The 41,582-nt window shown below is 58.5% G+C and carries 33 protein-coding genes; 14 read left to right on the forward strand and 19 right to left on the reverse strand.

What is annotated here, in order from left to right:
• Positions 1-70: 70 nt before the first annotated feature.
• Both GVL50_RS22495 and GVL50_RS22500 read right to left on the reverse strand, forming a co-directional pair.
• A complete protein-coding gene (locus GVL50_RS22495; protein WP_159815103.1) occupies positions 71-856 on the reverse strand; it encodes a siderophore-interacting protein in 786 nt (261 codons plus the stop codon).
• The gene (locus GVL50_RS22500) at positions 853-1,428 is read right to left on the reverse strand and encodes a PadR family transcriptional regulator (RefSeq protein WP_159815104.1); all 576 of its coding nucleotides are present in this window, start codon (positions 1,426-1,428) and stop codon (positions 853-855) included. The genes GVL50_RS22495 and GVL50_RS22500 overlap by 4 nt, the downstream gene beginning before the upstream one ends.
• 533 nt (positions 1,429-1,961) lie before the next feature.
• Between GVL50_RS22500 and GVL50_RS22505 the strand changes: the two genes are divergently transcribed.
• The 5 genes from GVL50_RS22505 (at position 1,962) to GVL50_RS22525 (ending at position 7,710) form a co-directional block, all read left to right on the forward strand.
• Positions 1,962-2,453 carry a CS1 type fimbrial major subunit gene (locus GVL50_RS22505; RefSeq protein WP_159815105.1) on the forward strand — a complete coding sequence of 164 codons (492 nt, stop codon included), beginning with the start codon at positions 1,962-1,964 and terminating at the stop codon, positions 2,451-2,453.
• Between the two features lie 109 nt (positions 2,454-2,562).
• On the forward strand, positions 2,563-5,085 hold the full coding sequence (locus GVL50_RS22510; protein ID WP_159815106.1) for a CS1-pili formation C-terminal domain-containing protein: 2,523 nt from the start codon (positions 2,563-2,565) through the stop codon (positions 5,083-5,085).
• A 72-nt stretch (positions 5,086-5,157) separates the two neighbouring features.
• Positions 5,158-5,895, forward strand: a complete 738-nt coding sequence (locus GVL50_RS22515; protein WP_159815107.1) for a molecular chaperone — start codon at positions 5,158-5,160, stop codon at positions 5,893-5,895.
• Between the two features lie 33 nt (positions 5,896-5,928).
• Entirely contained in the window at positions 5,929-6,429 is a 501-nt protein-coding gene (locus tag GVL50_RS22520) for a CS1 type fimbrial major subunit (protein ID WP_159815108.1), read from the forward strand.
• A 33-nt stretch (positions 6,430-6,462) separates the two neighbouring features.
• Positions 6,463-7,710 (forward strand): hypothetical protein, encoded by a 1,248-nt coding sequence (locus GVL50_RS22525; protein WP_159815109.1) that lies wholly within the window; start codon positions 6,463-6,465, stop codon positions 7,708-7,710.
• A 54-nt stretch (positions 7,711-7,764) separates the two neighbouring features.
• On the opposite strand, the gene GVL50_RS22530 is transcribed toward GVL50_RS22525, so the two are convergent.
• The 3 genes from GVL50_RS22530 to GVL50_RS22540 form a co-directional block, all read right to left on the reverse strand.
• On the reverse strand, positions 7,765-12,858 hold the full coding sequence (locus tag GVL50_RS22530) for an NEL-type E3 ubiquitin ligase domain-containing protein (RefSeq protein WP_159815110.1): 5,094 nt from the start codon (positions 12,856-12,858) through the stop codon (positions 7,765-7,767).
• A gap of 114 nt (positions 12,859-12,972) precedes the next feature.
• The gene (locus GVL50_RS22535; RefSeq protein ID WP_159815111.1) at positions 12,973-16,086 is read right to left on the reverse strand and encodes a transglycosylase domain-containing protein; all 3,114 of its coding nucleotides are present in this window, start codon (positions 16,084-16,086) and stop codon (positions 12,973-12,975) included.
• A 184-nt stretch (positions 16,087-16,270) separates the two neighbouring features.
• Entirely contained in the window at positions 16,271-16,729 is a 459-nt protein-coding gene (locus tag GVL50_RS22540; protein WP_159815112.1) for a transposase, read from the reverse strand.
• 629 nt (positions 16,730-17,358) lie between these two features.
• On the opposite strand from GVL50_RS22540, the gene GVL50_RS22545 reads away from it, so the two are divergent.
• Both GVL50_RS22545 and GVL50_RS22550 read left to right on the forward strand, forming a co-directional pair.
• The gene (locus GVL50_RS22545) at positions 17,359-18,780 is read left to right on the forward strand and encodes an amino acid permease (RefSeq protein ID WP_053123460.1); all 1,422 of its coding nucleotides are present in this window, start codon (positions 17,359-17,361) and stop codon (positions 18,778-18,780) included.
• 241 nt (positions 18,781-19,021) lie between these two features.
• Positions 19,022-19,363 (forward strand): polysaccharide synthesis protein GtrA, encoded by a 342-nt coding sequence (locus tag GVL50_RS22550; RefSeq protein WP_256671935.1) that lies wholly within the window; start codon positions 19,022-19,024, stop codon positions 19,361-19,363.
• 36 nt (positions 19,364-19,399) lie between these two features.
• Here the strand turns inward: GVL50_RS22550 and GVL50_RS22555 are convergent, their stop codons facing one another.
• Both GVL50_RS22555 and GVL50_RS22560 read right to left on the reverse strand, forming a co-directional pair.
• Positions 19,400-21,019 carry an FMN-binding glutamate synthase family protein gene (locus GVL50_RS22555; RefSeq protein ID WP_159815114.1) on the reverse strand — a complete coding sequence of 540 codons (1,620 nt, stop codon included), beginning with the start codon at positions 21,017-21,019 and terminating at the stop codon, positions 19,400-19,402.
• A 109-nt stretch (positions 21,020-21,128) separates the two neighbouring features.
• Complete coding sequence (locus GVL50_RS22560; protein WP_159815124.1) at positions 21,129-21,917, reverse strand: LuxR C-terminal-related transcriptional regulator; 789 nt, start codon at positions 21,915-21,917, stop codon at positions 21,129-21,131.
• A 242-nt stretch (positions 21,918-22,159) separates the two neighbouring features.
• On the opposite strand from GVL50_RS22560, the gene GVL50_RS22565 reads away from it, so the two are divergent.
• From GVL50_RS22565 to GVL50_RS22575, 3 genes are read left to right on the forward strand one after another with little or no spacing between them, the layout of a single operon-like run.
• Positions 22,160-22,594, forward strand: coding sequence for an NUDIX domain-containing protein (locus GVL50_RS22565; RefSeq protein ID WP_159815115.1), 435 nt, complete (start codon positions 22,160-22,162; stop codon positions 22,592-22,594).
• 23 nt (positions 22,595-22,617) lie between these two features.
• Positions 22,618-23,256 (forward strand): LysE family translocator, encoded by a 639-nt coding sequence (locus GVL50_RS22570; protein ID WP_053123452.1) that lies wholly within the window; start codon positions 22,618-22,620, stop codon positions 23,254-23,256.
• Between the two features lie 2 nt (positions 23,257-23,258).
• A complete protein-coding gene (locus tag GVL50_RS22575) occupies positions 23,259-23,765 on the forward strand; it encodes a GNAT family N-acetyltransferase (RefSeq protein WP_159815125.1) in 507 nt (168 codons plus the stop codon).
• An 83-nt stretch (positions 23,766-23,848) separates the two neighbouring features.
• Here GVL50_RS22575 and metR read toward each other — a convergent pair whose 3' ends face one another.
• Positions 23,849-24,766 (reverse strand): transcriptional regulator MetR, encoded by a 918-nt coding sequence (gene metR, locus GVL50_RS22580; protein ID WP_008087231.1) that lies wholly within the window; start codon positions 24,764-24,766, stop codon positions 23,849-23,851.
• A gap of 203 nt (positions 24,767-24,969) precedes the next feature.
• Here metR and GVL50_RS22585 point away from each other — a divergent pair, with 203 nt between their 5' ends.
• On the forward strand, positions 24,970-26,004 hold the full coding sequence (locus GVL50_RS22585; protein ID WP_159815116.1) for an alpha/beta fold hydrolase: 1,035 nt from the start codon (positions 24,970-24,972) through the stop codon (positions 26,002-26,004).
• A 214-nt stretch (positions 26,005-26,218) separates the two neighbouring features.
• Complete coding sequence (locus GVL50_RS22590) at positions 26,219-26,884, forward strand: DsbA family oxidoreductase (RefSeq protein ID WP_159815117.1); 666 nt, start codon at positions 26,219-26,221, stop codon at positions 26,882-26,884.
• 210 nt (positions 26,885-27,094) lie between these two features.
• On the opposite strand, the gene GVL50_RS22595 is transcribed toward GVL50_RS22590, so the two are convergent.
• From GVL50_RS22595 to GVL50_RS22645, 11 genes are all read right to left on the reverse strand, one after another.
• The gene (locus GVL50_RS22595; protein ID WP_008079444.1) at positions 27,095-27,433 is read right to left on the reverse strand and encodes a GlpM family protein; all 339 of its coding nucleotides are present in this window, start codon (positions 27,431-27,433) and stop codon (positions 27,095-27,097) included.
• An 11-nt stretch (positions 27,434-27,444) separates the two neighbouring features.
• Positions 27,445-28,773 (reverse strand): sigma-54 dependent transcriptional regulator, encoded by a 1,329-nt coding sequence (locus GVL50_RS22600; RefSeq protein WP_159815118.1) that lies wholly within the window; start codon positions 28,771-28,773, stop codon positions 27,445-27,447.
• Complete coding sequence (locus tag GVL50_RS22605; protein WP_159815119.1) at positions 28,770-30,671, reverse strand: ATP-binding protein; 1,902 nt, start codon at positions 30,669-30,671, stop codon at positions 28,770-28,772. Before GVL50_RS22605 ends, GVL50_RS22600 begins: the two co-directional genes overlap by 4 nt.
• A gap of 253 nt (positions 30,672-30,924) precedes the next feature.
• Positions 30,925-31,659, reverse strand: coding sequence for an amino acid ABC transporter ATP-binding protein (locus GVL50_RS22610; protein ID WP_053123439.1), 735 nt, complete (start codon positions 31,657-31,659; stop codon positions 30,925-30,927).
• Positions 31,656-32,327, reverse strand: coding sequence for an amino acid ABC transporter permease (locus GVL50_RS22615; protein WP_003227756.1), 672 nt, complete (start codon positions 32,325-32,327; stop codon positions 31,656-31,658). The genes GVL50_RS22610 and GVL50_RS22615 overlap by 4 nt, the downstream gene beginning before the upstream one ends.
• Positions 32,327-33,073, reverse strand: a complete 747-nt coding sequence (locus GVL50_RS22620) for an amino acid ABC transporter permease (protein WP_053123437.1) — start codon at positions 33,071-33,073, stop codon at positions 32,327-32,329. The genes GVL50_RS22615 and GVL50_RS22620 overlap by 1 nt, the downstream gene beginning before the upstream one ends.
• A 193-nt stretch (positions 33,074-33,266) precedes the next feature.
• Positions 33,267-34,193 (reverse strand): glutamate/aspartate ABC transporter substrate-binding protein, encoded by a 927-nt coding sequence (locus tag GVL50_RS22625; RefSeq protein ID WP_159815120.1) that lies wholly within the window; start codon positions 34,191-34,193, stop codon positions 33,267-33,269.
• 524 nt (positions 34,194-34,717) lie between these two features.
• Complete coding sequence (gene glpD, locus GVL50_RS22630; protein ID WP_053123433.1) at positions 34,718-36,259, reverse strand: glycerol-3-phosphate dehydrogenase; 1,542 nt, start codon at positions 36,257-36,259, stop codon at positions 34,718-34,720.
• Positions 36,260-36,505: 246 nt separating this feature from the next.
• The gene (locus tag GVL50_RS22635) at positions 36,506-37,261 is read right to left on the reverse strand and encodes a DeoR/GlpR family transcriptional regulator (RefSeq protein ID WP_159815121.1); all 756 of its coding nucleotides are present in this window, start codon (positions 37,259-37,261) and stop codon (positions 36,506-36,508) included.
• 95 nt (positions 37,262-37,356) lie between these two features.
• Positions 37,357-38,859 carry a glycerol kinase GlpK gene (glpK, locus tag GVL50_RS22640; RefSeq protein ID WP_159815122.1) on the reverse strand — a complete coding sequence of 501 codons (1,503 nt, stop codon included), beginning with the start codon at positions 38,857-38,859 and terminating at the stop codon, positions 37,357-37,359.
• Positions 38,860-38,936: 77 nt separating this feature from the next.
• Positions 38,937-39,788, reverse strand: coding sequence for an MIP/aquaporin family protein (locus GVL50_RS22645; RefSeq protein ID WP_053123429.1), 852 nt, complete (start codon positions 39,786-39,788; stop codon positions 38,937-38,939).
• A 361-nt stretch (positions 39,789-40,149) separates the two neighbouring features.
• On the opposite strand from GVL50_RS22645, the gene ybaK reads away from it, so the two are divergent.
• Positions 40,150-40,620, forward strand: a complete 471-nt coding sequence (gene ybaK / locus GVL50_RS22650) for a Cys-tRNA(Pro) deacylase (RefSeq protein ID WP_053123427.1) — start codon at positions 40,150-40,152, stop codon at positions 40,618-40,620.
• Positions 40,621-40,718: 98 nt separating this feature from the next.
• Positions 40,719-41,501, forward strand: coding sequence for a PhzF family phenazine biosynthesis protein (locus tag GVL50_RS22655; RefSeq protein ID WP_159815123.1), 783 nt, complete (start codon positions 40,719-40,721; stop codon positions 41,499-41,501).
• Positions 41,502-41,582: the final 81 nt, after the last annotated feature.

Consider the following 41,582-nt stretch of genomic DNA (forward strand, 5'->3'; position numbering starts at 1 on the left):
CGGTGGGTCAGTTAACATTTTTCAACCTGACCCACCGCATTCGCGAGCAAGCCCGCTCCCACAGGGGATATCACTCTTCTTCGGAACCTTCGGCGCGCCAGTAGCCGACGGCTTTGATCAGTTGTTCATCCAGCCCGTGCTCATCGATCAGCACCCGGCGAATCTGCCGTGACACCTTGGTCTCTGTCGCCACCCACGCATACAGATTGCCCTTCGGCACCTGCAACTGCTTCACGGTGGTCAGCAGGTTATCCTGGCCGCCCTCACGCAACACCCAGATCACATTGACCTGCGCCGCGCTCTCCAGCACTTGCTGTTCTGCACCGTTTTCCACTTCGATCACCACCAGCGCTTTACGATTCGCCGCCAAACCCTCGAGGCGGCGGGCGATGGCGGGCAGGGCGGTTTCGTCGCCGATCAGCAAATAGCTGTCGAAGATGTCCGGCACGATCATCGAGCCACGCGGCCCACCGATGTGCAGGAATTGTCCCGGTGCAGCTTGCTCAGCCCAGGTCGACGCAGGGCCGTCACCGTGCAGCACAAAATCGATGTCCAGCTCCAGCGCATCCAGGTCGTAACGACGCGGCGTGTAGTCGCGCATCTCTGGCTTCGGCCCATCGTCCTTGCCGGCGCCGAGCACCATGGTTTCCAGCGCGGCGGCCTGCTCGGCGTTCTGCGGGAACAGCAGTTTGACGTGATCGTCCGTGCCCAGGCTGATAAACCCGGCCAGCTCAGGCCCGCCGAGGGTGATGCGGCGCATGCGCGGCGTCAGGTCAACCACGCGCAACACTTCAAGCTTGCGGCGTTTGATTTCGTGCATCACGCGGTGAATGGTTTGGGTATCGACTGCAGTCATTCGGCTTTCTCCGAGGCAGGTTGAACGGCAGGGCCGTCGACGATGGCTTTGGCGGTGTTATTGAGCAGATCGCGCACGCGCAGGATTTCTTCCGGGCTCCAGCGGCCGTGGTGCATTTGCAGGGCATGGCGCAAGTTGTGCACGGCTTCATGGATTTCGGCAGGGCGGTCATGGCCGCGCAGCGAGCGTTTGCTCACATCAATGCGCATGCGCACGCCATCGAGTGCCACGGCTTGTTCGCTTAAAGACAAACGACCGGCCTCGGTGACGCTGTAGCGTTTTTTGCCGCCCTCGGCGTCACCGGCAATCAGGTCGCTTTCTTCGAGGAAGGTCAGGGTCGGGTAGATCACGCCGGGGCTCGGGCTGTACGCGCCGTCGAACATGCCTTCGATCTGGCGGATCAGGTCGTAGCCGTGGCACGGCTGTTCGGCGATCAGTGCCAGCAACAGTAATTTCAAGTCGCCGGGGGCGAACACCCGTGGGCCGCGACCGCCGCGTTCGCGACCGGGGCGTTTTTCGAAGCCGTCACGGCCGTCGCCATGTTCGCGGTGGGGGGAATGATGGTCTCTCATTTCAGTCTTCTCTCGTCGTGTTTAGATACAACTTAAGATATATCTTATTACCTGATCAAGCTGAAATGACCAACGGTCGAGCTGTCTGCACGAGCGCGCAGCTGGCGCAAGGGGCAATTGGGCAGGATTTTTTCGCGGCGCCGGTAACAATAAATGCCTATACAACTTTCAGTTAGTTTGGTTAATTACTCTAAAGCATCGATCACCTCCTTATTTTGTTGTGCGTGTAGTTTGGTTCTTACAGAAGTTGCATAGCCTGCCACTTTTTCATTTTGTCCTGATGTAGTACCGGTCTTACAGTTGCTCAGGTGTTTTTCTTGAAAGTTGCTGTTTTTCTTTCAAGTCAAATAGCACTTGGGCTACGCGTGCGTCAGAAACGCCCTGCTTATTTCGTGGTGGGAATAGCGGAATATTCCCCGGCGTTGAACGTCCACTTTCTTACATGTCTGAGCCCAGCTGGCTTTGTTATTCAGACCTGTAATGAGGTGCAGGACTTCAGCCAACTCCCACAACGAAATGACAGGAAGTTAATCATGCTCAAGCAACTTGCAATCGCTACTCCTCTGGCCATGCTGACACTGGGTGCTTCGGTGGCCTTTGCGGCTGAAGAATCGCGCACCGCCATCAATATCGTCGCGGACATTCCGAGCAAGGTGTTCCATGCACAGCCGGTCGATCCGAACTTCGGCAAAAACGAAGAAATGCGCTACGTCATCGGCGCTGGCACTTTGTCCCCGGTGCGCGGTACCTATGACATCCAGCACACCCAGGGCTCGGTCGGTGCTTACGTTGAGGGTGGCCCACAGCCTCTGTTCAACGGTGCCAATACCATTGCGCTGACGTACACCTTCAACGGTAAAACCCTCACCGGCGCGTCTGAAGAAGTTGTCGGCGACACCGAATCCAACGGCGGCATGCGTGCTGATCTGGTGATCACCGCCGCCAAACCGGCCGACGGCCAATCCGGCCTGTACACCGCCACTCCGGTGGTGATGTTCGACGCCATTCCGCGCATTACGCAATAAAGCGCTTTCGACCACTGTCAGTCTTTGGCAATGGGTACGCCCGGCCGGTCGCTATTTATTAGCGTTCGGTCGGCGTTTGGCCGATCAAACAAAAAGAGTAACTAAGTTCATGTTTCCGATGACACCCATCGCGGCAGCGCTTGCACTTTTTTTATGTGCCAATGCCTTGGCTGCGCCTACGGATGACCGTCATACGCCACGTAACTTGCTGGCGCAGGCAAAAGGGTTGCCGAGTGAATTCGAAGAGCACTTCTTTGATGTGCCACTTGCGGTGCGTGTGGAGTTGGACCAACAGTTTTTGGGCGAAGCGATGATTGTTTTATCTCGCGATGATCGCATCACCCTGCTCGAATTTACCGAGAGCACCGACAGTAACTTCACTGCCATCGAACGCGATGTCTGGGCCGACTATCTCGGTCGGGGTGTGCTGCTGGGCAACTGTCAGGGCAGTTGCCCGGCGCAGATGCTCGCCGTGCACTACAACCTGGAAAATTCGCTGGTATCGATCGTCACCGAGAATGCTGAGCGCGATAGCCAGGCGCCGCGCTATTACCTGCAACCGAAGTCCGGCAGCACCGGGTTGATCGTGCGTAACCAGCTCAACCTCAACGGCGGTCAGGATCAGGATCTTGGTGGTCGTTACGGCTTGGTCACCAGCAGCAGCCTCGGCAATTGGACACAAAGCCTGAACGTACAAATGGCCCGTCTGGGCGGTTCGGATGAGCAGATGTATCACGCCGTGCAAGAGCTCTACAGCCAGAAAGAGCTGCAGGGCAGTTTTGTTCGCCTGGGCTATTTCATGCCCGATTCCGAAGGCCTGACTCGCCAGCCGCGTTCGTTCGGTGTCAGCCCGGACACGGCAGTGGGCGCCATGTACGGCAGCTCCGACAGCCTCGCGATCGACAATCCGAAACCCAGCGTTTATCCGCTCTACGTCACCGCGAACCGCCAGGCTTCGGTGGAGATTTATCGCAACGGCATGTTGATCAACACGCAACCGGTCGACGCCGGTCTGCAAACTCTGGACACCCGACCATTACCCGGCGGCATCTATGAAGTTGAAGTGCGCCTGATCGAAGACGGCCAGATCACCTCCACCACGTCCGAGCTGATCTACAAACCGAACAACTGGCGCAATCATGACGAGCGCTGGCGCTACAACGTGTTCGCCGGGCGCGAGAGCAAATTGTGGAGCAACTGGGACGATCAGGCGTCCGGCGGCATGACGGCGGGCGCAGCGTTCAACTACTTGCTGCATCCACGGGTCATCGTCGGATTTTCCGGGCGGCAGATCAGCGAAAAACTGCAGTACGGCACATCGATCGACTGGACGCTGGCCAACAACACCAGTGTGTTCGGCAATGTTTACCAAACCGAAGACCACGGCACCGGCCTCGATCTGCAAGGCATGTATAGCTACGGCTCGGGCAGTATTTTCCTGACCCACAACCGCAGCTGGCTCGACACCACCAACACCTACGAAACCCTGCCCGACGGCACGCGAGTACGGCAGCGCAACGTGTTCATTGGCCAGACCAGCAACTCGGCGCTGTCGGTGAATCATCGGGTCAGCAACAAAAGTTCGATCAACGCACGGGTCTCGCACAGCGACGGCAATATCGAAGGTGTCGGTCTCGATCTCGGCTGGACGCAGCGCGGCGAATTGTTTGGCAGCGATGCCAACTGGCGCTTCTCGGTGTTCGACCGCCCGGGCAGTTTCAGCAGCGGCGATGCGCGCAATCGCGGGGTCGACCTGAGTGTCAGCCTGGCGCTGGGCGGACCGGGCGAGCAGATTTCCGGCAGCCTCGGTTCGCGAACTTCGCGCGATGGCGGGCGTGACAACAATGCGTCCGTCACCTATCGCAAAGACTTGCAGGATCACTTGTTGCAGAGCGTCTCGGCCACGGCGATCACCGACACCTACGGTCTGGGGCTTTCCGGTACTGGCAGCTTTCAGAGCGACGCAGTCAACGGCGATGGCTTCATTCAGCGCTCTTCGTATAACAACAATTTTTCCGGCGGTTTGAACCTCGACAGCACCGTGGCGCTGAGTGGCCAATACATCGCCATGACCAGCCAACACGATCGAGGTGGCGCCGGGATGATCGTTGATGTCGAGTCTGATCTGGACGACATCGCCCTGCGCGCCGATGACTTGAGCGGTGGCAGCGCCAACCTGCGGCCGGGGCGCAACTTCATCCCGATCACCGCTTACAAAAACGGCACGGTGAGCTTCGATTTCGAAGGCAACGACGTCCCGGCTGCGGCGATCCAACCGGCACGCACGAGTTACCACTTGAACAAGGGCGGCGTGGACTATCGAAAAATCCGCGTGATGAAAACCCTGACCGTGCTTGGCCGCTTGATCGACCCCAAAGGCCAGCCGCTCAAGGGCCACCACATCATCAACCACGCCAGCCGTGGCGTGAGTGAAGTCGACGGATTCTTCTCGATGGAAATGAACGCCGGAGCGCCGACCCTGGAAGTGCGTCAGGGCGATCAATTGCTCTGCCGGTTCCGTTTGAACACCGATGCCGCCCGGGTGGAAAACAACGTGCTGATGATTGGTGATTTGCGCTGCACGCCGGATACGTTGGCGGACAACGCTATTGCTCTTGAAACCGCAGGTTGATCAGACCTTAAACCCGTCACTCGCTGTGACAGCCCGTTGCGGCTGTGTTGAAAATAAAGAGGCAAATCGAACATGAAACGTTTGTTGGCAATTGGTTTTTTCTTGTGTGCACCCCTCGCTTTTGCCGCTCCGCAGATCAATGTCGGCGTGGTCTACGACTATCTGGACGCTGACAAAAGCACCTATCTGAAACGCATCTTCAATGGCGGCGACAGCACTGCGTTTATCAAGATCAATATTCTCGAAATGATCTTCGATGAGCAGGGCACTGCCCGGGAAATTCCTCTGCAATCCCAGGCCGGTACCACGGCGCGCGACGGCCTGATGGCCAGCCCGGCACGGTTGATCGTGCCGGCCAATGGCACTCAAGGCACGCGCCTGTTGTACATGGGAGCGCGCGATCAGGAGCGTTATTTTCGCGTGCGTTTTGTGCCGGTGGTGCCTGAAGCCGCCGACGAATTTGCGCTCACGGATGAAGAGCAGGCCGACTACAAAAAAGACTTTGCCGCTGGCGTTACGGTGCTGGCCGGTTACGGCACGGTGTTTTTCGTGCGGCCGAAAAACACCCGGTTCGACAGCGTCATCGATGACGGCAACGGCCAATATCAAATCCGCAATAACGGCAACAGCGTGGTGGTCATCGACGAGTTCAAGGACTGTGTCGTGGGCAATGAACAGGACTGCCAGCCGACCACCAAACACCACATTCTCGCCGGTCGTACGTTTCGATTCGACAAACAGGCGGGGCGCCATTACCGCTTCACCGTGATCGAAGGCGCGGCGAAAAAGAAAGTGGAAGTGAAGGGTTAGGTACAAGGCCAATCGAATGGCAGAGGATCAATCATGAACAGGCGAAAGATTGCGCTGGTGACGCTGACGGGCTTGTGGCTGATTTGCACTTGCGCCCATGCAGCCCGCGAAGCGTATGAGTTTGACGTATCGGTGAGCATCCCCACTTCCAGGTTTCATGTGCTGCCGGCCGATCCCGGATGGATCAGCCGGGAGCAGCGGTTACCGTGGAGTTTGCTCAATTCGACGCTCGGTGGGTTGCGCAAGGATTTTGATGTGAAGAACGAGGGGGGCGCGATCGAGGCACGTCTGGACGGTCTGGCGTATCTGTCCAGCGGCGAGTCCGGCCACGAGATCGAATTGCAGGTCGTGTTCAACGGCAGAGAACTGAAAGTGGGCGAGGCGGTTGAAGTGGTGTCTGCGGCGGACGGTTGGCAGGGTCGCCGGGTGTTGCTGGAAATCACTCCACAGCCCCCCGGAGATGGCGTCTACAAACCGGGTAAATACTTCGGCAACGTCAACATGATGTTCAACGCGATGTTGCCGGGTGCTTGATGACCGGTTACCGGGAATGAAGGGTGAAGGATCATGATCAATCTATATCGAAGTTTGACCGTCATGCTGATGGCGGGTCTCGCGACGTTGCCGGCATCCGCGGCCGTCAAAGAAATTGAAGCGTTGTTTCGGCCTGACTCGGCCAATCCGCAAAGCAACGAATTCATCAACCAGACGCCTTCAGAGGGTTTTTGTCTTCAGTTGCCCAATCAGTGCAAACCCGAGGGTCTGTTCAGTTTGGTCGCGCCCATTGTTTTTAATGCCAAAGATCCCATCCGGGCTTTTCACACTGATCCACGTCAGGGAGGGATGGCCAAGGTACCTTCCCATTGGCAGCGGATCGTGGTCACCCACGAGTCCGGGGATACGGACGTGCTTGAAGTACGCATTGCCGGCATTGGGCATGAGGCAGGCCTGTTCGAACCTGTCACTGACATTGTGGAGAAGCAGGCGGGTGACGACTTTTCGCTGGCATGGAGCATTTTGTGGACGGGCGGGTCTTGGCGGGAAGCACCGGCTCCGTGTTTGGGTGTGGGCAGTGCGACAGCGGGACCGTACGGCTACAACAGTTTCTGGAAGGTTCCGGTGAACGCCGGAGTGTGCGCCAAACAGGCGCGGTTTCTGATCCCTGCGTTTTATTTTCGCTACTTCGTTTACGGCTACCAACTGCGTACGCCTAACCCGCTGGCCATGAAGTCCGGTCGATATCTTGGCAGCATCGATTACACGGTGGGGCCGGGCAAGGATTTCGATATGGGCGATCTGATGATTCCCAATGACAATCTGCTGCAGTTGAACTTCACCCTGACGGTGGAGCATATGCTCAAGGTAGAAATTCCCCCGGGTGGCAACAAAGTTGAATTGACACCTGAAGGTGGCTGGCAGGCCTGGCTCAATCAGGGGCGCAAACCGACACGATTGTTCCGCGATCAGACCTTTAATCTGTGGACCAGCTCGCAATTCAAAATGCAAATGCAGTGTCAGTACACGCTGGGCGATACCTGCGCACTGCATGAGCCGGATGGCCACGCGGTGCCGCTGCAAGTCGCTGTGACGTTGCCCTCAGGCCTGACCTCCGCAGGCAACCGTCCTGTGATTCGGCAACCTTTGCGAGTGAGCGGCGTGGGCACCGAGTTATTCGAGCCCGGTATCTACATTGATCGCAAACCCGGGGTGCTGCACTTCGGTGTTGAACAGGCTGATGTCGAGCGCATGTTGTCCAGCGGAGCTTCGATTTACAAGGGCACCGTCACGGTGATCTGGGATTCCGAGGTCGGCTGATCAAGCGAGCCGGTTGGCAATGGGAGGGCTGCCCGCCAACCGGTTCCCGCAGGTTCAGAGCACGGCTTTTTCCAGCGCATCGCGCGTCTGCTGACGGGCAAGTTGTTGCTCCTGATCGCCCAGATCGGTAATCAGGCGATCGTACAAGGCATCGGGCATTGGCTGGCCGGTCAGCACTTGTTCCTTGGGCACGCCAACCCTTCGCGCCAGATCCTTGAGTCTGTCGCGTAACGCGGCTTTTTCCGGATAGGGATCCATTGAGCTGGCCCACTGCGCCTGCACGGTGCGCAAGTCGTCCAGTTCCGAGGCTTTTTCCTCGAAGCGGACTTTATTGGCGTAGTACTGGTCGGGGTAGGCCTCACGTAGATAGTCGCTCCAGAACGGTTGTTCGAGCATGCGGTTGACCAAACCGTCGCCAGCTTCCATCGCGGTCACCGTTTCGAAGGCCAGGTCGATTTTCGCCTGATCGACGCCCGCCGTAATCCGAAACAGCATGTTCTGCGATTGCCACGGCAAATCCAGGCGCTGGGCCAGCCCCGTCTGATAGGCCAGATAGACCTCAACGACATCAGGATTGCCGCCACGGCTTTGAATGTCCGCTTGGGCGACATCATCGACATGCTCCAGACGTGCTGCACCCCGGGCCAATACCACCAGTTTTCGTTCAAGTATTTCTCTGGACGTCGACGACAGCCGGGCCTCGGCTGCCATCACCTTGATCCCCATCTGATTGAACACCTGCGCCCCGGCGTCCCGGCAGTTGACGGGGGCGATGGCCATTTCGAACAGCTCCTGACGCAGGGTTTTATCAATGTCGATGGCGTGGATCATTCGCCAGACGCGGTCGCTCAACTGTTCCAGTGCCGAGCCACCGGCACGATAGTCGGCGGACTGGGTCAGGTCATTGATGATTTTGAAGAAACCCCTGGAATTGGGTTCCGAAGCCAGATCGGGCCAGGCCTCCGGGCGGTAAATGCCCAGACCGGGTATGCGTGTGAACAGCGCGTCGGTCTTTAGAGGCCAGCGCCCGAGCATGTCGGTGGTCGCGGCTGACGCAACATGCTCGGGAATCAGCCCTACCGAGGTTCGGTAATGCTCGTAACGGACGCGATTGACCTCGGACAACTCGTTGGCCATCAGGCGAGTTCGAGCGACGATAAAGGCGTTGTTGGAGCCCGGCACCACCCGCGGAATTTCATTAATTGGATTGCCCAGCATGTCGAGGAAAAACTGCTTGGGCCGTTGCTTTTTGAACAGACCTTCGGGCCAGGCCGTCAGGCCGGTATCGTTCAGCGACAAAACGCTCAGGCGTGGCATTCGACTCACATCGGGGGACAGGCCCAGCGGATTTTCATCCAGACGCAAGGTTTGCAGGCGTGTGAAGTTTTTCAATTGTTCGACGGTTTCAGGCGTCAACTCGATCCGGTTGCCCGACAGGCGCAGGGTTTCCAGCTGGCGCATTTTGCCAATGGTGGCCGGCAGGCGTTTCAGGTCGCAGGTTCGCGCGCTCAACTGGCGTAAGTGAGGAAAGTCTTTGAGCAGCCCCGCAGCCCCTTCAGAGAGTGGCACGTTGTCGACTGAAAGGGTGGTGACCTGATCGAGATAGGATTTGATGTCGGGTAGCTTTTTCCACCAGTGTTCGAGGTTGTAGCGACGCAACTCCGATGAAAGATCCAGCGTATAACCGGCTTGCGGAGCGATGCTGCGTTCGCCGAACACCACGGATTTTCGTTCGAAGCAAGCCATCAACCGTTCAGTGAGGTGCAGGCCTCCATCCAGCGTGAATGCCAGATTGTGCGTACCGCCATTGCCCGCGTTCCAGTTGATGACCTCCTCGAAGCGCCACGTGTCGAGGATGATGCGCAATGTGTCGAGATCATTTTCGATGCGACGGATACCTGACTCTGCGTCACCCTCGGCGCTCAGGGCTCGGGAAAACCCCTGCACTTCGTTTTCGTTGAGGTGTGGATAAATATCCTGGATGCGTTGCTCCACAGACTCTCCGACCCGCGAATAGCCAGGGCCGCCCAGCAAGGTGATGGTTTCGGTAGGCGTGACGGTGCTGATCGGTGGCGCGGCCAAAAGGCTGCGGCGTACGCTGGCCGCTTCGGTTTTGGCCATGATCCACTGTTTGAAACCGGCGGCGTCATCGAGTCGATAACCCAATGCCTGGCGCTGTCGAGCGGGCAATGCAGTCAGGATCGCTTGAAACAGGTCGCCCGCTTGTTCCTGCAGGGGCTGACCCTGGACGTCATGGGCCAGGTATTTGAAGTCGTGATCTTTGACCAATGTGCGAACAGTGGCCGCGTCCTCGGCACCCACGCTGCAAATCAATGTGCCCTGCGGCGACTGTTGGCGAACCTCGATACGCAGTTCAGCCATCGCATCGCTGTGGAGGCGCAGAGCGTTGAGCGCCAGACGTTCGGTGTCGGCGGTTGCCAGCCAATCGTGATGAAAGCCTTGCCAGGCATGGCGGGTAGCGGTTTCAAATTGCAGTTCACGGGCGAGGTGTTTCAGGCGCAACGGCAGGTGTTGATGTTGATCCATCAAGTCCAGCTCAGCGGGAGTTGCATGGCCGAGCAAGGTCTCGGCCACTGTCGCCGGCAGTTGCGAAAATGACTGTTCGAGTTGTTGTCTGGCCGGGCTGGCGGGGCTTCGCTCATGCTGGTAACGCTGATCGAACAGTGCCTTGCGTGAAGATCTGGCAGCGCGGGCGATGCGTGCTTGCAAGATTGCTTCACTGTCGACCGCCACCGGCGCGCCGTGGTGGTTCAGCGTGTCCATGACAATGCTCAATCCTTCACCGTTGGCGATTTGCTGGTCGCTCAACTGAACGACCAGTTTTCTTCCTTGAACGGTTTTCGCCGCTGACGATTCCCACAGCGTGAGGCCACGACTGTCGTTGACCCGCAATGGCACACCGGCGGGCCATAGCCCTTGCGCTTCGATGATCTGCAACTGACTGGCCGGGTCGCGACGTGCCAAGGCCTGCAGCGACGGATCGGTACTGGTGACCTGTTCAACAAATCCGCGCACATCGCGTTCGATTTTGAAGCGTTGCACGGTGTCCGCGAGCAGGGGCGGCAGTCCTGCATTGTCGCGATACATGCGACGCAAAACGCCAGGCGAGGTGCCGCTGGTTTGCCGGATCAGTTCCAGCTCTTGCGGGTCACTGAAGGATTGAACCGTGTGCCCGATTCGGCGCATCAGAGTCGCGTCATCCCAGTGCCTTGGTTCTTCGCCGTCGAGTACATAACTACCGGCACCGTTATCTCTGACTGATACTTCAAAGCCGTCCGGCCGCGTGGGATGACGCACAGTCAGCGCACCGGTCGTCGCTTGTCGGGACAATTCGTAATGATGTTCGTCCAGGCGCAGCAGGTTTTTGCCGTTGTGTTGATACAAGCCTTGGCCGTTATGCGGCAAATCCTGCGGCACGGCACCTTTATATCGATAAGGCTCAAGATCCGGTTTCCACAGCCTGGTCTTACCGTTTGGCAGCCGAACCGCTTTCAGACTCTCAATAAACGGTGAAACGGTGAAGTGGAAAACCGGTGCGAGCGCAACGCCCATCGCGAGATTTTCAATGACGTCGCTGAAATGCATCCACGCGGCTTGCCGATCACCCTCACTCCACTCCACCGCACCTTCGAGTGTTTCGTAGAGCAACTGCCCGGCCGTGACAACCAGCATCAATTCGCCCAGCCCGGGTACCACCAGGGCAAAGGCGCCGAGGGCGATAAAGCCGATATTCAGATAATTGGCCCAGCGTTCGGAGCGCGCTTTCGCGTCCTCGTCGGCGTTGGGTACAGCAAGGACTCTGGCGTCGCTGATCATTTGATCGAGGGCGGTTTCATGCAACACCGGCCACAGTTCGAAGTCCTCCCAAGGGCCTTTGCCCGTAAAGGTGCAGTCGCTGATGTGGAAGTTCGGCGACTCCAGCGGATCCTGACGAACTCCGAATTCGCGCGGTGGCGGAATGTCTACGTGCAGCACCAGTCGTTCGCCCAGTTGCACCAGCTCGTGATGGCGCCATTTCTCGACAAAAGTCCGTGGCGGGCCATCGCTGACGGTCTCGTTAAAGCGTCTGAAGTAATACGGCCTGTCCTTCTGCGCAACGAAGCGGCTAAAGAACAGTTGATACGACGTTGGCGAGCCGGCATCGGTGCTGATGTTGCTGGCGCGGGCGGTCAGTTGGCGGGTCAGTTCCTGTTGGAACGCCTCGAAGCTGGCGTAGCGTTTGACCGGATGTTCGGGGTCACCGGGGATCCAGGCGATTATCGACCCGGTGCTGTAGCGATGTAACTCGCACGGAATGAACAACACGCAATCGGTCAGGCGCAATCCCATGATGCTCAAGCCGCAAAAGCGCAGTTGTTTTTTGCCGTCCATGACGACGCTGTCACCCTTGACGACTTTCATCAACTGATTGTATTCGGCCTGACCGATGTCCTTTTTGATCAGCGCCAGAGAGGCTGCGGTCTGCAGGGATTGTTTGTAGTAAGCGCCGTTGATCTGCCGCAGCAGGTTTTCGACGAGACGGTTGCCGGGCGGGCGCAGAAAATCCTTCAGGTAGCGCTGGTATTGCTCGCCGATATTCAGACGCCGGCACAGACGGGCGAACACGTCGACACTCACCGGCGTATTGATCTGTTCGAAATGACCGTTGGTGTCCGGTCGAGTGATGAAACAGGAGTTCGGCTCGTAGAAGCCCGGCCGGGTCTCGTCGTATTCAAAGTTATGCAAAGCTGCTTGCAACAGTGAAAAGGTCTTGACCGTCAACGCCTCGCTTTTGAGGCCGAAAATGCCGAGGCTTTTCGGCGCGTACAGGCGTAACCAGGTGTCGTCGGCATCCAGCCCCGGGTCGAGTTTGTGCAGCTCCGGTTCAAGCAGTTTTTTGGCAAATGTTTCGATGCTCTGGATTTTGTCGAACAGGGCGTCCCGTTCGTTTTGTCGCAGGTGCAAGGCTTCGATGGCGGGCTTGAGCAGGGTTTGCTTATCGGCGGAAGCCTTGGCGAACCAGACCGGCAGTATCGGCCGGATCTCGCGCAGTTCGGCCCGGCGTTTTGCCGAGGCCTTGATCAGCACGTGGGGAATGGCCTTTTTCAAGGTCTCGAAGTGAATACCCCGAGCACGGGAATCAGACATGCGCAAAATCCTTTTGGCGTAGAAAGGATGTCAGTTTGCGCGGCTGCTCAGGGGGGCATGCGATACATAGTTATCGTTTGTGTATCGCAGTGTTTGCGGGATTTACCGAATATTTCAATTGCGCTGGGCGACGACAGGCACCTCGCAGCGGGTGTGGGAGTCAGGCTGCAGATACGGCGACAGAATCGGCGCCATGCCTTTGAGCACCTGCACGGGCAGTGCCGAGGTGAACTTGAAATTCTCCGCCGAACGCCCCGGCACAAACGCCGTCAGCGTGCCGAAATGATGGTCGCCGATGTAGAATACGAAGGTCGCGGTGCGGTTGATCGATTTCGAGCTGAGAATCCGCCCACCCGAGCCGATGGCTTCGATGCGGTTATCACCGGTGCCGGTCTTGCCGCCCATGACCAACGGCGTACCGTCGGCGGTTTTGAAACTGCCGGAAACCCGTTTGGCGGTGCCGGAGTCGACCACTTGCGAGAGCGCCTCGCGCATGGCCGTGGCGACTTCGGATGGCATCACTCGTTTACCGACGTGAGGGTCGTTGGTCACGAGGGTTTCGTACGGCGTGCCGGCGGCGAAATGCAGGCTGTCGATGCGCAAAGTCGGCATGCGCACGCCGTCGTTGAGGATGGTGCCGATCAACTCGGCCAGCGCCGCAGGACGGTCGCCGGAACTGCCGATCGCGGTCGCCAGCGACGGCACCAAGTGGTCGAACGGGTAGCCGACTTTCTGCCAGCGCTGGTGAATTTCAAGGAACGCTTCGATTTCGAGCATGGTGCGAATGCGGCTGTCGCGCGCGCCTTTGTGTTTGCTCTTAAACAGCCAGCTGTAGACTTCCTGACGCTCGAACTGGCTGGCTTTGACGATCTGGCTGAAAGTCGCGTCCGGGTTGTGCAGCAGGTAACCCATCATCCACAGATCCAGCGGGTGCACCTTGGCGATGAAGCCCTGATCGGGCAAATCATAGCTGCCCGGGCCGTAGGAATCGTAGAGGCGAATCAAGCGATCGTCGGTGAGTTTTTCGTTGAGCTTGGCGCCTTTGAGGTGCGCGCGCACGAAAGTGTTGAAGTCTTCCTGACTGGCGTCCGGCAATAGATAACGGTGCACGGCGGCCATGCGGATCGGAGTCGGGCGCATGCTGTCGAGGAAGGTTTCGAGGCGCGCCTGGGTGTCCTTGTTTTTGTACTTTTTCCAGAACTTGAGCTGGAACGCGGTGCCTTCGCGGTCGGCGAAATTGGCCAGGTATTCCTGACGCCGAGGGTCGCGGTCGTCCTTGAGCAATTCGGCGCTGCTGTTCGGGCCGGAGTAGGTGACGTAGCGCACCACATCGCGCATCAGGCGAATGAATGGCAGGTTGATCGACTCGCGCAATGCATCGCGCAGGGTCGGCAGGCGGCCATTGTCTTCCTTGCGAAAGTTATGGAACACATGCAGACCGCCACCGGTAAAAAACGCCTCCCCGGGGCTCGCCGAGTATTTGCGATCGAGCGCGGCGCCGAGCATTTTCGACAGGTCGCGATCCTTGTTTTGCACGAGGTAATCGATGACCCAGCGGCTCAGGCGATCCTGATCCGGCACGTCGACTTTCTTCAATTCCGGTACAGACATGCCCGCGTATTTGTCGTGCAGCTCGGAGATGATTTGCAGGTAAGTGGTCAGCACGCGCATTTTCGCCGTGGAGCCGAGTTCGAGTTTGCTGCCTTCATTGATGTCGAAGGGCTGATCGGTGCTGTCGGTCTGGATGCGCACGCGCGAGCCGTCTGGAGTCAGCTCGAACAGGGTGAAGCTATAGCGAACCTGGGTGGTGCTGGTGGGCGTCAGCAGACGTTCGCCCATCAGGCCGATTTCGGCGGCGAAGGCCGGGTCGGCGAGTTTTTTCAGGTACTCGGTGGCCTGCATTTGCAGGTCGCCTTGCAGGGTGCTGGTGGCCGAGAGGTCGAGACGATCGAGGTCGTACAGCGGACGGTTGAGCATGCTTGCCAAGCGACTGCGGGCGACGCTGATACCTTTGTTGGTTTCGATTGGCTGAATGGTCGGCTGGGTCTGCCAGTCGCGATAGGTGACCTTGCTGGCGAGTGCGGCATCGGCCAGTGCGCTGTCGATCACGCCGTTCTGTTTCAGCAGACGCAGGTGGCTGTCGGTGAGGTCGGCGAGTTCTTCGCGGCCCTTGGTCAAGTAGTGCGAAGGACGGCGTTGGGCGATCATCAGCGAGAGCATTTCACGCAGGGCCAGACCTTTGTCTGCCATGGTTTTCGGGTCGGTGGCCGGGCTGTTGAGTTGTTCGTTGGCTTTGTTGAAATCGCTGCCGTACCAGACGCGCAAGCCTTCGGCCATGCCGTGCACTTCACCGTGCCCCGGGACTGCCGACAGCGGCACACTGTTGAGGTAATCGCGGACGATGTTCTGCCGCGAGCCCAAGGTGTCCGGGCCGTCCTGATAAGCGCGCACGCTGGCGGAAATCATCTGACGGATCTTCTCTGCGCCCGACACGGTCAGCCCATCCGGCGAGTGCCGATATTTTTCCAATTGTGTGGCCAGGGTGCTGCCGCCGGCTGACTGGCCGGGCAGGTGCAGCAACTTCGCCACTTGCGACCACGCCGCCATGCCGAAGCGCGGCCAGTCCACCGCCGGGTTGGCACGGGGTTGTTTAGGGTCGAGCAGAAAGCGGTTTTCAATAAACAACAGACTGCTGACCACCACCGGCGGGATCGCCGCGAAGTTCGAGTAGAGCTGCTGCGGATAGTTGTATTTGTACAGCGGCGCAGCGCGGCAATCGGTGATGGTCAGGCCGGCCTGAATCTTTTCCGAATAGGGCACGAACAGGCCCTTGCCGGTGTAGCTGAGCAGGGCGGGGGAGAAGCGGGTCTGCTCGGTGATCACGTAATTGCGCTTGAGCAGACGCGGCAGGAATTCATCGAGGGCGCTGTAACCCAGGCGCAAATCGAAAGGGCCGTTGCCGGGGTAGTGAATCGCTTCACTGGGGCCCGGTTCCAGTTTGTAGGTCAGCGAGGCGGCGAGTTTGCTCAACTCACTCGACTGGAAACGCGATGTGCGCATTTCCTTGGCCGCAGCCATTCCCACCACGATTGCAATAATCAGCAGTAATAACCAGAAAGCCTTCCAGCCATGCCGGGGACGGCGTGGTTTTTCGGGGACAGGCGCTTGATCCACACTCTCAGTCGGAACCACAGATTTACTCGAATCGGTTTGCCACAAAGCGCCCATAGTCGATTGATCCATTCACGCAGATTGATCGGACTTGTTTGAAGCTTAGACGGTGGTTGGCAGTGGTGAAAAAATTGTGACGGGTTGGGGTGGGGGAAAGTGCTGAACAAATCTGGAAACATTGCGGATCTTGTTGCTAGAGCCTGTTCAATGGTCTGACAAATTATCTGTGGTGTAGTGCAAGTCATAGCCAGCAGGCATCCCAGAGAGGGTAGTCACCGATTTTCTTTACCAAACCGGCCCGCAAAGGATTGGCGACAATGTAGCGGGCGAAGGGACGCAAATCCTCACCATCGCGGATAGCGCGGTCGTGATAGCCGGTTTGCCAGAATGCGCCTTGCCGGTTCAATTTGCGATTTATGGTGAGCGTGCTGCGGGATTTGATGACTTGCATCAGCTGTTCCATACCGCAGCCTTCGAGTTGAACCAGCCAATGAATATGATCCGGCATCACTACCCAGGCGATCGAGTTGACCCAGCCTTTCTCATGAGTTTGCTGAAGCTCCCTTACCAATAGGCGTCCGATCTGCCAATCACTGAAGATCTTTGCCCGTCCATGTACCACTGCGGTAATCAGGTAAGCACGCCCCGATTCAGAGCAACGCCCGTGGCGGAGTCGATGCGAGTTCAACTGTTTGCGCATTCCATTGCGTCCTGTTTGATTGATCTCCTTTCAAGCTAGTTGCTCACCTTCCTACATGAAGCTGGGAAGGCTGTCGGACGTTTCCCCATTTCACGCAGCAACACCTGAACACAGCAAACCCTGTGGCGAGGGAGCTTGCTCCCGCTGGACTGCGCAGCAGGCCCAAACGCAGTAATCCCGGATTGCCTGAATGATCGGGGTGGCAGGTTTTACGACTGCTGCGCAGCCGAGCGGGAGCAAGCTCCCTCGCCACAAGTAGAGCGGAGCCCTCCAGCAGTTCTGCGCTAGAGCCTTCGCAAGAGCAATTGCACCTAGGCAGGGGCATGACGATGCACCAATGCTGTGCAATACTCGGCGCCTTTTTCGGCGGCGAATATTCCTACGTGTAGCAGGGAATGCCTCTCCGCAAACCGGGCTTTTGCCGAGAGTTGTCGCTGAATGTTGTGGTTTATAGAGTGAAAAGCCCTGCCCAAGGCTTTTTATACTGCACGCCCCGCTGATCTTGCAGGTTTTGTCCTACAAGACGCGTTTGCCCACGAGGCCGACGCGGTTTCACGGCAGCCAAGGCTTACCGGCCGACGTTGCGACACTCGGTGGTCATATCCAATAACAAGACGAGGTTGTACCCCATGCCAGTCGGCAATCACCTGCCTCACGGCGAAACCGCTCAGGGCGGTCCGCTCAAACGCGAACTCGGCGAACGGCACATTCGCCTGATGGCGCTCGGTGCCTGTATCGGCGTCGGTCTGTTTTTAGGTTCGGCCAAGGCCATCGAAATGGCCGGCCCGGCGATCATGATTTCCTACATTCTTGGCGGCCTGGCGATCCTGGTGATCATGCGTGCCCTCGGCGAAATGGCCGTACACAACCCGGTCGCCGGCTCGTTCAGCCGCTATGCGCAAGACTACCTCGGCCCATTGGCCGGCTTCCTTACTGGCTGGAATTACTGGTTCCTGTGGTTGGTGACCTGCGTCGCGGAGATCACCGCGGTGGCCGTGTACATGGGCATCTGGTTCCCCGATGTGCCGCGCTGGATCTGGGCCCTCGCGGCGTTGATCAGCATGGGCTCGATCAACCTGATCGCGGTTAAAGCCTTCGGTGAATTCGAATTCTGGTTCGCGCTGATCAAGATCGTCACCATCATTGCCATGGTCATCGGCGGCGTCGGCATCATCGCTTTCGGTTTCGGCAATGACGGCGTGGCGCTGGGCATTTCCAATCTGTGGGCCCACGGCGGCTTCATGCCTAACGGCGTGACCGGCGTGTTGATGTCCCTGCAAATGGTCATGTTCGCCTACCTCGGTGTCGAGATGATCGGCCTGACTGCCGGTGAAGCGAAGAACCCGCAGAAGACCATTCCCGACGCGATCGGCTCGGTGTTCTGGCGGATTCTGTTGTTCTATGTGGGCGCGTTGTTCGTGATTCTGTCGATCTACCCGTGGAATGAAATCGGCACCCAGGGCAGCCCGTTTGTGATGACGTTTGAACGTCTGGGCATCAAAACCGCTGCCGGCATCATTAACTTCGTGGTGATCACCGCGGCGCTGTCGTCGTGCAACGGCGGCATCTTCAGCACCGGACGCATGCTCTACAGCCTGGCGCAGAACGGTCAGGCCCCGGCCGGTTTCGCCAAGACGTCGAACAACGGTGTGCCGCGTCGTGCATTGCTGCTGTCGATTGCGGTGTTGCTCCTGGGCGTAATGCTCAACTATCTGGTGCCGGAAAAAGTCTTCGTCTGGGTGACCTCGATTGCGACCTTCGGCGCGATCTGGACCTGGGTGATGATCCTGCTGGCGCAACTGAAATTCCGCAAAGGCCTGAGCGCCAGCGAACGTGCCGGCCTCAAGTACAAGATGTGGCTGTACCCGGTCAGCTCGTATTTTGCCCTGGCGTTTCTGGTGCTGGTGGTCGGCCTGATGGCGTACTTCCCGGACACCCGCGTGGCGCTGTATGTAGGGCCTGCGTTCCTGGTGCTGCTGACCGTGTTGTTCTACGTGTTCAAGCTGCAACCGACGCAAGTCACACAAGGTGCGGCGCGTTCGGCTTCCTGATTCATAGCCTCTAAACAAAAGATCGCAGCCTTCGGCAGCTCCTACCTTGGAACGTGTTTCCTGTAGGAGCTGCCGGAGGCTGCGATCTTTTGCGTTCTATAAACGAGCGCCGCACCGCTCGTCGGAAAGGATCCTCTAACTGTAATTTCTGACAGTAGACCAAAGAGGGGAGCGGGCTTAGCGTGAGCCTCTGTCCAATCCTGGGTGGCGAGGAGCGGTTATGAAAGGACTCTCTGCATTGATGGTCATCGGCCTGGCCGATGCGTTGATCCACTGGCAGGTATTTTTCGTCACGTGCAGTGCCGGTGGCTTGTCCCAGGCGGCCAGTAACTTCGCTGCGTTTTGCGTGGCGGCGGCGTTCACGCTTTACGTGAACATGCTTTACACCTTCGAGACGGGAACGTCACTGCTCAGCTATCTGCTGTTCATCTGTGTGATGGCTGGCGTGAGTGTGGGCATCGGCTTGATTGGCGATGCTCACGCGCTGCACGGGCTGATCACAGTGGCGTCCTTTACCGTGCTGAATTTATTGCTCGGGTACTGCTTTTTCCGCTTTGTATTGTTTCGCGAATATGAAATTTGAGGCGCCAGCCTGTGGTTAAGACTGGCGCATTCAACGTTATGCCGCCGCGATTTCATTCGGCTCAAAACTGTCCGCCCGCGCCATCTGCCACATCCGCGAATAGAATGCGCCGCTCACTTCGCCCGTGAGCAATTCACCGGGTTTCAAGAACACGTGCAGCTCGGAAAACAGTTTGATTTCGGTTGCCGACATGCGTCGCACCAGATGCTTGGCCGACAGTTGCGACGGATGCTCAAGCCCCGCCGCCGCGAGCATTTCCGCCAGCGCTTTCAGCGTGCTGCGATGGAAGTTGAACACCCGCTGCGCTTTGTCCGGAACCACCAGCGCACGTTGGCGCAAAGCGTCCTGTGTGGCGACGCCGGTCGGGCATTTATTGGTGTGGCAACTTTGCGACTGAATGCAGCCGATGGCGAACATAAAGCCGCGCGCCGAGTTGGCCCAGTCGGCGCCGATGGCCAGCACGCTGGCGATGTCGAAAGCGCTGACGATCTTGCCGCTGGCGCCGAGTTTGATTTTGTCGCGCAGGTTGAGGCCGACCAGGGTGTTGTGCACAAACAGCAGACCTTCGCGCATCGGCACGCCGATGTGGTCGGTGAATTCCACGGGCGCCGCGCCGGTGCCACCTTCTTTACCGTCGACGACGATGAAGTCGGGGAGGATGCCGGTTTCCAGCATGGCTTTGGCGATGCCCATGAACTCCCAAGGATGGCCGAGGCAGAACTTGAAGCCCACCGGTTTGCCGCCCGACAGTTCGCGCAGTTGCTGGATGAAATGCATCATTTCGATCGGCGTGGAAAACGCGCTGTGACGCGATGGCGATACGCAGTCTTCGCCCATCATGATCCCACGGGTTTCAGCGATTTCTTTGGTGACTTTGTGTTTCGGCAGGATGCCGCCGTGGCCGGGTTTGGCGCCTTGGCTCATCTTGATTTCGATCATCCGTACTTGCGGGTTTTGCGCTTGGGTGGCGAAGCGTTCCGGGTCGAACCGGCCGTCGCTGGTGCGGCAGCCGAAGTAGCCGCTGCCCAGTTCCCAGGTCAGGTCGCCGCCGTTTTCCCGGTGATACGGGCTGATGCTGCCTTCGCCGGTGTCGTGGGCGAAGTTGCCGAGTTTTGCGCCTTGGTTCAACGCACGAATGGCGTTGGTGCTGAGCGAGCCGAAGCTCATCGCCGAGATGTTGAATACCGAAGCCGAGTACGGCTGCGAGCACTGCGGGCCGCCGACGGTAACGCGGAAACTGTTCGGATCGCTCAACGGCGCCGGACGCATCGAGTGGCCGATGAATTCGAAGCCGGACTGATATACATCGATCAGCGTGCCGAACGGTTTGTCGGCAGTTTCGTTTTTCGCTCGCGAGTAAACCAGCGAACGCTGGGCGCGGGAGAAGGGCAGGGCGTCGCTGTCGGATTCCAGCAAGTATTGGCGGATTTCCGGGCGGATGCCTTCAACCAGATAGCGGATATTGCCGAGGATCGGGTAGTTGCGGCGCACGGCGTGCGGGGTCTGCAGCAGGTCGAACACACCGATCAGGCTGAGGACGCCGGTGACGGCGGTGATCGGCCACAGCCAGTCGTGGTCGAGAAAAGGCAGGCTGGCGAGGGTGAAAATCACGCAGACGGCAAAGAAGGCGTAGCGGCTCAGGAGTGACAGGCTCATACGGTTTCCTTGGTTCGGACTCAGGTTCAAAAGATCGCAGCCTGCGGCAGCTCCTACAAGTCAGTGCATGGCTTGCCCACTGTAGGAGCTGCCGCAGGCTGCGATCTTTTCAGGCGTTTTGTGCCTGAAGAAAAATCGAAAACAGCTCGGACTGGGATTTGATCCCCAGCTTGCTGTACATGTGTTTCTTATGGACTTTCACGGTTTCTACGGAGATTTCCAGCTTACGGGCGATTTCTTTACTGGAGCAACCGCTGAGCATCAAACGCCCGACATCCAGTTCGCGGGCGGTCAGTTGCGCGCCCTTGATTTGTTGCACCGAAGTTTCCAGTTGCACCCGCCAATCGGCAGAGGCAGGCGCGCCGGTTTCGTTGGTTTCATAGGGCAGACGCTGGCGCAACAGCGCGAGCACCCACGGCTGGATCAGTGACAACAAGGCAATCTGCTCGCTGCTGAAACGCTGTTTGCTGCCCAGCGACAGACACAACGTGCGATCACCTTCGAGCTGACAATTGAACTGGATTTCGTCGGCGACGACATTCAGACGAAAGTATCGCTGGTAATACTCGGTCTGCTCAAAATGCTCGGGCGCGACTTCCCACAGACGATACAACCCCGAGCGCGATTGCTCGCGACTGGCGATATAGAACGGGTCGAGCAGGTACACGCCGCGCAGGTAATCTTCGAACAGGGCGTCCGGGAAACCTTCCACGCCGGGGCTGGCGGCGAACACTTGCGGGTGTTGGTCTGAACTGAACAGCAGCGCCACCCAGCTATCGAACGGCATGTACTGATCGAGCAAACGCACCAGTTGCGCCCAGAAATTCGGCTTGTCCAGCGCCTCGATCAATTGCCCTACGGCGCGGTGCCAGGTGATGTCGTCGAAGGAAAGTGTCATCGGTTTACCTTGAATGCCCGGCCGGATGCTGCTGCGCATACTGGCCCACTCGATGGCCGGACACAAATCCCGGGCCACCACAAATCCCCTGTAGGAGCTGCCGAAGGCTGCGATCTTTTGATCTTGGTTTTTCCAGGATCAAGATCAAAAGATCGCAGCCTTCGGCAGCTCCTACAGGGGTCTATGGCGTAAGGCGGGTTTGCGTGGGATCCTTTGCGTTTTTCGAAACAAGGATCGTTTTTATGTCGACGCTTTCCGGTGCTACCACTTCCATCATCCGCATCGCCGCCGCTCTGCTGCTTAACGCGAATGGCCAAACTCTATTGGTACGCAAACGCGGCACCACGGCGTTCATGCAACCGGGCGGCAAGATCGAAGCGCATGAATTGCCGGTGCATGCCCTGGCCCGTGAGCTGGAAGAAGAACTGGATCTGCAAATCGATCCGGCGCAAGCGACTTTCCTGGGTCAGTTTTCTGCACCTGCTGCCAACGAACCGGGATGTGTCGTACAGGCCGATATCTTTCAGCTGACAATCAACGCCGACGTTTCCCCGGCAGCGGAAATCGAAGAAGTGATCTGGATCGACCCGGCCACTGACGGCGATGTCGTTTTGGCGCCATTGACACGCGATGTGATCCTGCCGTTTTATCGAGCCTCGCTGACCGCCATCGCCTGATCATCCACGCAAAGGACTTTGCCATGATCCCGCTTCAAGACCTGCTGATATTCGCCGCCGCCGCGTTACTGATGGTACTGACGCCGGGGCCGAACATGATCTACCTGATCTCGCGTTCGATCTGTCAGGGGCGCAAGGCCGGGGTGACGTCGTTGCTGGGCGTGGTCGCGGGGTTCTTTGTGCATATGTTTGCGGCAGCCGCCGGCTTGACCGCAGTGTTCCTCGCGGTGCCGATGGCTTATGAAGTGTTGAAGTGGGCGGGTGCGTTGTACCTGCTGTGGCTGGCGTGGCAAGCGGTGAAACCCGGTGCGCGTTCGCCGTTTGAGGCACAGCAATTGCCACCAGATTCGTCGCGCAAACTGATCACCATGGGTTTTCTCACCAGTGCGCTGAACCCGAAGATTGCGGTTTTTTACCTCTCGGTGTTTCCGCAGTTCATCACGCCTGAGCACGGCTCGGTGTTCACCCAAAGCCTCATCCTCGGGCTGACGCAGATCAGCGTGAGTTTCACCGTCAATCTGCTGATCGCATTGTTCGCGGCAGGAATTGCGTCGTGGTTCGTGCGCAATCCGACGTGGCTGGCGATGCAGCGTTATTTCATGGGTTTTGTGTTGGCCGGGTTGGCCGTGCGATTGATGCTTGAGCAACGAAGGGCGGCTTGAGCATGTGGATCGAACGGCTGGATGCCAGTCATGCCCTGGCTTTTCGGGAGTTGATGCTGGAGGCTTACGATCGCCATCCGCAGGCGTTTACCTCCAGCGTGCGTGAGCGCGCGGTGATGCCGTTGAGCTGGTGGGAAGGGCGGCTGACCAGCAAGCTCGATGTGGTGCTGGGGGCATTCGAGGGTGGCACGCTGGCCGGGATTGTCGGGCTGGCGTTTGAACCTCGGGAGAAGGCTCGGCATAAAGCCACGTTGTTCGGGATGTATGTGTCGGCGGATTTTCGACAGCACGGTTTGGGCTATGAACTGGTGCAGGCGGCGTTGGCTGAAGCGCAGAATCATCCGGCGTTGAAGGTCGTTCAATTGACCGTCACTGCTGGCAATGACGCGGCGTTCAAACTCTATGAGCGTTGCGGCTTTATCCAGTTTGGCCTGGAGCCATTGGCGGTGCGGGTTGGAGGAGACTACTTCGACAAGATCCATATGTGGCGTGAACTGCCTCAGGCATAAAGATCAAAAGATCGCAGCCTTCGGCAGCTCCTACAGGGTTTTGTGTAGGAGCTGCCGAAGGCTGCGATCTTTTGATTTGGGTTTTAGCGAACTGCGCTAACCCCATCCAATGTCGAGAACGAAGTGTCCTTCGCCGTCAGCAAGAAATCGCGCATGTACGGCGCATCCAGCATGTCCGCACGGATCGCCGCGTACAGCGTGGCGAACAGGCCTTTCTCGCCCAGCCGCTTGGCCTTCACGTAACCGCGCGAGCTGTATTCGTGCAGCGCCCAATGCGGCATGCCGCACACGCCACGGCCACTGGCGACCAGTTGCATCATCATTACCGTCAGTTCTGAAGTCCGTACCTGCGCCGGCTCAATATCCGCCGGTTCTAGGAAGCGCGTGAAGATGTCCAGCCGATCACGCTCTACCGGATAAGTGATCAACGTTTCCGTGAGCAGATCCTCAGGCACGATGTACGGTTTGCTCGCCAGCGCATGCTGATTGGCCACCGCCAGCATCGCTTCATAAGTGAACAGCGGTACATAAGTGATACCGGCGATTTCCAGCGGATCGGATGTCACCACCAGATCCAGATCACCGCGCGCCAGCGCCGGCAGCGGTGCAAAGGAGAAACCCGACGCCAGATCGAGTTCGACTTCCGGCCAGGCATCGCGGAACTGGTCGATGGTCGGCATCAGCCACTGAAAGCAGCTGTGGCATTCGATCGCCATATGCAAACGCCCGGCGGTGCCACCGGCCAAGCGGCTGATGTCACGCTCGGCGGCACGCAGCAGCGGCAGGGTCGCATCGGCCAGTTGCAGCAGGCGCAAACCGGCGCTGGTGAAACGCACTGGTTTGGTCTTGCGCACAAACAATTGCATGCCCATACGCTCTTCCAGTTCCTTGAACTGGTGGGACAGCGCCGACTGCGTCAGATGCAGGCGATCAGCCGCGTCGACAAGGCTGTCGGCCTCGCGCAGGGCATGCAGGGTTTTCAAGTGGCGGATCTCAAGCACCGATGGCTCCATGAACAAAATTTGCTGATTCAGCGATGGTGGTGAGTTTGTCTCATGTTGGCGGGGCTGTCGACCGCGTCTGATCGAGAGGCGCAATGACCGCTCGGCACTCTTCATCAAACTGTCACGCAACTGTGGCAGCGCGCTTGAACAAACTTCATCAGACTCGCGCTCTACTGGGGTTCTGCGTTTCGGTGTTTTTCATGCACAAGTTGTTTTTATCAGTCGCGGCCATCTTGGCCGCGCTTTTGTTCGGTGCGCCGTCGATGGCGGCCGCGCGTTGCGATGTCAACGTGCCGACCGAGCACGTCGATTTGCAACAAGTCAGCATTGCTTATCAGAGCATTGGTCGCGCGTCGGATCCGGCGTTGTTGCTGGTGATGGGCCTGGGCGGGCAGTTGATCCACTGGCCGGATGAGGTGGTGGTGGCGCTGTGTCAGCAGGGATTTCGGGTGATCCGCTACGACAACCGCGACGTGGGATTGTCGACCTGGCGACAGGCGCCGGAAGAGGCCAATCTGACCTTCGAAGTGCTGCGCTACAAACTCGGTCTGCCGGTGTCGGCGCCGTACAGCCTGACCGATATGGCTGACGACGCGTTAGGCCTGATGGACGCCCTGCATGTTGAGCAATTCCACGTCTTGGGCGCGAGCATGGGCGGCATGATTGCTCAGCACATGGCGGCGATGGCGCCGCAGCGGGTCGAGAGCCTGACGTTGATCATGACCACTTCTGGCGCGGAAGGCTTGCCGGCGCCGAGTGCAGCGCTGGTGCAGTTGTTGTCGCGACGTGGCGCACCGAATCGTCAGGTGGCGCTGGAGCAGCAGGCGGATTTGCTGGCGGCGCTGGGTAGCCCGGCGGTGACCGATGATCGGCAGGTTTTGCTGCAACAGGCAGCGGCTTCCTATGACCGCGCGTTTAATCCCGAGGGTGTGAAGCGGCAGATCATGGCGATCCTCGCCGAGCCTAGCCGTGTTGCGTTGCTCAACCAGCTGCGCGTACCGACGCTGGTGGTGCATGGCACGGCCGATCCGTTGTTGCCGGTGATGCATGGCGTGCACCTGGCGGCGCATATTCGCGGGAGTCAGTTGAAGCTGATTCCGGGGTTGGCGCATCGGTTCCAAGATGCGTTCAAGGAACCGTTGTTGGCGGCGGTGTTGCCGTATTTGCAGGCGCACCGGGAAGACACTTCGCATTGGGCGCAGATTGAGCCGGTGGTGGGGGGGAATCTGCTGTAACCATCAGATTTGTGGTGTTGGCCAGGGTCTCTTCGCGAGCAAGCCCGCTCCCACATTTGGAATGCGTTCCCCTGTAGGAGCTGCCGAAGGCTGCGATCTTTTGATCTTAAGGACAACGTCAAAAGATCGCAGCCTTCGGCAGCTCCTACAGGTGCAAGGTGATCAGGGTGTATCGTGCAAACTTTCCCGCACGATTTCCCCTGCGAGGTGTTTGATGAATTCCGCTCTGAAAATCGATTTTGTCAGCGACGTGTCCTGCCCGTGGTGCGTCGTTGGTTTGTATGGCTTGCTGGAAGCGCTGGAAATCCTGCGCAACGAAGTGCAGGCCGAGATCCGCTTCCAGCCGTTCGAGCTGAACCCGAAAATGGGCGCTGACGGGCAGAACATCGCCGAGCACATTCAAGAAAAGTACGGCTCGACGCCGGAGCAATCGCAGAAGAATCGCGACGCGATCCGCGCTCGTGGTGCAGAACTGGGGTTTGCTTTTCGCACCGATTCCAACAGCCGCATTTACAACACCTTCGATGCGCACCGTTTGCTGCATTGGGCGGAGCTTGAGGGTTTGCAGTTGCCGTTGAAGGAAGCGTTGTTCAAGGCGTATTTCAGCGATGGCGGCAATCCTTCCGATCACGGGCAACTGGTGCGGATTGCTGAGAGTGTCGGGCTGGATCGCCAGCGGGCCGAGGCGATTCTGGCGTCGGACGAGTTTGCCGATGAGGTGCGCGAAGAAGAGCAGGTATGGCTGCAGCGGGGAGTGAGTTCGGTGCCGACGGTGGTGTTTAACGGCCAGTACGCGGTGACGGGTGGGCAGCCGGTAGAAACATTTGTCGGGGCCATTCGGCAGATCATGGCCGAGTCGAAGGGTGGGACGGTTAGCTGATATGGGGCAGGAGCCAAAAAGCCCCTCACCCTAACCCTCTCCCCGAGGGAGAGGGGACTGATTGGGGGATGCTGAAGTGATTCGCCGACCTGAGCGTGCTTCGCTGAATCCATAATCGACTCGGTTTTTCAGGTCGATGTAACTTGAACGACACCGCGGTCTGCCCCCTCTCCCTCCGGGAGAGGGCTGGGGTGAGGGTCGCTTTTGACCTTAACTGTGCAGGCGCACCCAAACCGTCACCAACACCGTAGCCGCCATCAACCAAGCCACCGCCGCCACCGCCAACGACGCCTCCAGCCGCATCCGGTCCACCATCACATACAACGTCGCCAGATAGACGAAGTACGGAATGATCGACCACATCCCGAACACGATCGTCGTCTTCAAATCCTCAATCGAGCGCCCCTTGCCAACGATGTAATGCGCAATCAGCGCAAACGTCGGAAACAGCGGCACCAATCCGGCGATGTAGTAATTTTTGGTCTTCGACAGCGCCGCGATGATCAGCACCACCGCTGCGCCCAACAGCGCTTTGAAAAACAGATCCACGTCGTTCTCGCTTAATGGCTCAGGCCGTATTTTTTTACTTTGTCGAACAGTGTGGTCTTGGCCATGCCCAGCTCAAGACTCGCCTGAGTCAGGTTACCGCCGCTGCGCTGCAATGCATCGCTGAGCAGATTGCGTTCGAAGGCTTCCACCGCTTCGGCAAAGCCCAGGCCTTGTCCGCCGCTGTTGGCACCGGACTTTTTGAACGCCGGCAGGCCGAGAGCAAAGCGCTCAGCAACGTTACGCAATTCACGCACGTTGCCCGGCCAGTCGTGGCTCATCAGGTTCGACAAGGTCTGGTTGTCCAGCTCCGGCAACGCGCGGTCGAAGCGCAGGGCCGATTGCTGAGTGAAGTGTTCGAAAAGTTGCAGAATGTCTTCGCGGCGCTCGCGCAGGGGCGGCAATTCCAGCGTCACCACGTTGAGGCGGTAGTACAAATCGCTGCGGAATTCGCCAGCCTTGCTCGACTCGTCGAGGTCGGATTTGGTCGCTGCGATCACCCTGCAATCCACCGCCACGCTCTGGTTCGAGCCGAGGCGTTCTAGGGTGCGTTCCTGCAACACGCGCAGCAGTTTGATCTGCAACGGCAGCGGCATGCTTTCCACTTCATCGAGGAACAGCGTGCCGCCGTCGGCGTGTTCGATTTTGCCGATGCGCCGTTTGCCGGCACCGGTGAAGGCGTTGGCTTCGTGACCAAAGATCTCACTTTCGAAGAGGTTTTCCGGCAGACCGCCGCAGTTCAGCGCGACGAACTGTTTGCTGTGGCGCCGACTGAAATCGTGCAGGCAACGGGCGACCAGTTCTTTGCCGGTGCCGGTCTCGCCTTCGATCAGCACGTTGGCCGAGGTGTCGGCGACGTTGGCGATCAGTTCGCGCAGGTTCTGCATGGCCGGCGAGCGACCGATGATGCGTCCTTCGAGGGAATCACGTTCGGCCAGTTGCCGACGCAGCGACGACACTTCACGAGCGAGGCTGCGTTGTTCCAGCGCACGTCGCGCAACATCGACCAGACGTTCCGGCGAGAACGGTTTTTCCATGAAATCGTAGGCGCCTTTCTGCATCGCGCCAACGGCCATGGAAATGTCGCCATGCCCGGTGATCAACACCACCGGCAGGCTGCGGTCGCGGGTCTTGAGGCGCGTGAGCAGTTCGAGGCCATCGATGCCCGGCAGGCGAATGTCGCTGATGACGATGCCGGCAAAATTGTCTCCGACCCGCTCCAGCGCTTCTTCGGCACTGCCGACGCCGACGCAGGGAATGTCTTCCAGCGTCAGCGCTTGTTGGCAGCCGAGCAGCACATGGGGGTCGTCTTCGACGATCAGCACACTGAGTTCTTGGTTCATATTGGCTCGGCGGGAGTAGGGCTTACCAACGGTAAACTGAGGACGAAAGTGGTTCCGCCGCCGCCCGGGTGTTCGACACCCAGATGACCGCCGGTGGCAGCGGCGAGGCTGGCGGAAAGCGTCAGGCCCAGACCCAGGCCTTGTTCGCCGGGTTTGGTGGTGAAGAACGGTTCGAACAGATGCTTGCGCGCCTCGGCGTCGATGCCGTGACCGTTGTCGCGCACGCGCAGGCGATATTTGCCGTTGAATTCTTCGCCCTCCAGCCACAGTTCGGGCTGCGGTTGCGCCTGCATCGCATCGAGGGCGTTGCCGACCAGATTGACCAGAATCTGTTCGAGGCGAGTCTGGTCGATCTGCACTTGCACGTCGATGAACTGCCGATGGATTTGCAGCGCCGCATGCTCAACACGCGCGCCGAGCAATTGCAGTGCGGCGTCCACGGCTTTGCCGAGACTGGCCTGACCCTGATTGTCACCCCGACGGGCGAACGAGCGCAGGCTCGCGGTGATTCGGCCCATGCGGTCGATCAGGTCGTTGATGGTCTTGAGGTTGGTGCTGGCGACGTCGAGCTGACCGCGTTCCAGAAAACGTACGGTGTTGCCCGAGAGCGTGCGCATCGCGGCCAGTGGCTGATTCAATTCGTGGGCAATGCTGGTCGACATCTGGCCGATGGCCGCGAGTTTGCCGGCCTGCACCAATTCATCCTGCGCGCGGCGCAAGGTCTCCTCGGCTTGACGGCGTTCGCGGATCTGACTCTTCAAGCGCTCGTTGCTGGCGCGCAGGTCGGTGGTGCGTTCGGTAATCCGACGCTCCAGTTGATTGTTGGCTTCCTGCAAGGCTTCGCGGGCGGCGAGGCGGGTGGCGATGACCTTGCGCCGTTCGTTCCAGGCGATCAGCAGGAACGCTACCAAGGCGAAAGCTACCGCAACGAGAATGCCTTGGTTGATCGCCTCGCGGCGCAAGTCCTGCAACGGCGTGAGCAGGGTGAAATTCCATGGCGTATCGCTCAGAGGCCGGGTCTGCGCCAGGTAGCTGATGTCGTCCTCGCCTGACTGCACTTCGCTGTTGGCCGGGAAGGTGAGTTTTTCCACGCCTTCGGCCAATGTCTCGCGGGCCAGCGGTTGCAGTTCGTTGAGTGGGAACCAGTAGTACTGCAGGCTGCGGGCGAGTTTTTCTTTGGTTTCCTCGCTCAGCGGAATCACTGATTTGAGCCGGCGTGCCGGATCGCTGGAGAGAATGATGATGCCGTTTTCGTCGCTGACAAACGCCTCCAGACGCGCGCGCTGCCAGCGTTCTTCCATGGCTTCCAGACGCACTTTGACCACGGCGACGCCGATGATCTTGCCGTGCTCTTCGAGGCCGTGGGCGAGGTAGTAACCGGGTTCGCCGTTGGTGCTGCCGATGCCGTAGAAACGCCCGGGTTCACCGCGCACGGCTTTCTGGAAATAGGCACGGAAGGACAGGTCTTCACCGAGATAACTGTCGACATCGCGCCAGTTGCTGGTGGCCATGACGCGGCCGGTGGTGTCCATGACGTAGATGGCCCGACTGCGACTGCGTCGGTTCAGGCCTTCAAGGTAAGCGTTGACCGTTTGCCGGTGTTCCGGGGTCGGGTCGGCCAACAGCCGCGACACACTGGTTTCGAGTTCCAGCAGGCTGGGCAGGTAGGTGTATTTGCTGATCTCGCTTTCGACCGCGCGGGCGTTCAGTTCGAGCTGGCGCTGGCCGTTTTCGCTGAGGTTGCGAATGCCAAAATGCTCACTGACCCAGAACCCGGCGAAACCCAACCCGATCATCAAAATGATGATCAGCGGCGGCAGGAACAAATGACGAATCAGACGGGGCTTCACGGCAAGTGATGGCGGCGCGGCGCGATAGAGATTGGGGTCGCATTTCATCACAGATGCCTTGGGTCAACCACAACACTTGTTTGTGAATCACCGCTGGTTTGGAGGTGGACTCTGTGGCGAGGGGATTTATCCCCGTTGGGTTGCGCAGCAGCCCCAAAACCATCAATGCGGTTTAACTGAAAGACCGCATGCACAGGTTTTACGACTGCTGCGCAGCCGGACGGGGATAAATCCCCTCGCCACAGGGGATCTCATTGTCAGGCAGCCCGCACCCCACAGACAGGGTGCGGGTGTGTTGCTTTTAGTGCTGCAGGATTTTCTCGAGGAAGTGCTGCGCGCGTTCGGAGCGGGCTTTGATGTCGCCGAAGAACTCCTCTTTCGGGCAGTCTTCGATGATCTTGCCGGCATCCATGAAAATCACGCGATCGGCCACTTTGCGCGCAAAACCCATTTCGTGGGTTACGCACATCATAGTCATGCCTTCGTGGGCCAGTTGCACCATCACGTCGAGCACTTCGTTAACCATCTCCGGGTCGAGCGCCGAAGTAGGTTCGTCGAACAGCATGACGATCGGATCCATCGCCAGCGCGCGGGCAATTGCCACACGCTGTTGCTGACCACCGGACAGTTGCCCCGGATGCTTGTGCGCGTGCGCCGACAAACCCACGCGCTCGAGCAGCTGCAGACCTTTTTTGGTCGCCTCTTCCTTGCTGCGGCCCAACACCTTGATCTGCGCGATGGTCAGGTTTTCGGTGATGGTCAGGTGCGGAAACAGTTCGAAATGCTGGAACACCATGCCGACGCGCGAACGCAGTTTCGGCAGGTTGGTCTTCGGATCGGCAATCGACGTACCGTCAACCACGACGTCGCCTTTCTGGAACGGCTCCAGCGCGTTGACGCATTTGATTAGGGTCGATTTACCCGAACCGGACGGGCCGCAGACCACGATCACTTCGCCTTTTTTGACCTCGGTGCTGCAATCCGTCAGTACCTGGAAGTCCCCATACCACTTGTTGATGTTCTTGATAGAGATCATACGGCGAACCTTTTTTGCAGACGCTTGACCAGCAGCGAGGCGGAAAAGCTGATGATGAAGTAGACGACACCGGCGAAGATCAGGAACTCGTTGGAACGGCCAATGATGTCGCCGCTGGAGCGGGCGGAGTTGAGGAAGTCCACCAGACCCACGGTGTAAACCAGCGAGGTGTCCTGGAACAGGATGATCGACTGTTGCAGCAGCAACGGCGTCATCTTGCGGAACGCCTGAGGCAGGATGATCAGACGCATGGTCTGGCCATAGGTCATGCCCATCGCCTGTGCAGCGGCCATCTGACCTTTGGGGATCGACTGCACACCGGCGCGGACGATTTCGCAGAAGTACGCGGCTTCGAACATCATGAAGGCCACGACGCAGGAGGTGAACGCGCCGATCGGCGTGTCTTCACCGGTAATCCAGCGCAGCACGAACGGCACCGCCAGGTAGAACCAGGTGATCACCAGCAGCAGCGGGATCGAACGGAAGTAGTTCACATAAGCGCCGGCCACGCGTGACAGCAGTTTGCTCGACGACAGGCGCATCAGCGCCAGGATCGTGCCGAGCACGATGCCGCCGACTACGCCCATGACCATCAACTGCAAGGTCATCACCATGCCGTTCCACAGGCCCGGGATAGCGGGGATGATGCCGCTGAAATCGAAGTCCATTATTTGCCCCCCACGGAGATCAGGCCAGGCACCGCGACTTTCTTCTCGACCACGCGCATCAGCAGCATCAGGCTCATGTTCAGGGTGAAGTAAATCAGCGTGGCCAGGGTGAAGGCTTCAAACAGGTTGGCCGAAAATTCGGCGGTCTGTTTGGTTTGTGCCAGCAATTCCATCAAACCGATCAAGGACGCCACGGAGGAGTTCTTGAAGACGTTGAGGAATTCCGAGGTAAGCGGCGGAATAATGATGCGGTAGGCCTGGGGCAGCAGCACGTTCCAGTAGATCTGCGGCAGCTTGAAACCCATGGCACGCGCAGCCGATTCCTGACCGCGTGGCAGCGCCTGAATACCGGTACGCACTTGCTCGCAAACACGCGCAGCGGTGAACAAGCCCAGGCACACGACAACGCTCAGGTAAGCCGAGGTGGTCGGGTTGAGGTCTTGTTTGTACCAGTCCTGCAGGTTTTGCGGCAGCAGGTCGGGCACCAGGAAGTACCAGATGAACAGCTGAACCAGCAGCGGCACATTACGAAACAGTTCCACGTAGCAGGTCGCGATGCCCGATACGATGCGGTTTGGCACAGTGCGCATGACCCCCAGAATGGAGCCCAGCAGCAAGGCGATGATCCATGCCACGATGGCAATGGCAATGGTCCAGCCCAAACCGGTGACGTACCAGTCGAGATAAGTCTCGCTGCCGACGCCGGTGGACTTGAAGAACACGCCCCAGTCCCAGTTGTAATTCATTAGGGTCTCCCCTCGAGATCGATCGATGTACAAGCACCCGCTTGGGGAAAATCCTTTCCCGTCCGACGTTGAACGCCGGGCACACGCGATCGGCTCGAAAACCGCCAGGTCGAGTGTTCCACAGTACAGCCAGCAGGTAGTAACAGACGCCTGAGGGAGAGTGGCTCCCTCAGGAGATAAGGTTAGTCAGGAATCAGATTTTTACGTCAGGCGCCGGCTTGTCGCTCGGGGTGGCGATCAGACCTTTTACCTTGTCGCTCATCGGGAAGTTGAGGTTCAGGCCTTTTGGTGGGATCGGGCTCTCGAACCACTTGCTGTAGATCTTGTTGATCTCGCCAGACTTGTACAGACCCACGATGGCGTCATCGACGGCTTTCTTGAAGGCCGGGTCGTCTTTACGAACCATGCACGCGTAGGCTTCGAAGGACTGTGGAGTACCGGTGATGATCCAGTCGTTCGGCTTCTTGGCCTTGGCTTCTTCACCAGCCAGCAGAGCGTCGTCCATCATGAAGGCAACGGCGCGACCGCTTTCCAGCATGTTGAAGGATTCGCCGTGGTCTTTGGCGGAGATGATGTTCATGCCCATCTGCTTGTCGGCGTTCATCGCTTTGATGATGCGCTCGGACGTGGTGCCCGCGGTGGTCACGACGTTTTTGCCTTTGAGGTCGGCGAAGTCAGCGTAGGACGGCTTGCCATCCTTGTCTTTCTTGACCAGCAGACGGGTGCCGATTTCGAAGATGTTGACGGTGAAGTCGACTTGCTGGGCGCGTTCGGCGTTGTTGGTGGTCGAGCCGCACTCGATATCCGCGGTGCCGTTCTGGATCAGCGGGATACGGGTTTGCGAGGTCACCAGGTTGTATTTGACCTGCAGATCGGGCTTGTTCAGGTCTTTTTTCAGGGCTTCAACGATAGCCACCTGAATGTCGTGGGAGTAGCCCACTGGTTTGCCGGAAGCATCTGCAATGTAGGAAAACGGAATGGAGCTGTCGCGGTGAGCGAGCGTGATGGTGCCCGAATCGTTGATTTTCTTCAGGGTGCCGGTGAGTTCGGCGGCGAAAACTGGCGTGCTGATCAGAGCGGCAGCAATGGCTGCGCCCAGGATATGGGGAACGATGCGCATCAAATTTTCCTCGACATTGTTTTTTTTATGGAGCCAGTTCGTCGGCCCTTTTGTGCTTCGAATGCCTGACGGCTCCTGAAGTGTTGGCACAACAGGCATTCGTCGAGAGAGTGTAGAGCATGACTCGTGCCAGACCAGTCTGGATTGGTTAAGATTATGATTTATAAGGATATTAAAGTTTTGTGGCGGATTTTTTTGTGGGGAGTGATCCGGTTTACCGAATTGACCGGGGAGTCTCGTTCGGAAAACCGAACAGTCAAGAGCCCCTCACCCTAGCCCTCTCCCGGAGGGAGAGGGGACTGACCGCAGTGGATGGTCGAGTTACGCCGACGTGAGCTACCGAGTCGAACTTTTTATTTTGAAGCCCATGAAGATCGGCTCCCTTCCCCCTCTACCCCTTGGGGGAGAGGGCTGGGGTGAGGGGGAAGAGATCCAACTGACCCAACCAGATTTTGCAGAACCCACAAAACAAAAAGCCCCTGAACCTTACGATTCAGGGGCTTTTTGTTTAACCAATGTTCAAATCACGCCGCTTCAATCTTGCTACGGTTCTGCTCAACCTTACCCAGATACGCCGCAAGCTTCTCCTGCTCCGCCGGAGTGGTAAACAACCCCAGCTTGCTACGACGCCACAGAATGTCATGCGCCGAGGTCGCCCACTCTTCGCTGCACAGGTAATCGACTTCACGGGTGTAGAGCCCGCCGCCAATGTGTTCGCCCATGTCGGCGAGGGTTTCAACGCCCTCAAGCATGCGCCAGGTGCGGCTGCCGTACGTGGTCGACCAGCGACGCGCGATCTCGCTCGGCACAAAGTCGTACTTGTCGCGAATCAGCGCGCTCAAGGCTTGCGGCGTGGTCATGTCTTCGCCGCCGGGCAGGGTGGCGGTGGCCGTCCAGCTCGGGCGCATCTGGGTGAAGAACGGCATCAGTTGCGCCATCGCCGATTCGGCGAGTTTGCGGTAGGTGGTCAGCTTGCCGCCGAACACCGACAGCAGCGGCGCTTCTTCAGTGCTGCCGGACAGCGCCAAGGTGTAATCGCGAGTAACCGCCGACGGGTTGTCGGATTCGTCGTTGCACAGTGGGCGCACACCCGAGTAGCTGTGCTGAATGTCTTCGCGGCTGACTTGTTTCTTGAAGTGTGCGTTGACCACTTTCAGCAGGTAATCGGTTTCGCCGTCGGTAATCGCCACTTTCGCCGGGTCGCCGGTGTATTCACGGTCGGTGGTGCCGATCAGGGTGAAGTGGTTGTTCAAGTATGGAATGGTGAAGACGATGCGCTGATCTTCGTTTTGCAGGATGTGCGCGTGATCGCCTTCGTACAGTTTCGGCACGATGATGTGGCTGCCTTGAATCAGACGGATGCCGTACGGCGATTCCATCTTCAGATCGTCACGAATGAACTTGGCAACCCACGGGCCGGCGGCGTTCACCAGCGCTTTGGCGGTGATCGAAAACAGGCTGCCGTCGGCGCGTTCCAGGTTCAGGTGCCACAAACCTTTGGCGCGACGGGCGCTGACGCAACGGGTCTGGGTGTGTACGTGGGCGCCTTTTTCGCGGGCGGCCATGGCGTTGAGTACCACGAGGCGAGCGTCGTCGACCCAGCAATCGGAGTATTCGAAGCCTTTCTTGATTTCGCTTTTCAGTGCGCTGTCGGCGCCGAACTTGAGGCTTTTCGAACCTGGCAGTTTTTCGCGCTTGCCGAGGTTGTCATACAGGAACAGGCCGGCACGAATCATCCACGCCGGACGCAGGTGTGGACGGTGCGGCAGCACGAAGCGCATTGGCTTGACGATGTGCGGGGCTTTGGCCAGCAGCACTTCGCGCTCGGCCAGTGCTTCGCGCACCAGACGGAATTCGTAATGTTCGAGATAGCGCAGGCCTCCGTGGATCAGCTTGCTGCTGGCCGACGAAGTGTGGCTGGCGAGGTCGTCCTTTTCGCATAGGAACACCGAGAGACCGCGACCGGCGGCATCCGCTGCGATCCCCACCCCATTGATCCCGCCGCCGATAACGGCGAGGTCGTAGATCTCGGAGATAGGGGGCGTACGCAAGGTAGATGTGGACATCGGCTGGCCTCAGGCTCTTTTGATTTTCTATATTGGAAATCGAACATGAATGTTCATTTGCGAAAATGGTAGCCGATAAAGGCGCGCATAGCCAGTCGACTTCGATTGAAAAAACTCATCGAAGGGCAGGGAAAGGAAAAAATACGAACATTAAAAGCGAAAAGATCGCAGCCTTCGGCAGCTCCTACAGGTCAAGTGAACCCATGTAGGAGCTGCCGAAGGCTGCGATCTTTTGATCTTGGGGGGTTAAACGACTTCCAGCCGAATCTTGTGCTGACTCAACAACTGCGCCAGAGCCGGCACCGGCTGCTGATCCGTCACCAAACAATCAATCAAGCTGATCGGCCCCAACCGAATCATCGCATTACGCCCAAACTTGCTCGAATCCGCCGCCAGAATCACCTGCCGCGCATTGGCAATAATCGCCTGGGAAACCCGCACTTCCTGATAATCAAAATCCAGCAAGCTGCCGTCTTCATCAATCCCGCTGATCCCGACCAGCGCGAAATCAACCTTGAACTGATTGATGAAATCCACACTCGCCTGACCAACAACTCCGCCATCACGACGAACATTTCCGCCAGTCAGCAGCACATCAAAATCATCCTTGGCACTGAGCATCGACGCCACGTTCAGGTTGTTGGTGATGATCTTCAGATGGTTGTGATTGAGCAGGGCGCGGGCAATCGATTCGGTGGTGGTACCGATGTTGATGAACAGCGAGGCGTGATCGGGGATTTGTGCGGCGATGGCTTCACCGATGCGTTGTTTTTCATCGCGCATCTGATCGGCGCGCATCGCATAGGCCGTGTTTTCAACACTGGAATCGTAGGCCGCGCCGCCATGGTAGCGACGGAGCAAATTGGCTTCCGCGAGCTGATTGATGTCGCGGCGGATGGTTTGCGGGGTAACAACGAACAGCGTGGCCATTTCCTCGATGCTCACATAGCCGCGTTCGCGAACCAGCTCGAGGATTTGCTGCTGACGGGGAGGCAGATTCATGGGGCTTCCTTTGGGCTGCCGTGCAAAATTTGCCCATGATGCCGCAGGAATCCGCTCCCGACCAGTTAGTTGCCTATCAGTCTCTGAAGGTTGGCTTATTCAGCGTCTTCACGCGCCCAGTCACGGGTGCGGCTGACGGCTTTCTTCCAGCCTTTATACAGCTTCTCTTTTTCTACATCGTCCAGGCTCGGCTCGAACTCACGCTCGATCACCGCTTTGCCGCGCAGCTCTTCCAGGCTGCCCCAGAAACCGCACGCCAGACCGGCCAGGTACGCCGCGCCCAGCGCTGTGGTTTCGCGCATTTGCGGACGCTCGACCTGAGTACCGAGGATGTCGGCCTGGAACTGCATGAGGAAGTTGTTCGCCACCGCGCCGCCGTCCACGCGCAGGGCTTTGAGGCGTTCGCCGGAATCCTGTTGCATGGCGTCGAGTACGTCGCGGGTCTGGTAGGCAATCGATTCCAGCGCGGCGCGGATGATGTGATCCACGCGAACGCCGCGCGTCAGGCCGAACAGTGCGCCACGGGCGTACGGATCCCAGTAAGGAGCGCCCAGACCGGTGAAGGCTGGCACCAGATACACGCCGTTGCTGTCCTTCACTTTATTGGCGAAGTATTCGGTGTCGTGGGCGTCGTTGATGATTTTCAGTTCATCACGCAGCCACTGCACGGTCGAACCGCCGTTGAATACCGCGCCTTCCAGGGCGTAAGCGACTTCGCCGCGCGGGCCGCAAGCGATGGTGGTGAGCATGCCGTGCTGCGATTTCACCGCTTTGTCGCCAGTGTTCATCAGCAGGAAGCAGCCGGTGCCGTAGGTGTTTTTCGCCTGACCTGGTTCTACGCACATTTGACCGAACAGCGCCGCTTGCTGATCGCCGGCGATACCGCCGATGGCGATGCCGCTCTTGGTGTGGCCGTAGATTTCCGACGACGCTTTGACTTCCGGAAGCATCTCGCGCGGGATGTCGAGAATCTCCAGCATCTTCGCGTCCCACTCCAGCGAGTGAATGTTGAAGAGCATGGTGCGCGAGGCGTTGGTGTAGTCGGTAACGTGCACCTTGCCGCCAGTGAATTTCCAGATCAGCCAGCTATCGACGGTGCCGAACAGCAGTTCGCCATTGCGCGCACGCTCGCGGCTGCCTTCGACGTTGTCGAGGATCCACTTCAGTTTGGTGCCGGAGAAGTACGGGTCGGTGACCAGACCGGTGGTGTCGCTGATGTATTGCTCGTGGCCATCGCGCTTGAGCTGCTGGCAGATTTCGGTGCTGCGGCGGCACTGCCAGACGATGGCGTTGTACACCGGGCGACCGGTGGTCTTGTCCCAGACCACGGTGGTTTCACGCTGGTTGGTGATGCCGATGGCCGCGACCTGGTCGTGGTGCAGACCGGCCTGTGCCAGCGCTTCAACCATCACCGCACTTTGGGTGGCGAAGATTTCCATCGGATCGTGTTCGACCCAACCGGCTTGCGGGTAATGCTGAGCGAATTCGCGCTGCGCGGTGCAGACCACGTTCGCGTCGCGGTCAAAAATGATCGCGCGAGAGCTGGTCGTACCCTGATCGAGGGCAATGATGTAGTTCTTATTCTGAATGTCGGTCATGTCGATTGCCTTGGACGAAATAAGGGTGAATGGGCCGTGGCGCAGGCTCGGATGGGCAGGAGCCTGCGCCGACTGTTTCAAGAAGTTCTTGGTTTGCCGTCAATGGCCGGTTCTGCATCCTTTGTAGCAGGTGTGGCGCCGGTCAGGTGACGGGCGATGAGCCCGCGATACCCGGCAGCGCCGAGGCAGGCACCGACAATCGGTGCAAAAATCGGAATCAGGAAGTACGGAATATCGCGGCCGCCAGTGAAGGAAATTTCACCCCAGCCAGCGAAGAAAGTCATCAGTTTCGGACCGAAGTCACGCGCCGGGTTCATCGCAAAACCGGTCAGCGGGCCCATCGAGCTGCCGATCACCGCGATCAGCAAGCCGATCAGCAGCGGCGCCATCGGGCCTCTTGGCAGGCCATTGTTGTCGTCGGTCAGGGCCATGATCACGCCCATCAGGATCGCGGTGATGATCATCTCGACCAGGAATGCCTGGGCGGTGGACAGCACTGGATTCGGGAACGTCGAGAACACCGAGGCCAGCTCAAGGCTGGCGGCGGATCCGCGAACCATTTGGTGAGTTTGTTCGTAATCGAAGAAAAGATTGCTGTACAGCGTGTAAACCAGCAGCGCGCCGCAGAATGCGCCGGCGATTTGCGCAAGAATATAGAAGGGCAGTTTGCGCTTTTCGAAGTCGGCGAAGATTGCCAGGGCGATGCTGACGGCCGGGTTCAGGTGCGCGCCGGAAACCCCGGCCGTGAGGTAGATCGCCATGCTCACGCCGACGCCCCAGATGATGCTGATTTCCCACAGGCCGAAGCTGGCGCCCGCGACTTTGAGGGCGGCGACACAGCCAGTGCCAAAAAAGATCAGAAGTGCAGTACCCAGAAACTCGGCCATGCATTGGCTCGAAAGCGATGGTTGCTGTAAAGCAGTTGTCATTGAAAACCTCAATTTTTGTTGTTGTCTGGCGCGATTGCCGACAGGGCAAGGCGCGATTTTCACCGGGTCGGAATCCCCATTCGTTTCCCGGTTTACTGCTGAGTGCTGCAATGATGATAATTCTTACATTATTCAGATTCGAAAAAATATAGACAAGAAACAAACCTGTCAAAGGTCGAAAGTGAACCGCCAGTCACAATAGAACTATCAGTCACATGAATGACTCGCCGGGTGACCGCTTTCTTAGCGTTGTGAATTACCTGCAAAGCCGCGTAATTCGGGGCCGGGATAGAGCCTTTTACGGCTCGATGTCCTAGAATCCGGCGCAGGATTTTCTGCCATTGCCGAGCCTGGAGCTGCCATGACCCCTGCGTTGGACTTGTTAAAAAAAGTTCGTGCCGAACATCGCGTGCACAGTTACGAACATGATCCAAAGGCCGCGTCCTACGGGCTGGAGGCTGCGGAAAAACTGGCGCTCGAGCCAGCGCAGGTGTTTAAAACCTTGCTGGCGGCGAGTGAAAAAGGTGAGCTGCTGGTGGCCGTAGTGCCGGTCGTCGGAAGCCTCGACCTCAAAGGTCTGGCGCAGGCGGCGGGGGTGAAAAAAGTCGAGATGGCTGACCCGGCAGCGGCGCAGCGCTCCACCGGTTATCTGCTGGGCGGTATCAGTCCATTGGGGCAGAAAAAGCGTCTGCGCACCTTCATCGATAATTCGGCTCAGGCTTTTGCGACTATTTATGTCAGCGCCGGCCGGCGTGGGCTGGAAGTCGAATTGGCACCCGCCGTGCTCGCTGAACACACCCAGGCCAAATTCGCCGACATCGGTCGTGCGTAACGTCGGCTGATTCTGTATGAAGAAAATTGGCCGGTTCTGTCGCTGGCGCTGATCTGGTATGCGCTGCATGCTCTGCCGACTGACTTAAGGAGAAGGTTATGCAGCTCGAGTTTCATCAGGTTGACGCATTCAGTGAGCGGCCGTTCAGTGGCAACCCGGCGATGATTTATCGGCTGGATGCGTGGCTCGCCGATGATTTGATGCAAAAGATCGCGGGTGAACACAATCTGGCGGAAACCGCGTTTCTGGTGCGTGAAGGTTCGGCCTGGCATATCCGTTGGTTCACCCCGACCACTGAAGTGCCGTTGTGCGGCCATGCGACGCTGGCCAGCGCTTATGTGTTGTTCGAGATCTATAAGGAAACGGCCGAGCGTATCGACTTCACTTGCAAGTCCGGACCGTTGAGCGTGACGCGGGCAGACGGGCGTTTGTGGCTGGATTTCCCCTCGATCGTGCCGTCAGAGATTGGCGTGACGCTGGATGTCGAGCGGGCGCTGGGCGTTGAAGCGGTTGATGTGCTCGGCTCGAACGAACTGTTTGTGGTGCTGGAGTCGGAGCAGGCCGTACTCGATTGCAAGCCGGACATGGTCGCGCTGGCCAAACTGCCGTGGCTCGGTGCAATCGTCACCGCGCGGGGCAATCAGCACGATTTCGTCTCGCGCTATTTCGCCCCGGCGATTGGCATCAATGAAGACCCGGTGACCGGGTCGACGCACTGCAGCTTGATTCCGTATTGGTCAAAACGTCTGGGCAAATCGAGCCTGACCGCGTGCCAGCGCTCGGCGCGGGGCGGGGAGTTGTTTTGTCGGCTGGAGGGTGAGCGGGTGAAGATTGGCGGGCATGCGACACTCGTTGCGAGCGGCACCCTGTTATTGGGATAAACCCAAAACCAAATGTGGGAGCGGGCTTGCTCGCGAAGGCGTTGTGTCAGTCGCCATTATCGTTGACTGACACAACGCCTT

Source organism: Pseudomonas sp. 18058 (assembly GCF_902706155.1).
In the GTDB taxonomy this organism is placed as follows: domain Bacteria; phylum Pseudomonadota; class Gammaproteobacteria; order Pseudomonadales; family Pseudomonadaceae; genus Aquipseudomonas; species Aquipseudomonas rustica.

Excerpts from the sequence above, each read along its gene's own strand:
- GVL50_RS22495 (WP_159815103.1), bottom strand. The coding sequence starts at position 856 with ATGACTGCAGTCGATACCCAAACCATTCACCGCGTGATGCACGAAATC.
- GVL50_RS22500 (WP_159815104.1), bottom strand. The coding sequence starts at position 1,428 with ATGAGAGACCATCATTCCCCCCACCGCGAACATGGCGACGGCCGTGAC.
- GVL50_RS22505 (WP_159815105.1), top strand. The coding sequence starts at position 1,962 with ATGCTCAAGCAACTTGCAATCGCTACTCCTCTGGCCATGCTGACACTG.
- GVL50_RS22510 (WP_159815106.1), top strand. The coding sequence starts at position 2,563 with ATGTTTCCGATGACACCCATCGCGGCAGCGCTTGCACTTTTTTTATGT.
- GVL50_RS22515 (WP_159815107.1), top strand. The coding sequence starts at position 5,158 with ATGAAACGTTTGTTGGCAATTGGTTTTTTCTTGTGTGCACCCCTCGCT.
- GVL50_RS22520 (WP_159815108.1), top strand. The coding sequence starts at position 5,929 with ATGAACAGGCGAAAGATTGCGCTGGTGACGCTGACGGGCTTGTGGCTG.
- GVL50_RS22525 (WP_159815109.1), top strand. The coding sequence starts at position 6,463 with ATGATCAATCTATATCGAAGTTTGACCGTCATGCTGATGGCGGGTCTC.
- GVL50_RS22530 (WP_159815110.1), bottom strand. The coding sequence starts at position 12,858 with ATGTCTGATTCCCGTGCTCGGGGTATTCACTTCGAGACCTTGAAAAAG.
- GVL50_RS22535 (WP_159815111.1), bottom strand. The coding sequence starts at position 16,086 with ATGGGCGCTTTGTGGCAAACCGATTCGAGTAAATCTGTGGTTCCGACT.
- GVL50_RS22540 (WP_159815112.1), bottom strand. The coding sequence starts at position 16,729 with ATGCGCAAACAGTTGAACTCGCATCGACTCCGCCACGGGCGTTGCTCT.
- GVL50_RS22545 (WP_053123460.1), top strand. The coding sequence starts at position 17,359 with ATGCCAGTCGGCAATCACCTGCCTCACGGCGAAACCGCTCAGGGCGGT.
- GVL50_RS22550 (WP_256671935.1), top strand. The coding sequence starts at position 19,022 with ATGGTCATCGGCCTGGCCGATGCGTTGATCCACTGGCAGGTATTTTTC.
- GVL50_RS22555 (WP_159815114.1), bottom strand. The coding sequence starts at position 21,019 with ATGAGCCTGTCACTCCTGAGCCGCTACGCCTTCTTTGCCGTCTGCGTG.
- GVL50_RS22560 (WP_159815124.1), bottom strand. The coding sequence starts at position 21,917 with ATGACACTTTCCTTCGACGACATCACCTGGCACCGCGCCGTAGGGCAA.
- GVL50_RS22565 (WP_159815115.1), top strand. The coding sequence starts at position 22,160 with ATGTCGACGCTTTCCGGTGCTACCACTTCCATCATCCGCATCGCCGCC.
- GVL50_RS22570 (WP_053123452.1), top strand. The coding sequence starts at position 22,618 with ATGATCCCGCTTCAAGACCTGCTGATATTCGCCGCCGCCGCGTTACTG.
- GVL50_RS22575 (WP_159815125.1), top strand. The coding sequence starts at position 23,259 with ATGTGGATCGAACGGCTGGATGCCAGTCATGCCCTGGCTTTTCGGGAG.
- GVL50_RS22585 (WP_159815116.1), top strand. The coding sequence starts at position 24,970 with ATGCACAAGTTGTTTTTATCAGTCGCGGCCATCTTGGCCGCGCTTTTG.
- GVL50_RS22590 (WP_159815117.1), top strand. The coding sequence starts at position 26,219 with ATGAATTCCGCTCTGAAAATCGATTTTGTCAGCGACGTGTCCTGCCCG.
- GVL50_RS22600 (WP_159815118.1), bottom strand. The coding sequence starts at position 28,773 with ATGAACCAAGAACTCAGTGTGCTGATCGTCGAAGACGACCCCCATGTG.
- GVL50_RS22605 (WP_159815119.1), bottom strand. The coding sequence starts at position 30,671 with ATGAAATGCGACCCCAATCTCTATCGCGCCGCGCCGCCATCACTTGCC.
- GVL50_RS22610 (WP_053123439.1), bottom strand. The coding sequence starts at position 31,659 with ATGATCTCTATCAAGAACATCAACAAGTGGTATGGGGACTTCCAGGTA.
- GVL50_RS22615 (WP_003227756.1), bottom strand. The coding sequence starts at position 32,327 with ATGGACTTCGATTTCAGCGGCATCATCCCCGCTATCCCGGGCCTGTGG.
- GVL50_RS22620 (WP_053123437.1), bottom strand. The coding sequence starts at position 33,073 with ATGAATTACAACTGGGACTGGGGCGTGTTCTTCAAGTCCACCGGCGTC.
- GVL50_RS22625 (WP_159815120.1), bottom strand. The coding sequence starts at position 34,193 with ATGCGCATCGTTCCCCATATCCTGGGCGCAGCCATTGCTGCCGCTCTG.
- glpD (WP_053123433.1), bottom strand. The coding sequence starts at position 36,259 with ATGTCCACATCTACCTTGCGTACGCCCCCTATCTCCGAGATCTACGAC.
- GVL50_RS22635 (WP_159815121.1), bottom strand. The coding sequence starts at position 37,261 with ATGAATCTGCCTCCCCGTCAGCAGCAAATCCTCGAGCTGGTTCGCGAA.
- glpK (WP_159815122.1), bottom strand. The coding sequence starts at position 38,859 with ATGACCGACATTCAGAATAAGAACTACATCATTGCCCTCGATCAGGGT.
- GVL50_RS22645 (WP_053123429.1), bottom strand. The coding sequence starts at position 39,788 with ATGACAACTGCTTTACAGCAACCATCGCTTTCGAGCCAATGCATGGCC.
- ybaK (WP_053123427.1), top strand. The coding sequence starts at position 40,150 with ATGACCCCTGCGTTGGACTTGTTAAAAAAAGTTCGTGCCGAACATCGC.
- GVL50_RS22655 (WP_159815123.1), top strand. The coding sequence starts at position 40,719 with ATGCAGCTCGAGTTTCATCAGGTTGACGCATTCAGTGAGCGGCCGTTC.